Source organism: Actinoallomurus sp. NPDC052274 (assembly GCF_040679475.1).
Lineage (GTDB): Bacteria > Actinomycetota > Actinomycetes > Streptosporangiales > Streptosporangiaceae > Actinoallomurus > Actinoallomurus liliacearum.
The window spans coordinates 1-55,764 of record NZ_JBFAUT010000007.1; the positions used below are offsets into that span (position 1 = coordinate 1).

Annotated in this window: 54 protein-coding genes and 1 pseudogene; 28 read left to right on the forward strand and 27 right to left on the reverse strand. The window is 72.3% G+C overall.

The features are described 5' to 3' along the window. Both AB0K82_RS08155 and AB0K82_RS08160 read right to left on the reverse strand, forming a co-directional pair. Positions 1–753, reverse strand: a pseudogene (locus AB0K82_RS08155) (hypothetical protein); the annotation flags it as partial. Between the two features lie 66 nt (positions 754–819). After that, the gene (locus tag AB0K82_RS08160; RefSeq protein WP_364394246.1) at positions 820–2,073 is read right to left on the reverse strand and encodes an MFS transporter; all 1,254 of its coding nucleotides are present in this window, start codon (positions 2,071–2,073) and stop codon (positions 820–822) included. A gap of 261 nt (positions 2,074–2,334) precedes the next feature. Between AB0K82_RS08160 and AB0K82_RS08165 the strand changes: the two genes are divergently transcribed. Genes AB0K82_RS08165 through AB0K82_RS08175 form a run of 3 tightly spaced genes read left to right on the forward strand, consistent with a single transcriptional unit; the run spans position 2,335 to position 4,494 of the window. Continuing rightward, on the forward strand, positions 2,335–2,889 hold the full coding sequence (locus AB0K82_RS08165; protein WP_364394248.1) for a MarR family transcriptional regulator: 555 nt from the start codon (positions 2,335–2,337) through the stop codon (positions 2,887–2,889). After that, a complete protein-coding gene (locus AB0K82_RS08170) occupies positions 2,886–3,710 on the forward strand; it encodes an ATP-binding cassette domain-containing protein (protein ID WP_364394250.1) in 825 nt (274 codons plus the stop codon). Before AB0K82_RS08165 ends, AB0K82_RS08170 begins: the two co-directional genes overlap by 4 nt. Then, positions 3,622–4,494, forward strand: a complete 873-nt coding sequence (locus tag AB0K82_RS08175) for an ABC transporter permease (RefSeq protein WP_364394252.1) — start codon at positions 3,622–3,624, stop codon at positions 4,492–4,494. Before AB0K82_RS08170 ends, AB0K82_RS08175 begins: the two co-directional genes overlap by 89 nt. A 127-nt stretch (positions 4,495–4,621) precedes the next feature. Here AB0K82_RS08175 and AB0K82_RS08180 read toward each other — a convergent pair whose 3' ends face one another. Both AB0K82_RS08180 and AB0K82_RS08185 read right to left on the reverse strand, forming a co-directional pair. After that, positions 4,622–5,239, reverse strand: a complete 618-nt coding sequence (locus tag AB0K82_RS08180; protein ID WP_345355235.1) for a helix-turn-helix domain-containing protein — start codon at positions 5,237–5,239, stop codon at positions 4,622–4,624. 104 nt (positions 5,240–5,343) lie between these two features. Next, on the reverse strand, positions 5,344–5,748 hold the full coding sequence (locus tag AB0K82_RS08185; protein ID WP_364394255.1) for a hypothetical protein: 405 nt from the start codon (positions 5,746–5,748) through the stop codon (positions 5,344–5,346). A 242-nt stretch (positions 5,749–5,990) separates the two neighbouring features. On the opposite strand from AB0K82_RS08185, the gene AB0K82_RS08190 reads away from it, so the two are divergent. Together AB0K82_RS08190 and AB0K82_RS08195 are read left to right on the forward strand one after the other, a co-directional pair. Next, positions 5,991–6,614, forward strand: a complete 624-nt coding sequence (locus AB0K82_RS08190) for an HAD hydrolase-like protein (protein ID WP_364394257.1) — start codon at positions 5,991–5,993, stop codon at positions 6,612–6,614. Positions 6,615–6,659: 45 nt separating this feature from the next. After that, complete coding sequence (locus AB0K82_RS08195; protein ID WP_364394259.1) at positions 6,660–7,046, forward strand: cold-shock protein; 387 nt, start codon at positions 6,660–6,662, stop codon at positions 7,044–7,046. Between the two features lie 111 nt (positions 7,047–7,157). Here the strand turns inward: AB0K82_RS08195 and AB0K82_RS08200 are convergent, their stop codons facing one another. After that, on the reverse strand, positions 7,158–8,561 hold the full coding sequence (locus tag AB0K82_RS08200) for an MFS transporter (RefSeq protein ID WP_364394261.1): 1,404 nt from the start codon (positions 8,559–8,561) through the stop codon (positions 7,158–7,160). Positions 8,562–8,621: 60 nt separating this feature from the next. Between AB0K82_RS08200 and AB0K82_RS08205 the strand changes: the two genes are divergently transcribed. Both AB0K82_RS08205 and AB0K82_RS08210 read left to right on the forward strand, forming a co-directional pair. Next, positions 8,622–9,434, forward strand: a complete 813-nt coding sequence (locus AB0K82_RS08205; RefSeq protein ID WP_364394264.1) for a DUF3027 domain-containing protein — start codon at positions 8,622–8,624, stop codon at positions 9,432–9,434. A gap of 297 nt (positions 9,435–9,731) precedes the next feature. Then, positions 9,732–12,737, forward strand: coding sequence for a hypothetical protein (locus AB0K82_RS08210; protein WP_364394266.1), 3,006 nt, complete (start codon positions 9,732–9,734; stop codon positions 12,735–12,737). Positions 12,738–12,843: 106 nt separating this feature from the next. Here the strand turns inward: AB0K82_RS08210 and AB0K82_RS08215 are convergent, their stop codons facing one another. Next, the gene (locus tag AB0K82_RS08215; protein ID WP_364394268.1) at positions 12,844–13,446 is read right to left on the reverse strand and encodes a TetR/AcrR family transcriptional regulator; all 603 of its coding nucleotides are present in this window, start codon (positions 13,444–13,446) and stop codon (positions 12,844–12,846) included. An 87-nt stretch (positions 13,447–13,533) separates the two neighbouring features. Between AB0K82_RS08215 and AB0K82_RS08220 the strand changes: the two genes are divergently transcribed. Next, positions 13,534–14,376 carry an NAD(P)H-binding protein gene (locus tag AB0K82_RS08220; RefSeq protein WP_364394270.1) on the forward strand — a complete coding sequence of 281 codons (843 nt, stop codon included), beginning with the start codon at positions 13,534–13,536 and terminating at the stop codon, positions 14,374–14,376. A 133-nt stretch (positions 14,377–14,509) separates the two neighbouring features. On the opposite strand, the gene AB0K82_RS08225 is transcribed toward AB0K82_RS08220, so the two are convergent. Further along, positions 14,510–14,764 (reverse strand): DUF2530 domain-containing protein, encoded by a 255-nt coding sequence (locus AB0K82_RS08225; protein WP_364394272.1) that lies wholly within the window; start codon positions 14,762–14,764, stop codon positions 14,510–14,512. A 303-nt stretch (positions 14,765–15,067) separates the two neighbouring features. Here AB0K82_RS08225 and AB0K82_RS08230 point away from each other — a divergent pair, with 303 nt between their 5' ends. The 3 genes from AB0K82_RS08230 (at position 15,068) to thpR (ending at position 17,589) form a co-directional block, all read left to right on the forward strand. Continuing rightward, complete coding sequence (locus AB0K82_RS08230) at positions 15,068–15,511, forward strand: MarR family transcriptional regulator (RefSeq protein ID WP_364394275.1); 444 nt, start codon at positions 15,068–15,070, stop codon at positions 15,509–15,511. A gap of 14 nt (positions 15,512–15,525) precedes the next feature. After that, a complete protein-coding gene (locus tag AB0K82_RS08235) occupies positions 15,526–16,752 on the forward strand; it encodes an MFS transporter (protein ID WP_364394645.1) in 1,227 nt (408 codons plus the stop codon). Positions 16,753–17,049: 297 nt separating this feature from the next. Beyond that, the gene (thpR, locus tag AB0K82_RS08240) at positions 17,050–17,589 is read left to right on the forward strand and encodes an RNA 2',3'-cyclic phosphodiesterase (RefSeq protein WP_364394277.1); all 540 of its coding nucleotides are present in this window, start codon (positions 17,050–17,052) and stop codon (positions 17,587–17,589) included. Positions 17,590–18,099: 510 nt separating this feature from the next. On the opposite strand, the gene AB0K82_RS08245 is transcribed toward thpR, so the two are convergent. The 4 genes from AB0K82_RS08245 to AB0K82_RS08260 all read right to left on the reverse strand — a co-directional run bounded on the left by AB0K82_RS08245 (position 18,100) and on the right by AB0K82_RS08260 (position 20,566). Beyond that, positions 18,100–18,939 (reverse strand): phosphoribosylaminoimidazolesuccinocarboxamide synthase, encoded by an 840-nt coding sequence (locus AB0K82_RS08245; RefSeq protein ID WP_364394280.1) that lies wholly within the window; start codon positions 18,937–18,939, stop codon positions 18,100–18,102. A gap of 393 nt (positions 18,940–19,332) precedes the next feature. Continuing rightward, positions 19,333–20,073 carry a 3-oxoacyl-ACP reductase family protein gene (locus tag AB0K82_RS08250; RefSeq protein WP_364394282.1) on the reverse strand — a complete coding sequence of 247 codons (741 nt, stop codon included), beginning with the start codon at positions 20,071–20,073 and terminating at the stop codon, positions 19,333–19,335. 41 nt (positions 20,074–20,114) lie between these two features. Beyond that, positions 20,115–20,369, reverse strand: a complete 255-nt coding sequence (locus AB0K82_RS08255; protein ID WP_364394284.1) for a hypothetical protein — start codon at positions 20,367–20,369, stop codon at positions 20,115–20,117. Beyond that, positions 20,357–20,566 (reverse strand): hypothetical protein, encoded by a 210-nt coding sequence (locus tag AB0K82_RS08260; protein WP_364394286.1) that lies wholly within the window; start codon positions 20,564–20,566, stop codon positions 20,357–20,359. The genes AB0K82_RS08255 and AB0K82_RS08260 overlap by 13 nt, the downstream gene beginning before the upstream one ends. 428 nt (positions 20,567–20,994) lie before the next feature. Here AB0K82_RS08260 and AB0K82_RS08265 point away from each other — a divergent pair, with 428 nt between their 5' ends. Both AB0K82_RS08265 and secY read left to right on the forward strand, forming a co-directional pair. After that, positions 20,995–21,663, forward strand: coding sequence for a hypothetical protein (locus AB0K82_RS08265; RefSeq protein WP_364394287.1), 669 nt, complete (start codon positions 20,995–20,997; stop codon positions 21,661–21,663). Between the two features lie 179 nt (positions 21,664–21,842). After that, a complete protein-coding gene (secY, locus tag AB0K82_RS08270) occupies positions 21,843–23,141 on the forward strand; it encodes a preprotein translocase subunit SecY (RefSeq protein ID WP_364394290.1) in 1,299 nt (432 codons plus the stop codon). A gap of 119 nt (positions 23,142–23,260) precedes the next feature. Here the strand turns inward: secY and AB0K82_RS08275 are convergent, their stop codons facing one another. After that, entirely contained in the window at positions 23,261–25,516 is a 2,256-nt protein-coding gene (locus AB0K82_RS08275; RefSeq protein WP_364394292.1) for an ATP-dependent RecD-like DNA helicase, read from the reverse strand. 108 nt (positions 25,517–25,624) lie between these two features. On the opposite strand from AB0K82_RS08275, the gene AB0K82_RS08280 reads away from it, so the two are divergent. The 4 genes from AB0K82_RS08280 (at position 25,625) to AB0K82_RS08295 (ending at position 30,110) form a co-directional block, all read left to right on the forward strand. Further along, entirely contained in the window at positions 25,625–26,200 is a 576-nt protein-coding gene (locus AB0K82_RS08280; RefSeq protein WP_364394294.1) for a Uma2 family endonuclease, read from the forward strand. A gap of 190 nt (positions 26,201–26,390) precedes the next feature. Then, complete coding sequence (locus tag AB0K82_RS08285; protein ID WP_364394296.1) at positions 26,391–27,371, forward strand: hypothetical protein; 981 nt, start codon at positions 26,391–26,393, stop codon at positions 27,369–27,371. A 34-nt stretch (positions 27,372–27,405) separates the two neighbouring features. Continuing rightward, positions 27,406–29,343 (forward strand): hypothetical protein, encoded by a 1,938-nt coding sequence (locus AB0K82_RS08290; protein WP_364394298.1) that lies wholly within the window; start codon positions 27,406–27,408, stop codon positions 29,341–29,343. Positions 29,344–29,573: 230 nt separating this feature from the next. Next, complete coding sequence (locus tag AB0K82_RS08295; protein WP_364394300.1) at positions 29,574–30,110, forward strand: sigma-70 family RNA polymerase sigma factor; 537 nt, start codon at positions 29,574–29,576, stop codon at positions 30,108–30,110. A 38-nt stretch (positions 30,111–30,148) separates the two neighbouring features. Here the strand turns inward: AB0K82_RS08295 and AB0K82_RS08300 are convergent, their stop codons facing one another. Continuing rightward, positions 30,149–31,339, reverse strand: coding sequence for a transposase (locus tag AB0K82_RS08300; protein WP_364394302.1), 1,191 nt, complete (start codon positions 31,337–31,339; stop codon positions 30,149–30,151). Between the two features lie 104 nt (positions 31,340–31,443). Between AB0K82_RS08300 and AB0K82_RS08305 the strand changes: the two genes are divergently transcribed. Next, positions 31,444–32,610, forward strand: a complete 1,167-nt coding sequence (locus tag AB0K82_RS08305) for a CU044_5270 family protein (protein ID WP_364394303.1) — start codon at positions 31,444–31,446, stop codon at positions 32,608–32,610. A gap of 105 nt (positions 32,611–32,715) precedes the next feature. On the opposite strand, the gene AB0K82_RS08310 is transcribed toward AB0K82_RS08305, so the two are convergent. Then, positions 32,716–33,201, reverse strand: a complete 486-nt coding sequence (locus tag AB0K82_RS08310; protein ID WP_364394305.1) for a GntR family transcriptional regulator — start codon at positions 33,199–33,201, stop codon at positions 32,716–32,718. Further along, positions 33,198–33,590, reverse strand: coding sequence for a hypothetical protein (locus AB0K82_RS08315; RefSeq protein WP_364394307.1), 393 nt, complete (start codon positions 33,588–33,590; stop codon positions 33,198–33,200). The genes AB0K82_RS08310 and AB0K82_RS08315 overlap by 4 nt, the downstream gene beginning before the upstream one ends. Positions 33,591–33,717: 127 nt before the next feature. Here AB0K82_RS08315 and AB0K82_RS08320 point away from each other — a divergent pair, with 127 nt between their 5' ends. Then, entirely contained in the window at positions 33,718–35,082 is a 1,365-nt protein-coding gene (locus tag AB0K82_RS08320; protein ID WP_364394309.1) for a helix-turn-helix transcriptional regulator, read from the forward strand. 430 nt (positions 35,083–35,512) lie between these two features. Further along, positions 35,513–36,958, forward strand: coding sequence for a DUF234 domain-containing protein (locus AB0K82_RS08325; protein WP_364394311.1), 1,446 nt, complete (start codon positions 35,513–35,515; stop codon positions 36,956–36,958). Positions 36,959–36,964: 6 nt separating this feature from the next. Here the strand turns inward: AB0K82_RS08325 and AB0K82_RS08330 are convergent, their stop codons facing one another. The 4 genes from AB0K82_RS08330 to AB0K82_RS08345 form a co-directional block, all read right to left on the reverse strand. After that, entirely contained in the window at positions 36,965–37,576 is a 612-nt protein-coding gene (locus AB0K82_RS08330; protein WP_364394314.1) for a hypothetical protein, read from the reverse strand. A gap of 34 nt (positions 37,577–37,610) precedes the next feature. After that, positions 37,611–38,717: a phosphoserine transaminase gene (gene serC, locus AB0K82_RS08335; RefSeq protein WP_364394315.1), complete on the reverse strand. Its 1,107-nt coding sequence runs from the start codon at positions 38,715–38,717 to the stop codon at positions 37,611–37,613. Between the two features lie 272 nt (positions 38,718–38,989). Next, a complete protein-coding gene (locus AB0K82_RS08340) occupies positions 38,990–39,271 on the reverse strand; it encodes a hypothetical protein (RefSeq protein WP_364394318.1) in 282 nt (93 codons plus the stop codon). Positions 39,272–39,344: 73 nt separating this feature from the next. Continuing rightward, on the reverse strand, positions 39,345–40,451 hold the full coding sequence (locus AB0K82_RS08345; RefSeq protein ID WP_364394321.1) for a citrate synthase 2: 1,107 nt from the start codon (positions 40,449–40,451) through the stop codon (positions 39,345–39,347). Positions 40,452–40,626: 175 nt separating this feature from the next. Here AB0K82_RS08345 and pdxH point away from each other — a divergent pair, with 175 nt between their 5' ends. From pdxH to AB0K82_RS08360, 3 genes are all read left to right on the forward strand, one after another. Then, entirely contained in the window at positions 40,627–41,283 is a 657-nt protein-coding gene (gene pdxH / locus AB0K82_RS08350) for a pyridoxamine 5'-phosphate oxidase (RefSeq protein ID WP_364394323.1), read from the forward strand. Further along, positions 41,280–42,602 (forward strand): MFS transporter, encoded by a 1,323-nt coding sequence (locus AB0K82_RS08355; protein ID WP_364394325.1) that lies wholly within the window; start codon positions 41,280–41,282, stop codon positions 42,600–42,602. Before pdxH ends, AB0K82_RS08355 begins: the two co-directional genes overlap by 4 nt. Positions 42,603–42,815: 213 nt before the next feature. Continuing rightward, on the forward strand, positions 42,816–44,087 hold the full coding sequence (locus AB0K82_RS08360; protein ID WP_364394328.1) for an FG-GAP and VCBS repeat-containing protein: 1,272 nt from the start codon (positions 42,816–42,818) through the stop codon (positions 44,085–44,087). A gap of 66 nt (positions 44,088–44,153) precedes the next feature. On the opposite strand, the gene AB0K82_RS08365 is transcribed toward AB0K82_RS08360, so the two are convergent. Next, positions 44,154–44,801 carry a UdgX family uracil-DNA binding protein gene (locus AB0K82_RS08365; protein ID WP_364394331.1) on the reverse strand — a complete coding sequence of 216 codons (648 nt, stop codon included), beginning with the start codon at positions 44,799–44,801 and terminating at the stop codon, positions 44,154–44,156. Positions 44,802–44,964: 163 nt separating this feature from the next. On the opposite strand from AB0K82_RS08365, the gene AB0K82_RS08370 reads away from it, so the two are divergent. Together AB0K82_RS08370 and AB0K82_RS08375 are read left to right on the forward strand one after the other, a co-directional pair. After that, positions 44,965–45,678 (forward strand): metal-dependent transcriptional regulator, encoded by a 714-nt coding sequence (locus AB0K82_RS08370; RefSeq protein WP_364394333.1) that lies wholly within the window; start codon positions 44,965–44,967, stop codon positions 45,676–45,678. 99 nt (positions 45,679–45,777) lie between these two features. Next, positions 45,778–48,006 (forward strand): SpoIIE family protein phosphatase, encoded by a 2,229-nt coding sequence (locus AB0K82_RS08375; protein WP_364394336.1) that lies wholly within the window; start codon positions 45,778–45,780, stop codon positions 48,004–48,006. Positions 48,007–48,060: 54 nt separating this feature from the next. Here the strand turns inward: AB0K82_RS08375 and AB0K82_RS08380 are convergent, their stop codons facing one another. From AB0K82_RS08380 to AB0K82_RS08390, 3 genes are all read right to left on the reverse strand, one after another. Continuing rightward, positions 48,061–49,254, reverse strand: coding sequence for a hypothetical protein (locus AB0K82_RS08380; protein ID WP_364394338.1), 1,194 nt, complete (start codon positions 49,252–49,254; stop codon positions 48,061–48,063). Next, the gene (locus AB0K82_RS08385; protein WP_364394340.1) at positions 49,247–49,804 is read right to left on the reverse strand and encodes an RNA polymerase sigma factor; all 558 of its coding nucleotides are present in this window, start codon (positions 49,802–49,804) and stop codon (positions 49,247–49,249) included. The genes AB0K82_RS08380 and AB0K82_RS08385 overlap by 8 nt, the downstream gene beginning before the upstream one ends. A gap of 125 nt (positions 49,805–49,929) precedes the next feature. Beyond that, positions 49,930–50,406, reverse strand: coding sequence for a VOC family protein (locus AB0K82_RS08390; protein ID WP_364394342.1), 477 nt, complete (start codon positions 50,404–50,406; stop codon positions 49,930–49,932). Between the two features lie 161 nt (positions 50,407–50,567). Between AB0K82_RS08390 and AB0K82_RS08395 the strand changes: the two genes are divergently transcribed. Next, positions 50,568–51,569 carry a zinc-dependent alcohol dehydrogenase family protein gene (locus AB0K82_RS08395; RefSeq protein WP_364394344.1) on the forward strand — a complete coding sequence of 334 codons (1,002 nt, stop codon included), beginning with the start codon at positions 50,568–50,570 and terminating at the stop codon, positions 51,567–51,569. Here AB0K82_RS08395 and AB0K82_RS08400 read toward each other — a convergent pair. Together AB0K82_RS08400 and AB0K82_RS08405 are read right to left on the reverse strand one after the other, a co-directional pair. Then, positions 51,529–52,164 (reverse strand): class I SAM-dependent methyltransferase, encoded by a 636-nt coding sequence (locus AB0K82_RS08400; protein WP_364394346.1) that lies wholly within the window; start codon positions 52,162–52,164, stop codon positions 51,529–51,531. The two genes, AB0K82_RS08395 and AB0K82_RS08400, sit on opposite strands and share 41 nt — an antisense overlap. A 73-nt stretch (positions 52,165–52,237) precedes the next feature. Further along, positions 52,238–52,408: a hypothetical protein gene (locus AB0K82_RS08405; RefSeq protein WP_345355103.1), complete on the reverse strand. Its 171-nt coding sequence runs from the start codon at positions 52,406–52,408 to the stop codon at positions 52,238–52,240. A gap of 134 nt (positions 52,409–52,542) precedes the next feature. On the opposite strand from AB0K82_RS08405, the gene AB0K82_RS08410 reads away from it, so the two are divergent. Continuing rightward, a complete protein-coding gene (locus AB0K82_RS08410) occupies positions 52,543–53,109 on the forward strand; it encodes a DUF4142 domain-containing protein (protein WP_364394348.1) in 567 nt (188 codons plus the stop codon). Positions 53,110–53,181: 72 nt separating this feature from the next. Here the strand turns inward: AB0K82_RS08410 and AB0K82_RS08415 are convergent, their stop codons facing one another. Both AB0K82_RS08415 and soxR read right to left on the reverse strand, forming a co-directional pair. Continuing rightward, positions 53,182–53,415: a hypothetical protein gene (locus AB0K82_RS08415; protein ID WP_364394350.1), complete on the reverse strand. Its 234-nt coding sequence runs from the start codon at positions 53,413–53,415 to the stop codon at positions 53,182–53,184. A 121-nt stretch (positions 53,416–53,536) separates the two neighbouring features. Further along, positions 53,537–54,052 (reverse strand): redox-sensitive transcriptional activator SoxR, encoded by a 516-nt coding sequence (gene soxR / locus AB0K82_RS08420; RefSeq protein ID WP_364394352.1) that lies wholly within the window; start codon positions 54,050–54,052, stop codon positions 53,537–53,539. Between the two features lie 368 nt (positions 54,053–54,420). Between soxR and AB0K82_RS08425 the strand changes: the two genes are divergently transcribed. Next, positions 54,421–55,566: an acetyl-CoA C-acetyltransferase gene (locus AB0K82_RS08425; protein ID WP_364394354.1), complete on the forward strand. Its 1,146-nt coding sequence runs from the start codon at positions 54,421–54,423 to the stop codon at positions 55,564–55,566. The last annotated feature ends 198 nt before the right edge of the window (positions 55,567–55,764 follow it).

Here is a 55,764-nt window from a genome sequence, read left to right on the forward strand (position 1 = left end):
GCCGAGCCGCGGCGGCGTCGTCCGCAGCTCGGCGAACACGCGGCCGCCCCGCAGGTGCAGGCCGACCTCGCGGGGCAGCGTCACCGTGCGGTCGTCGGTCGCGGCGAGCAGGCCGCGCGCGAGGAGACGCTCGATGGGGGAGGCGGCCGTGGCGAGGGTGACGGGCCGGCGGGCGCCCTCGACCCGGCCGACCGGCGGTCCCCACATGAGCCGGTCGAGGGCGGCCCCGGCCTCCGGGCCGGCGTCCTCGATCAGCGCGCCGACCCGGCCGGGAAGCTCGTCCACCGACTCCAGGCCGAGGTCGTCGAGCAGTTCGGCCAGCCGATCGGACGGGTAGGCCGCGAACGCCTCCCGGAGCGGCGGTCCCAGACCGGCCGGGTGCGGGACGACCTGCCGCCCGCCGGGCACCACCCGCAGCGCGTCGTCCTCGCCCCACACCAGGGCGAGGGCGCGCAGCCGGTCGACGGTGTCCCGGACCGGGGCGGCGTCGGGCGGCCCGGCGGAGACGGCCGCCAGGAGGTCGCCGTACGCGACGGGCGAGGGCAGGACCAGGAACGCCTCGAACAGGTCGAGGGCGAGCCGGTCCAGGCGGTCGAGCGCCCGCGACACGGCGGATGCCGCGGAGGCCCGAGCCGCCAGCGCTCCCATGTCCGCGGGCACGGGCGTGATCAGCTCGGGACGGGCCGCGAACAGGGCGCGCAGATCCTCGTCGTCGCGCGCCCTGAGCCAGTCGGCGTAGGTGTCCGTGCTCACGACCACAACGGTATTCGCGGATGACGACCTGATGGTCCCGAGCGCGGGATCGAATCGACCGTCCCGTCAGGGAGTCGCGCCGACCTCGGCGCCGGCCAGGCGGCCGGCGGAGAGCCGGTCTCCCCTGTTCACGAAGGTCAGCGCGGTCGCGGACGCCAGCGCGAGCAGCACCAGCACGAGCCACGGCAGGCCCGCCATGTTGAGGGCGTGGGACAGGCCGATCGCGGCGGCGCTGAGCAGGTTGCCGAAGACGGAGCCGACCCCGGACAGCAGGTTGTTGACGCTGTAGTAGGTCCCGACGCCGCGGTCACCGGCGAGGTCGGCGATGGTGGACATCTCGAACGGGAAGACCATCATCGTGCCGACGGTCAGGATCGCCGCGCACAGCATGATCGGGAACAGCCGGACGAGCGTCCCGCCGTGCGAGGGCGGCAGCATCAGCGGGACGAACGCGACGCCCATGATGATCAGCCCGCGCACCATGGCCTGGCCGGGCGTCCAGCGCCGCTCACACCAGAGCGTGAGCCGGACCTGCCCGGCGAGGCCGAGGATCGCCGACAGGACGAAAAGCGCGGTGATGCCGCCCTGGCCGCCGGACACGTGGCGTACCTCGATCGGCAGCCCGAACGAGAGCTGGTGGACGAGCGAGTACGACGCGAACATCGTGAGGGCGAAGGCGACGAAGACGCGGTCGCCGAGCGCGTCCTTCCACTCGGACCAGAACGGGCGGTCCGAGCCCTGGTGGGTGCCGGGGCAGGACGGCAGCAGCCGCCACTGCACCACCGCGAGGACGGCGAAGATCGCGGCGGCCGTGAGGCACATCGCCTCGAACCCGACACGCATCATCGGGATGCCGGCGATCGGGCCGACCAGCACACCGATCCGGCGGCAGACGCCCGCCAGGGCGAACGCCTCGGCCTTCCGCTCGCTCTCGACCTGGGCGAGGTAGGCGCGCCGGGCGGGGACGAACAGCGCGCGGGCGAGCCCGCTGAAGATCGACGCCCCGATCAGCCACGGCACCGCCGCGGACAGCCCGAACAGCCCGCAGGCGATCGCCTCCAGCCCGCATCCGGCCACCAGCACCGGCTTGTAGCCGATGCGGTCGGCCAGGGTCCCGGTCATGGCGAACAGGCCCTCGCTGAAGTGGCGGAGCCCGAGGACGAGGCCGACGAGCCAGACCGCCAGCCCGATGTGGTGCGTGAGGTGGTCGGCGAGGTACGGCGCGATCATGAGGAGCCCGGCCATCTCCCCGATCTCGTTGACCAGCAGGATCTTGGCGGGGCGGCCCAGCGACATGAACCCCCGCACCGTGGCGATCACTTCTGTTCCTTCCGTACGGACATGGCGCTCCGATCCGAATGTCGGGGCGGGCCGGAGGCAGGGCGGGGGGTCCGGGCCTGGGGTCCGCGCCGGCCACGCCTGATGGCCGGCCACTCTATGGAGCGTCCGCTTTACCATCCGTGACGAGTAACCCCATGGGCGGAGGTCACTTCCCTCGTCGCCACATCCTCAGCGGTCACGCGAGTCCCGGGAACCCCAGCCGAATTGATTACCTCTGCTAAGGAGGTAATATCCGGATTTATGGGTAGCGATGGCGTCCGGCTGGGCGGCGACCTCATGGACGTGACCATGGCGATGCGCCGTCTCGTACGGCGCAGGCTGCGTGGCGCGTCGCCGCCGCCCGACCTGCGTCCGGCGCAGATCGAGCTCATGCTGGTCGTCGGCCGCACCCCTGGTGTGAGCGTGGCTGCGGCCGCGCGCGAACTCCGGCTGGCCGACAACTCGGTCAGCACGCTGGTGAACCAGCTCGTACGGGCCGGGATGCTGCGCCGGGAGACGGACCCGGACGACCGCCGGGCCGCCCGGCTGGAGCTCACCGACGCGGCGCGCCGCCGGATCGCGGACTGGCGCGACCGCCGGGCGCGGCTCGTCGGGGCCCGGCTCGAAGAGCTGTCCGAGGAGGACCGGGAGACGATCACCGCGGCGCTGCCCGCCCTGCGCCGGCTGCTCGCCCGCCTGGCCGAGCCCGCGGCCGGCGCCCCGCGCGCCGTCCCGAACGGCGACGCGGGCGGCGACGCGAACGGTGACCCGGATGGCGCACAGGAACACCCATCTTCCGACGGGGGTGAGGCATGAACGGCGAGAGCGGACCGGCCGATCGACATGCGGTCGTGTGCCGAGGGCTGCGGCACGCGTTCGGCGACAAGGTCGCGGTCGACGGCGTCGACCTCGACGTGGCCGAAGGAGAGATCTTCGGCCTGCTGGGGCCGAACGGAGCCGGCAAGACCACGACGATCCGGCTGATCACCACGCTGCTGCCGGCCCGGCCCGGCATGGTGGAGGTGTTCGGGCTCGACGTCGCGCGGCACCGGATGGCCGTACGCCGGGCGATCGGCTACCTGCCCCAGCAACTGTCCGCGGACGCCGCGCTGACCGGGCGGGAGAACGTCGAGCTGTTCGCCCGGCTGTTCGACGTGCCGCGCCGGCAGCGCAAGGAACGCGTCGAGGAGGTCCTGGCGGCCGTCGGGCTCGCCGACGCCGCCGAACGGCGCGCCCAGACGTACTCCGGCGGGATGATCCGGCGACTCGAGCTGGCCCAGGCGCTCGTCAGCGCGCCGCGCCTGCTGATCCTCGACGAGCCGACGATCGGCCTGGACCCGGTCGCGCGCGACGGCGTCTGGGAGCGTATCCAGGAGGTACGGCGCGCGACCGGCATGACCGTCCTGGTCACCACCCACTACATGGACGAGGCCGACCAGCACTGCGGCCGGATCGCCCTGATGCACCGGGGCCGGGTGCAGGCGCTCGGCACCCCGTCCGAACTCAAGTCCGGGCTCGAACCGGGCGCCACCCTGGAGGAGGTGTTCCGTGCCTACACCGGAGACCGGCTCGACGAGCCGGGAGACGGCTTCCGCGACGCCCGCCGAACTCGGCGCACCGCGGGTCGGCTCGGCTGAGTCGGCGCATCCTCGCGCCCCCTGGCGGCTGCTGCTCGCCCGGGTCGCGGCGATGTGCATCGTCGAGCTGCAGAAGATGCGGCACGACCGGACCGAGCTGTACACCCGCGCGATCCAGCCCGCGCTGTGGTTGCTGATCTTCGGGGAGACGTTCTCCCGGATCAAGGCCATACCGACCGGGAAGGTTCCCTACCTGGACTACCTCGCGCCGGGGATCCTCGCCCAGTCCGCGCTGTTCATCGCGATCTTCTACGGGATCCAGATCATCTGGGAGCGGGACGCGGGCGTGCTGGCCAAGCTGCTCGTCACGCCCACTCCGCGGGCCGCGCTGGTCACCGGCAAGGCGTTCGCCGCGGGGGTGCGCTCGCTGGCGCAGGCCGTCGCGATCCTCGTGCTGTCCGCGCTGCTCGGCGTGGCCCTGACGGTCAACCCGCTGCGGTGGCTCGGGGTCGTCGTGGTCGTCATGCTCGGCACGGCGTTCTTCTCCTGCCTGTCCATGACCATCGCCGGGCTGGCCATGTCCCGCGACCGGCTGATGGGCATCGGCCAGGCGATCACGATGCCGCTGTTCTTCGGCTCGAACGCGCTGTACCCGGTCGACCTGATGCCGGGGTGGCTCCAGGCGATCAGCCACATCAACCCGCTGAGCTATGAGGTCGACGCGCTGCGCAACCTGCTCATCGGCACGCCGGGGCACCTGCTCCTCGACATCGGCGTGCTCGTGGTCGCCGCGATCGCGGGGATCGCCGCCGCGTCGGCGCTGCTGGGCCGCCTGGTTCGCTGAGCCGACCGAACCGCCGGACCGACCGAACCGCCGGACCGGCCGGTCCGCTGGACCGGACGTGCCAGTCGGCCGTGCCAGTCGGCCGGGCCGATTGAACCGCTGAGCCGGTCGACCCGCCGGCCCGGGGTTACTGGACCGCCTCCGCCGTGGTGCCGACGAGGCCCATGGCGAGGCGGGTCCAGCCGGCCACGAAACGCTCCTCGTCGATCCGGTTCGGCGGTTCGTACAGGGCGTCCTGGGCCAGCCAGTAGTTGACGATCGACCCGCCGAGCGCGAGGGCGACGGCGTCCCAGTCCTCGTCGATCCCGGCCATCTCCGGCTGGCCGGACAGCCACTTGGCGAACAGGTCGTACAGCGGGTTGGCGATGCCCTCGCGCATCTCGGTCACGAGGCCCGGGAACTTGTCGAGGTCGCGGAACAGGACCCGGATGAGGTCGGCCTCCTCCCGCATCTTGCGCAGGCCGGCGGCGGCCGCGAGGCGCAGCCGGTCCGCCAAGGGCTGCTCGCGGATCGCGGCCGACTGCTCGAAGGTCTTGGCGATCTGCTCGGCCGTACGGGCGATGTGCTCGCGCACGGCGGCGCCCAGGACCTCTTCCTTGGAGCGGAAGTGGCGGTAGAGCCCGCCGGCGCCGGGGGACAGGCCCGCGGCGGCCTCGATCTCCGCGACGGATGTCGCGGCGTATCCGCGCTCCGCGAAGAGCCGGAGCGCCTCGGCGACGATCCGTTCTCGGGTCGATCTTTGCATTTTCGGTAGCTCCTCCGAGAAAGAGCGTAGGCCATCGAGCGGTCGGCCGATGTCCGACGGAACGGCCGTATGTGGCACCGCGCCGCGGGTTACGGGCGCGGGGTTCAGTGAATCCGCCGGATCAGCCCGGCGCCGACCCTTCCGGCGATGAGGTACACGACGGCGGCGATCCCGTAGTCGACGAGCACCGCCACCCGCCTGTCCTTGGGCGTGAACAGGTCCCGGAACTCCCAGGCGAGCCCGTGCGACCAGTCGTTCACCGTGCGCACGATGGGATTCGCCTGGTTGGCCGAGAACACCACGAAGGCGATGTGCAGGGCCAGGACGACGGCGATGACCGTCGCCGCGACCGCGACCAGGGTCGCCAGGACGCCCGTCGTCCTGCCCAGGCCGGTCCGGATCCGCTCGCCGTCGGGCCGGTGCCGTCCGGAGTGCGGAACGGTCCGCTCGGCGGCGTCCTGGCCGGAATCCTCGGCAACATTTCCGGATTTACTACGCCATCTCGCCATTTTCTTTTCTTACTCTCGAGAGCGGATCGACGTCGGTGCGGTTCGGAGCGTGGTCACTGGGTATATCCGCAACACGTAACCGCAGTTACGGGCTTGTAATTAATGCAGGCTCGACCGGTGACCAAATCAATAGATCCAGATTTCGCGCAGACTCCGCGCCCTCCCACTCGGATCCCGTCGCATCGCCACTACCGGGAGGGCGCGGGCACGCGTGTCTGCGCATGGTACGTACCCTATGGCGCGTGCTCGCTGTGGGATTCGACCTGGACCTGACACTCGCCGACACCCGGGACGCCATCGGCGCGGTCTACGGCCGGCTGGCGGCGGAGACGGGGGTGTTCATCGACATCGCCGCCGTCGTCTCGCGGCTCGGCCCGCCGCTGGAACTCGAACTGGCCCACTGGTTCCCCCCCGAGCACGTTCCGGAGATGGCCTCCCGGTACCGCGCCGTCTACGAAGAGATCGCGGTGCCCCGTACGTTGCCGATGCCCGGCGCGGACGCGGCCGTCGACGCCGTACGGGACCGGGGCGGGCGCGTCATCGTCGTCACCGCCAAGAACCAGCACGACGCCGAGGCCACCGTCCGATTCCTCGGCCTGCGGGTCGATGAGGTGGCCGGCGGCTTCTACGCCGCGGCCAAGGGCGAGGCGCTGAGGAGGTTCGGCGCCACGGCGTACGCCGGGGACCACGTCGCCGACATCGACGCGGCGCGGGCGGCGGGCGTCCGCAGCGTCGCGATCGCCACCGGACCGTACGATTCGGAGACGCTCCGCGCCTACGGAGCCGATATCGTGTTGCCCGATTTGCGGGGTTTCCCGGACACTTTGAACGAACTGATCAATCCTGGTTCCCCGTCGAGGCAATAGCCTTGATGTGACTCGCCCGGACAAGAGCTAGCAACGAGGTCCCCTGTGCCCACTGGCAAGGTCAAGTGGTACGACGCCGACAAGGGATTCGGCTTCCTCACCCGCGATGACGGTGGTGAGGTGTTCGTTCATTCCTCCGCGCTGCCCGGCGGCGTGACCTCGCTCAAACCCGGGCAGCGCGTGGAGTTCGGGGTCGTCGAGGGCCGCAAGGGGCAGCAGGCGCTGAGCGTCCGCGCGCTCGACAACCCGCCGTCGGTGGTCAAGGCCAAGCGCAAGAAGCCCGACGAGATGGTGCCGATCGTCGAGGACCTCATCAAGCTTCTCGACGGCGTCTCCACGACGTACCGGCGGGGCAAGCACCCCGAGGGCCGGGTCGCCAAGAAGATCGGCGAGGTGCTGCGCGCGGTCGCGGACGACCTGGACCCGCAGTAGCCGGCTAGCGAGCGAGCGGCTGAGGCGGGCCTCGAGAGAGGCCGGTCGACGCTCCGTGGCCGGCGAGGGATAAGCCGGCCGCGCAGCGAGCGCGGCGGTGAGCCCGCGGCGTCAGGCGGTCGTGTCGGCGACGCTGGGCTCGCTCTCCGCGGCGCGCTTCCGGCGTCGTACGGCGCGGCGGCTCCTGCGTGGAGCCGCCAGCGTGACCAGCGACAGCGCGAGCGCGCCCGCGACCACGGCGAGCGCGATGTGGCCGTTGGCGGCCACGATCGACATGCCCAGGCCGGTCAGCCCGCCGACCACCCAGACGAGCTGGTGCACGGTCTCGGTCACCGCGAACGTCGACGAGCGGATCTCCTCGCCGACCTCGCGCTGCACGATCGCGTCGAGGCCCAGCTTGCCCAGGGACTGGCCGAGCGCGCCGACGAACGCCACCACCAGGGCGGCGATCAGCCCGAAGAACGCGGCGCACACCGCCGCGGTCACGGTCGCCGCCAGCAGCGTGCCGAAGACGATCGCCCGCGGCGCCCGCGCCTTGACCAGGGCGCCCAGACCGGTACCGGCCAGGCCGCCCGCGCCCGCCGCGGCGGCGAGCATGCCGAGCGCGATGTTCGGCGAGACGGCGTCGACGAAGCCCTTGGTCCGCAGCAGGAACGCCAGATACAGGATCAGGAACCCGCTGAACGCCCGCAGGGCGGCGTTGGCGAGCATCGCCTCGGCGACCACCGGCCCGACCCGCAGGAGGGTCCGCCACCGGCCCCGGCCGTCCGTACGCTCCCCGGCCCCGCCGCTCTCCTCGCCCTCCTCGCTCCGGGCCTGCGCGACGTCGGCCTCGGGCGTGTCCACGTGCGACGGCAGCCGCATGGCGGAGATCGCGCCGACCATGAAGAGGACCGTGGCGGCGCGCAGCGCCCAGCCGGCGTTCGCGACGGCGACCAGCCCGGCGCCGAGCGGCGCCATGATCGACGCGGCGACCAGGCCGGTGAAGGAGGCGCGGGCGTTCGCGGTGACCAGGGCCAGGCCGGGTGGCAGCACGCGGGGCGTGACGGCGTTCCGCGACACCCCGAACGCCTTGGACAGCACCAGCGCGCCGAACGCCGCGGGCATCAGCGTGACCGGATCCTTGTGCAGCACCGCCCCGGCCATGCCCCAGCACAGCAGGCCGCGGGCCAGCATCGTGCCCGCGATCGCGATCCGGCGGGCGTGGCGCATGCGGTCGAGCACGGGGCCGATCAACGGCGCGACCAGCGCGAACGGCGCCATCGTCACCAGCAGGTAAAGCGCCACCTGACCGCGGGCCTGCTGAACGTCCAGGTTGAAGAACATCGTGCCCGCCAGCGCCACCGCGATCAGGGCGTCACCGGCGCTGTTCAGCGCGTTCAGCTCGATCAGGGCGCCCAGGCCGCTGCCGCCCGCGCCCCCGGCGTGAGTGGCCCTGCGCGTCGCCCGCCCCATCCTCTGGGCCACCGCGCGCACCGCCCGCCCGGCGGCACCCGTACGTGACCACAAACTCATGCCGTCCAGTCTGCCTCTTCGCGGCAAACCCATGCCCGTCCATGGGCGACAATCGTGTATGTGAGTCCTGTGCGTTCCACCAGTCCGGCCGCCAACCGGCGCAGCCGTACCCCCGTGATCGACGCCATCGCCGCCGAGGCCGTTGATCTGGCACGCGCGGCGGCCGGGGAGACGTCTCGGCCGGAGTTCGTCGGCGACCACGTCGGGATGGTTCCCGAAGGGGACCGGGTCGTCACCCACTACTTCGCCTGCCTGGACCCGGCGTACCGCGGCTGGCGGTGGGCCGTCTCCGTCGTCCGCGCGGCCCGGGCCAAGCACGCCACCGTCAGCGAGGCCGTGCTGCTGCCCGGCCAGGACGCCATGCTCGCCCCCGCGTGGGTGCCGTGGAGCGACCGGCTGCGCCCCGGCGATCTCGGCCCCGGCGACCTGCTGCCGACGCCGCCGGACGACCCGCGCCTGGCGCCCGGATTCGCGCCGTCGGAGGAGGTCGGCGCGGAGCTCGGCTGGGAGCTGGGCCTCGGCAAGGCCCGCGTGCTGTCCGCCGAGGGCCGCGAGGAGGCCGCCGCCCGCTGGCACACCGGAGACGCCGGCCCCGACACCCCGATCGCCCGCTCCGCCCCCGCGCAGTGCGCGACCTGCGGGTTCTTCCTGCCGCTCGCGGGCTCGCTGCGGCAGGTCTTCGGCGTGTGCGCCAACGAGTACGCGCCCGACGACGGCAGGGTCGTCGCCGTCGACCACGGGTGCGGCGCCCACTCCGAGGCCGCCGTGACGCCGCCCGCGACCGAGGCCGCGCCGCCGATCGTCGACGAGATGGGCTACGACGTCGTGCCGTCGGCCACGCTCACCGAGGAGGAGGCCCTCGGCCACAGCTGACCGGCCCAACCGATCGGCCACAGCCGACCGGCCCTGACCCCGACCGGCGCAGGTGACGGGCCGCGAACGACCGGCGCAGGCGACCGGCCCCAGCGCGACCGGCCGCAAATGACCGGCCCCAGCGCGACCGGCCCCAGCGCGACCGGCGCGAGCGGCCGGCGTGGGCGGCCGTGAACGGCCGGCGCAGGCGCCGGCTCTAGCGCGACCGGGCACAGCCGACCGGCCGCAGGTGATTGGCGCAGATGACCGGCCGCAAGTGATGGGCGGCCGGCACCGGAGCAGCCGTGGAGGCAGAAGATGGACGACCCGTTCGGCACCACGGCGATCCGGGAGCGGGTGCTGGCCGCCTGGAGCGCGTCGCCGGCGCGGTTCCGTGAGGACGCCAACGCCGAAGAGGACCACACGCGCGGCGGCTACCGGGACCGGGTGATCGTCGAGCTGGCGCAGAACGCCGCCGACGCCGCCGCCCGGGCCGGTGTGCCCGGCCGGATCCGGTTCACCCTGCGGGACGGCGTCCTGAGCGCCGCGAACGTCGGCGCGCCGCTGGACGCCGCCGGGGTCGAGGCGCTGAGCACGCTCCGCGCCTCCGCCAAACGCGACGACGCTCACGCGGTCGGCCGGTTCGGTGTCGGCTTCGCCGCCGTGGTCGCGGTCAGCGACGAGCCCGCGATCGTCTCCGGAGCCGGTCCGGCGGTCGCCTGGTCCGCCGCGCGCACCCGCGCCGCCGCCGCGCCGGTGCCCGCGCTCGCCGCCGAGCTGGACCGGCGCGGCGGTCACGTGCCGGTCCTGCGCCTGCCGTTCGCCGCGCCCGCCGCTCCCGTCCCCGAGGGCTACGACACGCTCGTACGGCTGCCGCTGCGGGACGCGGACGCCGAGGCGCTGGTCCGGCGGCTGCTGGCGGAGACCGGGCCGGCCCTGCTGCTGTCCCTGCCGGCCCTCGCCGAGATCACGATCGACGCCGACGGCGACGTCCGTACGCTCCGCGCCACCTGGGACACCCCGGCGGAGGGGGCCGCGACCGGCGCGGTGACCGTGAACGGCACGACCTGGCGCACCGCCGAGGCCCACGGGACGGTCGCGGCGGGGCTGCTGGCGGACCGCCCGGTCGAGGAACGGCCGTACTGGCAGGTGCGCTGGGCGATCACCGACGAGCCGCTGCCGGACGACGTACCGGCCGTCATCCACGCGCCCACGCCCAGCGACGAGCCGCTCGGCCTGCCCGCGCTGCTCATCGCGTCCTTCCCGCTGGCCCCCGACCGGCGGCACGTCGCCCCCGGTCCGCTGACCGACTTCCTGATCGAACGGGCGGCCGAGGCGTACACCGCGCTGCTGCCGCCGACCCCGCGGCTCCTCGACCTCGTGCCCGGCCCGGTCGCCAAGGGCGAGCTGGACGCCCGGCTCCGCCGCGCGATCCTGACCCGCCTCCCCGACCTCCCGCTTCTGCCCGCCGTCGAGAACGCGGCTACGGACCGGGACGTGGAACCGGGGACCGCGCCGGGCGCCGAACCCGGCGGCGGCCCGGGGGCCGAACCGGGCTTCGGGCCTGACGCGGAGTCCGGAGTCGGGCCGGTCCGGGTCCGGGGGCGGGACGCCGTGGTCGTCGACGGTCCCGGCGCGTTGCCCGCCGTGCTGTCGGAGGTCCTGCCCGGTCTGCTGCCCGCCGGCTGGCCGGCCCGCCACCCGGCCCTCGCCGCGCTCGGTGTCCGCCGCCTGAGCCTCGCCGACGTCGCCGACGCGCTCGCCGGTCTGGACCGCGAGCCGGCCTGGTGGCGGCGGCTGTACGCCGCGCTGGACGGCGCCGACCGGGACCCGCTCGCCGGGCTGCCCGTGCCCCTCGCCGACGGCCGCACCGTACGCGGGCCGCGCGGGCTCCTCATCACCGACCCGGAGGGTCTGGACGTGCTCGGCCTGCGCGTCGTCCACCCGGAGGCCGCGCACCCGCTCCTGCTGCGGCTCGGCGCGATCGAGGCGGGCCCGCGCGCCGTGCTCACCGACCCGGCGACGCGCGCGGCGGTCGCCGCGTCGTACGACGAGGAGGACCCCGAGCCGATCTGGCACGCCGTCCTCACCCTCGTCGGCCGCGCCCACCTGCGGCCGGGCGAGGAGCCGTGGCTGGCCGAGCTGGCGCTGCCCGGCGACGACGGCGAGCCGTACCCCGCCGGGGAACTGCTGCTGCCGGGAGCGCCGCTGGCCGACGTGATCGCCGAGGACGCGCCGTTCGGCGTCGCGGACGCCGACCTGGTCGAGCGGTACGGCGCGGAGGTCCTCGAGGCCGCCGGCGTGCTGCGGACGTTCGCGCTGGTCCGGGCCGAGGACGTCATCGAGCCGGAGTTCCACCTCGACGACGAGGAGCTGTGGGCGGAGCGGTTCGGCGCCGGGTACGTCATCCCGGAGTTCACCGCGGTCCGCGACCTGGAGTTCGTCGCCGACTGGGCGGGCGCGTTCCGGCTGCTGGCCGAGCCGGACCTGCGGGCCGCCATCGTCGGGCCGGCCCGCGTCGTGCTCGCCGACGGCCGCCAGGTGGACGCCCCCTCGTACACCGCGTGGTGGCTGGGCCGGCATCCCGTCCTGGACGGCCGGCGCCCCGACGCGCTGTGCCTCGGCGAGGACCTGGCCGACCTGTACGACCCGGCCCCGCCGCGACTGGACCCGGGGATCGCCAGGGCGCTCGGCGTGCGCACCACCGTGGCGGCGCTGCTAGCCGAGCCGGACGGCCCGGCCGAGCTCCTCGACCGTCTCACCGACCCGGCCCGTACGCTGTCCCGCGAGCGGCTGCGCGAGCTGTGGGCGGCGCTCGCCCGTACGGAGGAGCTGGACGTCGAGCCGCCGGACCGCGTACGGGCCCTGGTGGACGGCGAGCCGGAGATCGTCCCGGCCGAGGACGCCATCGTCGTCGACCGCCCCGACCTGCTGCCACTCCTGCGCGGCCAGCCGCTGCTGTTCGTGCCGCCGCACCTCGCGGACCTCCTCGAGCTGGCTCTGGGCGGCGAGGAGGTCCCCGGCGTGCTCGAGTCGGCGGGGGAGGAGCACCCGGTGCCGGAGGCGGTGCGCGCGGTGCTGCCCGACGCGCCCACGTCCTACGTCCACCACGAGCGGCTCATCGTGGACGGCCAGGAGATCCCCTGGTGGTACGCCGACGGCACCGTGCACGCGAGCGGCCCGGCCGGCCTGGCGCGGGGCCTGGCCTGGGCCTGCGACCGCTGGCCCGACCGTCTCCTCGCCGAGGCGGCCCTCCGCGAGCCGGAGAGCCTCCCTGACCTCCTCGCCGAGGAGGACCTGGCCCGTGAGACCCGCCGAGCCTGATCGACCAGCGGAGCCGGCTGCGGCAGACGCCGCCGGGGCCCGATCTCGGCTCCACTGCTCCTCGCGGGCCGATCCGGGCGGTGCCTGAGCTGGGAGGCGCCGTCGGTCAGGACGCGGCGCCGCCGGCGGCCGGGGTGTCGAGCCAGCGGATCAGGCGGTCCCCTTCGCGGGTCATGACGTCGGGGTCGCGCAGGGCGTTGGCCAGGAGGGACATGCCCTGGTAGCCGGCGACGAGCGTGACGGCGAGGTCGCCGGGGTCGGGGCGGCCGAGCGCGCGGAACTGGTGCTCCACCCAGTCCAGCAGCACGCGGATGACGCGGCCCGCCTCCTGGTCGAGGGTGCCGTCGGCGCGTTTGTCGAGTTCGACGGCGAGGGTTCCGGTGGGGCAGCCGAACCGGACGGCGATGTCACGTTGGCCGACCCAGGCGTGGACGAGGGCCTTGAGTCGGTCGAGGGGGTCGGGCAGCCTGTCCAGCTCGGCGGTGAGCTCGGCCAGGTTCCCCTCGTGTTCGGACAGGGCGGCCTGGACGAGTTCGTCCTTGGTCTTGAAGTAGTAGTAGACGTTCCCGACGGGCACGTCGGCGGTCTTGGCGATGTCGGCGATGGTGGTGCGCTCGACGCCTTGCCGGTGGAGGACCTCGGCGGCCGCCGCCGTCAGGCGGCGGCGCTTGTCCGTTCCGCGCGCCCGGGACTTTGTTGAGTCAGTCACCCAACTGACTATAGACAGCACCCTCGGGATCCGTGCTAACGTCTTTCTCAGTCAGTCAACTAACTAACTAACTTCAAGGAGATCGACATGATCGTGGTGACAGGCGCGACCGGCAATGTCGGCCGATCCCTCGTGCGGGTCCTCGTGGAGGCCGGCGAGCAGGTGGTGGCGACGTCCCGCGGGATCTCAGAGGCCGACGTGCCGCAGGGCGTCCGGCACCGCCGGGCGGACCTGACCGCCCCGGACGGCCTCCGCCCCGTCTTCGACGGCGCCGACACGCTGTTCCTGCAGAGCGGCTCCGGCGCGCACCTGATCAGTCCGCAGGACATCCTCGACGCCGCCAAGGCCGGCGGCGTCACGCGGGTGGTGCTGCTGTCCTCCCAGGGTGTCGCGACCCGGCCGGAGTCGCCCTCGCACGGGGCCGTGATGCGGTCCATCGAGGACGCCGTCCGGGAGTCGGGCCTGGACTGGACGATCCTGCGGCCCGGCGGCCTCGACTCCAACAGGTACGCCTGGGCCGAGCCGGTCCGCGCGCAGCGGACCATCGCCGCGCCGTTCGCCGGCGTCGGCCTGCCGACCGTCGACCCGGACGACGTCGCCGAGGTCGCCGCCGCGGTCCTGCGCGAGGACGGTCACGCCGGGCGGGTCTACACGCTGACCGGCCCCACCCCCGTCACGCCCCGGCAGCAGGCCGAGGCCATCGGTGCCGCGATCGGGGAGCCGATCCGGTTCGTCGAGCAGACCCGTGACGAGGCCCTCGCGCAGATGCTGCGGTTCATGCCCGAGCCGGTGGCCCAGACGACCCTCGCCATCCTCGGTGAGCCGACTCCCGAGGAGCAGCGCGTCAGCCCCGACGTCGAGCGCGTCCTCGGCCGCGCGCCCCGTCCCTTCGCGGCCTGGGCGCACCGCAACGCCGCCGTCTTCCGCTGACACACGACTCGGAGGAATACCGTCGGTAGATCGGGTAGGTACTCAATGTAGGCGGGAACGGCGACTCAGGCAGCCGTTCCCGCCCTTGACACGTATCGGGTGGGGTGTGGCGCGCCGGCGCGACGACCGGGGATCAGGTCTCGGGCGTGTGGGCGTGGCGGTGGGCGGCGGCTTCGCGGGCCCGCTGGAGGCGCGGGATGTACCAGCAGCCGAAGACGCCCATCGCGAAGCCGGTCACGCAGACCCAGCGCCACCAATGGTCGCGGGCGGGCAGCGGGACGAGCAGGAGCACGATGAACGCCACGGCGAACGCCGCCGCGCCGGCGGCGGCGGTCAGGACGTCGTTGGTCTTGATCGGTTCCGGGACGTGACGCCGCTCGGGACTCATGGCAATCAGCGTAACCGGCCCAGTTGATCACTGCGATCGCCGGGGCGGACACCGCCGGGTGAGGTGGGCGCTCGGGGGAGATCGGGGTCTGCCGCCGGTTTTGTCGAACCCTGCTCTGTTATGCGGTGACCTGGTGCGTTACCTTCCGGGGCAAGGTGCTCGCCGGGGCGGTTCGTCGACGGCAGGGCTCGGCGATCGGTGGCACGTTGTGCCGTTCTCCGGGAGGAGGGCAGAGTCGTACGCTTTGCTAACGAGATTGCGGAATGCGAGACACGCGCGTATCGTTAGCAAAAGTAATGACTCATGCTAAAGAACATGCCAACTTCACAGACCAGAAGCCGTGCGGGCCTGGCAGCCGCCCTGCGCGTCTCCGTAAGCAGGCTGTCCCGACGAATGCGAGCTCAGGCGGGGTCGCTGAGCGTCACCCAGCTCGCCGCGCTCGGCGCGGTCTCGCGGCACGCCTCGCTGACACCCGGCGAGTTGGCGGAGCACGAGAAGGTGCAACCTCCCTCGATGACCCGAGTGATCGCGGCGCTGGAGGAACGCGGCCTGCTGACCCGCAGCCCGCATCCGACGGACCGGCGTCAGGTCATCCTGAACGTGACGGAGGAGGGCGAGCGGCTCCTGAAGGAGGAGCGGCGCCGCAAGGAGGCGTGGCTGGCCCAGCGGCTGGCGGAGCTGACTCCCGAGGAGCAGGAGATCCTGCGCCAGGCGGCACCGATCCTGGAGCGCCTCAGCAAGGTCTGAGCCTCTTCCGCTCGCTGCGCAACCGCAACTACCGGCTGTTCGCCGGCGGCCAGGTCGTCTCCAACACCGGCACCTGGATGCAGCGGGTCGCGCAGGACTGGCTGGTCCTCGACCTGACCCACGGCAGCGGCGCGGCGCTCGGCATCACCACCGGCCTGCAGTTCCTGCCACTGCTGCTGTTCGGGCTGTACGGCGGCGTGCTGGCCGACCGGTACCGCAAGCGGCGCGTGCTCATGGTCACCCAGGCGGTGATGGGCGCGCTGGCTCTGGTGCTCGGCCTGCTCGCGCTCACCGGCACCGCCCAGGTGTGGCACGTCTACGCCCTCGCGTTCGGCCTCGGCATGGCCACCGTCGTGGACAACCCGACCCGGCAGACCTTCGCGGTCGAGATGGTGGGCCCCGCCGACCTGTCCAACGCCATCGCGCTGAACAGCGCCATCTTCAACATGGCGCGGATCCTCGGCCCGGCCGTCGCCGGCGTGCTGATCGCCGCCATCGGCACCGCTCCGGTCTTCCTCGTCAACGCCGGATCCTTCGGCGCCGTGCTGCTCGGTCTCTACCTGATGCGCGAGGACGAACTCCACCTCAAGGCGCCGGTTCCCCGGGCCAAGGGCCAGTTGCGCGAAGGACTGCAGTACGTCCGCCAGCGCCGCGACCTGGTCATGATGCTGACCCTGGTGCTGTTCGTCGCGGCGTTCGGCATGAACTTCCAGATGACGACCGCGCTGATGAGCCGCCAGGTGTTCCACAGCGGTGCCTCCTCGTTCGGCTTCGCCTCGACCATGCTGGCCGTCGGCGCACTGTCGGGGTCGCTGCTGGCCGCCCGCCGCAGGAACCTGCGGATGCGCCTGCTCTTCGGCGCCGCGACGATCTTCGCCGTCCTGGAGATGGCGTCCGGCCTGATGCCGAACTACGTGTCCTTCCTCGTCCTGCTGGTGCCCACGGGCATGGCGCTGCTGACCTTCAACACGGCCGCCAACGCCGTCATGCAGCTCAGCGTGCCGGCGGAGATGCGCGGCCGGGTCATGGGCCTGTACATGCTCGTGTTCGCGGGCAGCTCGCCGATCGGCTCCCCGCTGATCGGCTGGCTGGCCGAGATCTTCGGACCGCGGTCGAGCCTGATCATCGGCGGGGTCGTGTCCCTCGCGGCCGTCATCGGGGTCATCATCCTCATGGCACCGCGCCCCGCGCTCGACGCCGTACGCGCGGGCCGACTCCGGGAACTGCTCGCCACAAGGTGACCGTAGGGGTGGGCCGGCCGCTGGCTACGGCGTGACCGTAGGGGCGGGTCGGCCGCTCGTCACGCGGTGATCGTACGGGTGGGCCGGTCGCTCGTCACGAGGTGACCGTTGGGGGTGGGCCGGCCGCTGGCTACGGCGTGACCGTAGGGGCGGGTCGGCCGCTCGTCACGAGGTGACCGTAGGGGCGGGTCGGTCGCTCGCTACGGCGTGACCGTACGGGCGGGTCGGTTGCGCGCCGCCAGGTGGCCCTGTGGACGGGCCGAGAGTTGCCGCTGACGAGGTGAGAAGCTGGCGTCCGTGAGGCTTTTCGTCGCGCTGCTGCCGCCGGAGACCGTACTCGACGAGGTGGAGGCCGCCTTCGCCCCGCACCGGGCCGCCCACCCGGACCTGCGCTGGACGCGCCGCCCGTCCTGGCACGTGACGCTGGCGTTCTACGGCGAGGTCGACGAGCGGATCGTGCCGCGGCTGCTGCCCCGGCTCGAACGCGCCGCCGGTCGGCACCCGCGCCGGACCGCGATCTTCGCGGGCGCGGGCGCCTTCCCGCGTCCGGCGTCCGCCCGGGTGTTGTGGACCGGTCTGGAGTCCGACCTGCGGCGCCTCGCCGACTCGTGCGCGGCCGCCGCGCGCCGGGAGGGCGTCGACGTCGACGAGGGGAAGCGCTTCCACCCGCATCTCACGATGGCCCGTGCCCGCGGCCCCGTGGACCTGCGGGCCCTCGTCGCCGAGCTGGGCGACTACGAGGGCAGCCTGTGGACGGCCGGTGAGATCCACCTCATCCACAGCCACCTCGGCCGCCAGGCGCGCTACGAGACCCTGCACTCGTGGCCGCTCGCCTGAGCCGTGAAGGCTGCGGACGGTCTCACATCGCACGGTGCCCGTCGCGTGACGGGCACCACGAAGCCATCGGGGGGCCGCACGAGCCTGTGGCCGCTGGTCGGGAACGGCGCCGCCCGCATTATCGGCCACACCGTGCCGCTCCAAGGAGCAGACGAGGCACATCGCTCGATTGAGAAGGGCGGCACCTTCGGGAGGATCCTGCTGACCACCTAACCGGTGGCCACATACGCTCGCCTGGTCCGGTGGCACCCCGGCCGATCCCTCAGGGCTTGCCCCAAGCGACTTGACGCGGTCACCTCAGCAGGGACGAATCCCTGCTGAGGTGACAGGGCCAATAACGAACCCGCCCCCGGCTGCGAAGGGTACGGCCGACCACTCGCTCGCTCCCACCCGCTCCCATGGTCCGAACGGCCGACCTGGCCGACCCATGACAGCGACGGGAACCTCATCCGATCCGGCGCACCTTCGTGGCCATCGGACTAGCGCGGATCGTCGAGCCGGCGCGGAACCTCAGCCGGCGCTCCAGGCCCGGCCGGTGAGCTTCTCGTACAGCTCGATGTAGCGGGCCTTGGTCGCGGCGACCACGTCGTCGGGGATCTCCGGGCCCGGCGGGGTGCGGTCCCAGCCGGTCACCGTCGACGACCAGTCGCGGACGAACTGCTTGTCCAGGGAGTGCTGCGGGCGGCCGGGCTCCCACGCGTCGGCCGGCCAGAAGCGGGAGGAGTCGGAGGTCAGCAGCTCGTCGGCGAGCACCAGCGTGCCGTCCGGCGCGCGGCCGAACTCCAGCTTCGTGTCGGCGATGATGATGCCCCGCTCGGCGGCCAGCTCCGCTCCGCGCCGGTAGATCTCCAGAGTCGCGTCCCGCAGCCGCTCGGCGGTCTCCGCACCGATCTCCCGGACGACCTCGTCGAAGGTGATGAACTCGTCGTGCCCGGCCGTCGCCTTCGTGGTGGGCGTGAACACCGGCTCCGGCAGCCGGGACGCCTCGACGAGCCCCGGCGGGAGCGCCACCCCGGACACCGTCCCCTGCTTCTGGTACTCCTTCAGGCCCAGACCGGTCAGATAGCCCCGGGCGATGAACTCGACCGGCAGCATCTCCAGCCGGCGGCAGCGGATGGCCCGCCCGGCCCACTCGGCCGGCACGTCGTCGGCGGAGATCACATGGTTGGGCATGACGTCGGCGAGCCGCTCGAACCACCACAGCGACAGCTGGGTCAGAATCTTCCCCTTGTCGGGGATGGGCGTCGGGAGCACGACGTCGTACACGCTCACCCGGTCGGTCGCGACGAGGATCAGGTCGTCGCCGTCCGCGTAGACGTCGCGGACCTTGCCCGAATGCACCAGCTCCATGTGCTCTCACAATCTCACCCGCGGCCCAGCTCGGGCCTACTCACCGCTACTGAGAACGTATCGGTTCAGCAGGTGAACGGCCCGAGCGGGGGAGGCCACGATGACCACCCGCCCGGGCCGAGCGGTACGGCCGCCCAACCTCCCAGGCCCGCCGAATCTCCCAGGCTCGCCCGGCCTCGGATGGTTCCGCCTGGGCTCAGGCGGTCTCGTCCGGCCTCAGATGGTCCCGCGCGGCTCAGGTGGTTCCGCCCGGCTCAGGCGGTCTCGCCTGGGCTCAGGCGGTCTCGCCTGGGCTCAGGTGGTCCCGTCCGGCTCACGCGGTCCCGTCCGGCTCAGGCGGTCCCGTCCGGCCTCAGGTGGTGTGCCCGGCCTGGCCGGAGGGGTGGCGGTGGGTCAGGCGGCGTGGCCGCCGTCGATGGTCAGCGCGGTGCCGGTGACGTATCCGGCCTCGTCGCCGGCGAGGTAGGCGACCATGCCGGCGATCTCGTCGGGGCTGCCGAAGCGGCCGACGGCGGTGAGGGACCGCTGTCCCTCGGCGAACGGGCCGTCCGCGGGGTTCATGTCGGTGTCGACCGCCCCGCAGTGCAGCGCGTTGACCGTGACGCCGCGCCCACCGAGCTCACGCGCCAGGCCCTTCGTGAGGCCGACCAGGGCGGACTTGCTCATGGCGTAGACGCTCATCCCCGGGCCGGGCACGTGCGAGGTCAGGCTGGTGCCCATGCTGATGATCCGGCCGCCGTCGCCGAGGTGCCGGGCGGCCGCCTGCGACGCGAGGAACACGCCTCGGACGTTCACGGCGAGCGCCTGGTCGACCTGCTCCAGCGAGAGGTCCTCCAACGGGCCGATCACCCCGATGCCCGCGTTGTTCACCAGGATGTCGAGGCGGCCCAGCTCGGCCGCGACCCGGTCCACCGCGCCCACGACCGCCTGCGGGTCCGCCGCGTCGGCCTGGACGGCCATCCCGCGCCGACCCGTCGCCTCGATCTTCGTCACCACCTGCTGGGCCTGCTCGTCGGAGCTCACGTAGGTGATCGCCACGTCGGCGCCCTCGTGGGCGAGCCGGTAGGCGACCGCCGCGCCGATGCCACGGCTGCCGCCGGTGACCAGAGCGACCTTGCCGGTAAGACGGGACATGCTCATCCTCTTTCTGTTCCCGGTGGGTGGGGGAGTCGACGTCACGCCGTGACGCCGGTGGACACGGCCGTCCGCAGGGTCTCGTTGACCGCGGCGGTGTCCCAGTAGAAGGGGCGGATCTCCGTGATGAGGTGGTCGCGGACGGTGAAGACCTGGAGCACAGTCGTCTCGATCGACCGGCCGGTGTCACGGGCGGTCAGCCTGCCGTGGTTGGAGACGATGACGGTGTCACCGTCCGTCCACTGCCGTCTTTCGAGGAACTCGAGCGACCGCCAGGCCCGGCTCATCGCGGCCATGAAGCGCTCCGTGCCGTCGTGACCACGCCACACGCCGCCGTAGGCAGCGTGGGTGCCTGGTGCATCACGACGTCGGGGTCGAGATGCGCGGCCATGCCGCCGAAGTCGGCGACGCCCGGACCGCCCGCGGAGATATAGGCGGCCTCCGCCGCGAAGAACTCATCGAGCACGGCGCGAACGTCTCCGTGAGCGCTCATGGGACCCGGACCCTTCTTTCGCATCAGCGCCGGTGCACCCTTCTGGTGCACCGGTCGTGCGCTGTCGTCTCAAGAACCCCAGCGGGCCGGATCGGTTGCACCGTCGGTCGGCCCGGAGGCGGACACGAATCTCGGTGAAGCGGTGCCGATCGGCGGCGGTGCGCCGGAAAACGCCCGATCCGGTGGTCTTTTCACCGAGCGTTTCGCTCGGCCACGACACGGGGAACGGCTCGCGGCGGCAGGACAGCGGCCACCGGCTCGCCATGTGGCCGTCGCCAGGGGTGGTCGCCACCTGGGGGTTCATCCGGGCCTCGGGTGAAACGTGGACGTTGCGCGCGATCGCGGATTATCGTGATCGACGATCGGCCGATGCGCGCTGAACGCCGCCGGTCGGAACAGGGCGGGGCGGACGGCCGGCGGGGGTGGGCGTGAATAGCCACACCGGGCTCCGGCGACGGCTACTGACGCTACTGGCCGGGTTCTTCGGCTTCGTCATCACCGTCGTGCTCTCGGCGATCCCGGGAACCGCCGTCGCCGAGGTCATCCGCGTCGGGGAGACTGCCAACGCCGCTGGGACCGGTGGGTCGGCGGCGACCGTGGCCGCCCTCGACCGGAGCCGGCGCTCCAAGCACTCCCGCGCGGCCCCGGCGGACACGCCGGGCGACCGAGGAACGAGGGTCCCCTCAAGTACGTCGAACGCCGGCGTCCTCGCCGTTCCGGACGAGGACGGCACGGCGGACACGACGGGGCGGCGGCCGGTCACCACGGCGGTCGCTCCCGGCTCCCCGGCGACGGACCACGCGGAGGGCGGGCACCGGGCCGCCTCGGGACGTTCTCCGTCCGGTGCCGCGCCGACGACCGCCGGCGGGGGTCGGCTGGGCACCGTCTCGGCGGCCGTCGGATGGGGGCGTCCGGACGTCGTCTCGGCGAAGGCGGGCGGGGCGGGTCCGAGCGCGGCGGTACCGGCGGGCGAGGAGCACGTCCGCGCGGTTCCGCGCGCGATCATCGCCGTCGTCGCGGTGCGTACGGTCACGCCGTCGGCCGTCTTCCTCTCCGCGGTCAGCCTCCGCGGCCCTCCTCCGCACACGGGTTCCTGACGTTCCCGTTCGTCGACCGCGGCGTCCTTCGACGGCCGCGGCGTTCCCGTGTGGAGGCATGTCATCTCTCGTACAACCCTGCGGCGAGCGCGTTCGGTGCTCGCCGGATCACTCGCGTTGCCCCGATCGTCGTCCGCCCGCCGTACCGGCCATGGGACCGTCTCTCCTTGGGAGGGCGGATGCTGACCCCCTTCCTGCGGGCCTGCCGGACCCCTGACCTGCGCCGGAAACTGCTGTTCACGCTCGGCATCATCGTGGTGTTCCGGTTCGGCCAGAACCTGCCCGCGCCGGGCGTCGACGTATCGGCGGTGAAGGCGTGCGCGCAGGCCGCGGCCCATGGCGACCGCGCCGACGTCTTCAGCATGGTCAACCTGTTCAGCGGGGGCGCCCTGCTCAAGCTCTCGGTCATGGCCCTGGGCATCTACCCGTACGTCACCGCCAGCATCATCCTGCAACTGCTGACGACGGTGATCCCGCGTCTGGAGACGCTGAAGAAGGAGGGACAGGCCGGCACCGCGAAGATCACCCAGTACACCCGCTACCTCACGGTCGCGCTGGCGATCCTGCAGGGCGCCACGGTCGTGGCGATGGCGGCGTCCGGCAACCTCTTCCCCGGCTGCGGGCAGCGGATCCTGCACGACATGGGGGTCCTCACCGTCGTCACGATGGTGACCTGCATGGTCGCCGGCACGGCCGTCATCATGTGGCTCGGCGAGTTGATCACCGAGCGGGGCATCGGCAACGGCATGTCGATCCTGATCTTCACTCAGGTCGTCGCCGTCTTCCCGACGGAGTTCTGGAACATCTACACCGGGAAGGGCGGGTTCACCTTCGCCCTGGTGACGCTGACGAGCCTGGCGGTGATGGCCGGAGTGGTCTTCGTCGAGCAGGCGCAGCGGCGCATCCCGGTGCAGTACGCCAAGCGGGTGGTGGGCCGGCGGTCGTACGGCGGGACGTCGACCTACATCCCGCTGAAGGTCAACCAGGCCGGCGTGATCCCGGCGATCTTCGCATCGTCGCTGCTGTCCGTACCGACGCTCGCGGCGCGGCTCTGGCCCGGGAACGCCTTCCTGAACCGGACGCTCGCCCCGCTCACCCGGCAGGACGATCCCTGGCACATGGTCACGCTGTTCGGGCTGATCGTGTTCTTCACGTACTTCTACGTCGCGATCACCTTCAATCCGACCGAGATCGCCGACAACATGAAGAAGTACGGCGGGTTCGTTCCCGGCATCCGCCCGGGACGGCCGACCGCCGGATACCTCGACTACGTCCTCACCCGGATCACCGCGCCCGGCGCGCTCTACCTCGGGCTGATCGCGCTCATCCCGATGCTCGCGCTGTCGCTGTTCGGAGCCACGCAGGACTTCCCGTTCGGGGGGACGAGCCTCCTGATCGTCGTCGGCGTCGCGCTGGACACCGTGAAGCAGATCGAGAGCCGGCTGCAACAGCACTCCTATGAGGGGTTCCTGCGCTAGCCGCCGTCCGGGCGGCGTACGCGATGCTCGGCGAAGGAGCCGGCCGCGGCGGAGATTCGCGAAAGAATCACCGCTTCGGCCGCTCCTTCGCCGAGCCTTCGCACCTCTGGGAGGGCGCGTCAGGTGGCGGAGTGGAGGCGGTGGTCGAGGGCGGTGTGACGGCGGCCGGCGCCCGCCGTGCGGACGGCGGCGGCCAGGGCCCTGGGGGAGCCGGCCAGCACGACCAGCTTCTTGGCGCGGGTGACGGCGGTGTAGAGCAGGTTGCGCTGGAGCATCATCCAGGAGCTCGTCGTGAGCGGGATGACCACGGCCGGATACTCGCTGCCCTGCGAGCGGTGGATCGTCACCGCGTACGCGTGGGCGAGCTCGTCCAGCTCGGCGAAGTCGTAGTCGACCTCCTCGTCCTCGTCGGTGCGCACGCTGAGCGTCTGCTCCTCCAGGGACAGGCCGGTCACCACGCCCACCGTGCCGTTGAAGACCCCGGCGGCGCCCTTGTCGTAGTTGTTCCGCAACTGGGTGACCTTGTCGCCGACGCGGAACACCCGCCCGCCGTACCGCCGCTCGGGCCGCCCGTCGCGGTGTGGCGTGAGCGCCTCCTGCAGGAGCGTGTTGAGGTTGCCCGCGCCGGCCGGGCCCCGGTGCATCGGCGCGAGCACCTGGACGTCCCGGCGCGGGTCCAGTCCGAACCTGCGCGGGATCCGCTGCGCCACGATCTCGACGGTGAGCTCCGCGGTCGCCTCGGCCTCCTCGCACGGGAACAGGAAGAAGTCCGGGAAGCCGCGCGTCTGCGGGGACTGACCGGCGTTGATCCGGTGCGCGTTGACCACAATCCCGGACTGCTGCGCCTGCCGGAAGATCTTGGTGAGGCGTACGCGGGGGATCGCGTCCGCGGCCAGGAGGTCGCGCAGCACCTCCCCGGCGCCCACGGACGGAAGCTGGTCGACGTCGCCGACGAGCAGCAGGTGCGCGCCGCGCGGGATGGCCTTGACCAGCTTGTTCGCGAGGATGACGTCGACCATCGAGGACTCGTCGACGACGACCAGGTCCGCGTCGAGCGGGTTGTCGCGGTCGAACTTCGGGTCGCCGCCGGGCTGCAACTGCAGCAGCCGGTGCACCGTCGCAGCTTCGTGGCCGGTCAGCTCGGCCAGCCGCTTGGCCGCCCGTCCCGTGGGTGCGACCAACACGACCTTCGCGCGCCTGGCCCGGGCCAGCTCGACGACGGACCGTACGGTGAAGCTCTTCCCGCAGCCGGGGCCGCCGGTCAGCACGGCGACCTTCTCGGTCAGCGCCAGGCGTACGGCGTCCTCCTGCTCGGGGGCGAGGCCGGTGCCGGTCCGCTGCCGCAGCCAGCCGAGCGCCTTGTCCCAGTCGACGTCGCGGAAGCCGGGCAGCCGGTCCGTGCCGGCGCGCAGCAGCTCCAGCAGCCCGGCGACCAGGGAGCGTTCGGCGCGCTGGAAGGGCGGCAGGTACACCGCCGGGATCTCGCCGTTCTCGGCCGTGACCCGCTCGCGGATCACCTCCTCGGCCGCGACCGCCTCCTCCAGGCACGGGCCGACCAGCTCGCGCGGCACCTCCAGGATCTTGGTCGCCTCGGTGATCAGGTTGGGCTCGGGCAGGTAGCAGTGCCCGTTGTCGGCCGCCTGGGACAGCGTGTACGCCAGCCCCGCCTTGACGCGCTCCGGGCTGTCGTGCGGGATGCCGACGGCCTGCGCGATCGTGTCCGCGGTCTTGAACCCGATGCCCCACACGTCGGCGGCCAGGCGGTACGGCTCCTTCCGCACCACCGAGATCGACTCGTCGCCGTACTGCTTGTAGATCCGTACCGCCAGCGACGTGGACACGCCGTGTCCCTGGAGGAAGACCATCACCTCCTTGATGGCCTTCTGCTCCTCCCACGCGGCGGCGATGCGGCCCGACCGCTTCGGGCCCAGGCCGTACACCTCGACCAGGCGCTCGGGTTCCTCCTCGATCACCCGCAGGATGTCGGTGCCGAAGTGCTCGACCATCCGGTCCGCCATCACCGGGCCGATGCCCTTGATCAGGCCGGACCCGAGGTACTTGCGGATGCCCTGGACGGTCGCGGGCAGCACCGTGGTGTACGACACCGCCTCGAACTGGCGGCCGTACTTCGGATGCGAGGTCCAGCGTCCCGTCAGCCGCAGGCTCTCCCCGACCTGCGCGCCCAGCAGCGGTCCCACGACCGTCAGCAGCTCCGAGCCGCTCCGGCGTGTTTCACCCCCGTGGCTACGCCCCACCGCCCCCGACGGGGCGACGCGGGCGACGGTGTACCCGGTCTCCTCGCTGGCGAAGGTGATCCGCTCGAGCACGGCCTCCAGCACCCGCGTTCCCGGTGAAGCCGCCGCTGCGTCCGCCACGTCGTCATACTGCCTGAAATCACTGACAGGTCCGGCCGACCCGCCGAACGATTCTCCGGTACGTTCTGTAGCACACCAATCACAACGAGTCGTATAGAGGGATACGGGGTGTCGATTTCGTTCGCGGAGCATTGCGGCCGGTGGACCGTCGAGGACCTCCGCCGGCCTGCGGAGGACGATCTCTACCGGTACGAGATAGACGACGGGGTCCTGATCGTCAGCCCTCCTCCCGCGTCCCCCGACCGGGCGGCCCTGCTGCACCTCGCCTTCGTCCTCCAGGCGCCCGCCCGGGCCGCCGGATACCAGGTCCTCCCGGCGGTGGAGGTCGTCACTCATCGGCGGGACGACTGGCTGAAGGTCCCCGACCTCGTGGCGGTGACCCTGGACGCCTTCGAGGCCGAGCCGGAGGTGTACGACGCGGCCGACGTGGCGCTCGTGGTGGAGATCAGCGGAAGCAGGCAGAGCCGCAACCGTGACTTCGGAGAGAAGCTCGAGGCCTACGCCGAGGCGGACATCCCGCACTATTGGATCGCCGAGCTCGTACCCGTCCCGAGGCTGAGCGTCTTCGAACTGGCCGACGGCGCGTACCGGGAGGTCGTCGCCTCGCAGGAGCCGGTCAGGCCGGTCCGGCCGTTCGCCGTGGAGATCGATCCGGCCCGGTTGCGGAGGGTGCGGGTCCGCTGACCGGCCGTCCGGCGGCGACACCGGGGGCGGTGGCTGCTCGAATCTCGCGCCGGAGCGCATAGGCTCGGCGTGTGAACCGTGCTCCTCGATGGCTGTTGCCGACCGTTCTGGCCGCGCTCGTCTTCGCCGTCGTACTGGGCACGCTGCTCCATTGAGACGGCCGCGCCGGGGCGGGTCCCCCGGACGAGAGGTGCGCGCACGTACGCTCGCCGCCGTCGTCGCGGCGGGCGGTCCGCTGCTGTGGGCCGTGCCCGCCCAGGCCGACGCGCGGGCGGTCGCCGAGGGCGCCAAGCGGCTCTGCACCATCGACGACCCGCGCATCGACGAGTCCAGCGGCCTGGCCGCGAGCCGGCGCCATCCGGGCATCGTCTACACGTTCAACGACTCGGGCGGGTCGGCTCGGCTCTTCGCGCTCGGGATCGACGACTGCCGGGTCCGGGCCGCGATCACCCTCGGCGGGGCGCGCAACCGCGACTGGGAGGCGATGGCGATCGGCGCCGACGGCGATCTGTACGTCGGCGACATCGGCGACAACCTCAGGGACCAGCCGTACTCCACCGTCTACCGCATCCCGGAGCCGAGGACGATCCGCACGCAGACCGTGCGCGCCACCGCGTACCGGATCAAGTTCGAGGACGGGCCGCACAACGCCGAGACCCTGATGATCGATCCGCGGACGAACCGGCTCTACGTCGCGAGCAAGGAGTTCGGCGGATCGCTGTACGAAGGGCCGAAGAAGCTCAGCACGAGCGGCTTCAACGTCATGCGCCACGTCGGTGACGCCCCGCTGTACGCGACCGACGGGGCGTACGCCCCCGACGGGCGGACGTTCGTCATCCGCGGCTACTGGGACGCCGAGATCTACACCGCGCCCGGCAAGGAGCTGGCCGGGGTGAAGGTGCCGGACCAGAAACTCGGCGAGGGGATCACGTACACCGCCGACGGCCGGTCGCTGCTGTTCAGCGGCGAGGGCGTACGGCAGCCGCTGTGGCGGGAGTCCGTGCCGAAGGAGGCGCTGCCGTCCCCGACGTCGAAGTCCAAGGGGCACGCCGGACCCGCGGACGGGACCGGGGACGGAATGAAGCCGGGCCGCAAGATGCTGGGTCTAGTGGTCGTCGGGGCGCTCGCCCTGGCCGGTGTTGTGGTGTTCGCTCGCAGACGAGCGTCATGACGAATGGGACGGTGACGTGTCACGATCTCTTCTCGTGGACCTCGAGCTGATCGGCCTTCGGGCCCCCGTACGGCGGTCGCGTCCGGTCGCCCCCGGCCCGTTCGCGCTGTTGTCCCTGCTGGTGGCCCTGTTGCCGATCTCCAACCCCGCCGTGTGGGCAGGCGCCATCGTCGCCTGCAACGCCATGCCGTGGCTGCTCGGCCTGCGGGCGCGACGCGCCGGTGTCTGGCGGCTGTCCGCGGCGGGCCTCGAACGTCTCGCGGCCGACGGCTCGGTGGTCGAGGCGTACGAACGGGACCGGATCGAGGAGTTCAGCGTCACCGCCGACGACGAGATCCTGACGATCTTCCATAAGTTCGGCTCGACGACCGCCGGCACGCTCACCGACATGGGCTTCGACCCGCTGACGTTCTACATGACCGCCCGCCGGCTGGGCATCACCACCCACGTCATCGACGGTGACCGTTCGGTGTTCGACGAGGGCGACCTGCCCGCCGAGGAGGACGCGCCCCGCGCGCTCGGCCGCCGCGCCGAGCAGCGCCTGCGCGACCAGGAGGCGACGCTGCTGGCCGTCGCGCACGAGCCGCACCCGGCCGTGCAGACCACGCCCGCCACGCTGGGCAACCCGGTCACCGGCCGGCGCCGTGCGGTGGCGCTCGGGTTCCTCCTCGCACTGCTGGCCCTGACGATGCTCGCCCGGATCGCGCTCGACGGCGCGCTCGGCCTCGGCGACCGGGTCATGGGCGGCCTGTGGGCGGTCGTCGGCGCGGTCGCCGTCCTCGGCGCCCGCCGCCGGCGGCTGACCAGCGCGCCGCTGTCCTGGTCCATCAGCCCCACGGAGCTGCGGGTCCGGCACGCCACGGTCGCCGAGTGGCGGGTCCGCGCCGACCACGTCGCCGCCGTCGTCGTCGGCCCGGGCACGGCCGTCGACCCCGTGTCGGGCACGCTGACCGGACGGCACACCGTCGTGACCGTGTTCGGCCACCGGCTGCAGGTGCTGGCGCGGCTCCCCGCCCAGGGCCTGGACGTCTTCCAGCTCACGCACGCGCTCAGCGAACGCGGCTACCAGGTCGTCACGCCCGACCAGGGCGCGCGCCGCCCGTCGCAGTACGGGCTGGCGGGCCTGCCGGACATCTTCGCGCGCGTGCCCGGCGGCCGCCTCGTCGTCGACGAGGACGGCATCGGCTGGGCCGACGGGGCGGGCGACGTCATCCTGCGGATGCCGCGCGACCGCATCGGCGGCATGGAGCTCCTCACCGTCGACGGCCACGCCTGGCTGCGCATGTACGACGACGACGGCGACGAGTTCCTCGCCGCGCCGCTGTCGATGCTGCGCATCTCCCGCACCGACCTGCGCGAGTCCGCGCGGCGGATGCGGTTGCCGATCACCGACGCGGAGTACGACGCGTACGTCAACGCGGCCTTCCACGGCTCCATGACCCAGATCGAGGCGGCCCTGGACCCCTCGATCACGCTCACTCCGGAGGAGAACGGCACCCTGCCGCCGGTGCAGCTCGACGTGCCCCGGCGCACCCGCGTCCTCGCCTACGCCGTCACCGCGACGCTCTGCGAACTCGTCGCCGTCCTCGGCTCGATCTGGCTGCGCGGCGACCTCGGCGGCTTCTGGACCTCGCTGTCGTGGGCCGCGCCGACCGGGCTCGTCCTCGGTCTCGCGGGCACGTGGCTGTACGACCGCAACCGGCCCCAGCTGCGCATCTCCGCGTCGGGCATCTCCTCGGTGACGCGCCTGGGACGCACCGAATGGAGCGTGACACGACAGGCGCTCGGCGGCGTGGGCATCGACGAGTCCGAGGCGCCCCGCCTGGTCGTGTGGAGCCCGGTCGGCCGGGTCCTGCGCCGGGTGTCCTTCCCGCCGGACCTGGCCGAGCTGCGCCGCGCCTGCGAACGCCACGGCCTCCCCTGGGGCCCGCCCGACGTCGGCCACGGCGCCGCCCCACCCCCGGAGCTCTAACGCAATTCTCCCGCACCAGGCCCGGTGTCGCCGGTGACGGGACGGTGCCGACGTCGGCGCCCATGATCACTGGTCATCGCTGCTCTCTATCGGCGGCGGACGCCAGTGATCATGGGTCGGTGTCCCGCCCCGGCCCGGCGCGCGGTCGGCCGGTTCCTCGAACATCGCCGTAACTCTCGTCGTTCTGCGGCCACTTCGTCGTGAACAAGCCCCCAGTCACGGGAGAGCGAGTGGATGACGACAGAGCACGGTTCACCGAACTGTACGACGCGTATCGGATGCGGGTGTGGGCGTACGCGGCCTCTCGTGTCGGCGGTCAGGCCGCCGATGAGGTCGTGAGCGAGACGTTCATGGTGGCGTGGCGGCGTTTCGCGGAGATGCCGGCGGCCTCGCTCCCGTGGCTGCTCGGCGTGGCCCGGAACGTCATCCGCGACTCCGTACGGGCGCAGACGCGGCGGGACTCCCTCGCAGCCGAGCTGCGGACCTGGACGCGAGACGCCGAGTCGGACGTCGCCGACGGCGTCGTCGACCGCATGACGATGCTGCGCGCGCTCACCGAACTGTCCGACGGCGACCGGGAGGTGCTCACTCTCGTCTCCTGGCACGGACTGAGCCCCCGCGAGGCGGCCCGCGTCGTCGGCTGCGGCACGGCCACGCTGCGCGTACGGCTGCACCGGGCGCGCAGGCGCTTGGCCGCGGCGATGAGCGCCCCGGCACCGCAGCGACAGCACCGGCAGACCACGGCGATGGAGATGGAGTGGCGTTGACGTCCTCCCCCGCTCGAGGCGAGGGATTCCAACCCGATCTACCCGGAGGTGAGAGCAGGTTGAGGTTCGCGGTTCACGGCCCCGCCCAATGGCTGGAGGGCTCCTCGCGCTGTCACCGTCCGTCCGACGGCGATGTTCTTGGCCGCGTTCACATCCGCGTGATCGACGTGCCCGCAGGCGCGACAGCGAAAGACCGCTTGGCTCTCACGGCTCTCCGCAGCGCGATGCCCACAGGCATGACAGATCTGAGACGTGTACGCAGGGTCGACCTTTTCCACCCGGCCCGGTGCCTTCTGCTCCAGTCGGGTCATCAGCAGGCCCCAGCCGGCCGCGTGGATGGAACGGTTGAGCCCGGACTTGGCACGCACGTTCTTTCCCGGCGCGTCCAGGGTGCCGCGCACGGACCGCACCATGTTCTTGATCTTCAGATCTTCCATGCGAATGACGTCATATCGGCGGGCCAGAGCGGTGGAGGTCTGCTCCATCCAGTCCTTACGCCGATCAGTCTGACGCGCCTTGATCCGGGCGATCGCGGTCTTGACCCGCGCCCGCCGGTTAGACCCCGGCTTCCCGCGCGCCAGCCGGCGCTGCAGCCGCCGCAGGCGGATGGCCTCGGTATCGCGCAGGCCGGGCACGGACAGCTTTTCGCCGGTGGACGGGGCGGCCGAGACGACTACCCCACGGTCCACGCCGACGACCTCTCCGGTGCCGGGGGCGTCGACGGGTGGCGGGATCACTGCGAAGCACACGTGCCAGCGGCCCGCCCGATCCCGCCTTACCCGGAACGACTTGGCGTCGTCGGTGACCTCGCGGGACCAGCGGAACTTCACCCAGCCGACCTTCGGGACCCACGCCTCACCCGTCTTGCGGGACAACCGCCGTACGTCCCAGTGCTTGCCACGCTTGCCGACGATCCGGAATCCCTCGTGCACGCCCGCCTTACGCCAGGTCGGCCGCCCGTGGGTGCCGACGAAGAAGTTGCTCATGGCTTGGGCGAAGTCACGCAACGCCTGCTGCTGCACCGTCTGCGACCCGGTCGCCAGCCAGGGGAAGGCTTTTCTAACTTCGGTCAGCTGGCGGGACTGCTCCGCGTAGTCCGGCGCGTTTTTTCGGCCTGGCCGCCAGGCCAGGTGCTGCTCGACGGCGAGATTCCATACATATCGGGCGTGCGAGCAGTGCTCCAGCAGCGCCTGCTCTTGGGCGGGCGTGGGCGCAAGCCGGAACCGCATGTCCGCACCCTAACCATCACCACCGACATTCGAGGGAGGGAGCGGCGTTTCCTCCCCGGCCTGAAGGCCAGGGTCTCCACGCCGCACAACAGATGAATGATTTCATGCGGCGGCTGACCGAGGTCCGGCCCGCCCACCTCGGCGGCGACGGACCGATCGACGACGCGGTCAGGACCGCAGAACTGAACCGGGCGTTCACCCAGTCGCGCGAGACCGCGCACAGGCGGCGACGCGGACGGGTGCTGATCCCGGCGGTCCTGGCCGGCGCGGCCACTGTCACGGCGGCCGCGCTGGTGGCGGGCATCGGCGGGCACACGCCCGCGCCGGGCGGGCCGAGGTCCATGCCCCTCGACGGCCGGTCCGTCCTGCTGGCCGCCGCGGACGAGGCGGAGAAGCTGCCCACCGGGAACTACTGGTTCACCGATCAGATCTCCGGCCAGTCCTACATCGTCAAGGGTGGTTACGCGATCACCGGCGCGCACTTCGAAACCTTCGAGTGGACCGCGGCGAAGGCCGGCGGAGGCCACCTGTTCTACGGCCGCGACCTGCCCGCTCGGCCGCTGACCGAGGAGGACGAGGCCGCCTGGCGCCGGGCGGGCGCGCCGAAGAGCTTCCGGGTCTGGTCCAACGACCACTACGGGACGTACACGACGAAGGCAGGCTCGTGGAGTGCGGACCGGCCGCACGAAACGGGCGGGAAGTTCTTCGTTCCCGGCACCGGCCATGAGCTGAGCCCGGCGGAGCTGCAGAACCTGCCGACAGACTCGGCCACGCTCAAGAAGACGTTCCTGCCTACCGTCAACCCCATGCGGGCGAAGGTCAACCCCGCTGCGGCGAAGTGGTTCGCCGACCCTGCCCACGTGGTCCTCCAGGCCGGCGAGGCCTTCGCCAACGCTCCGTTGCCGCCGAAGGTGCAGGCCGCCCTGATGCGTACCGTCGCCGCACAGCCCGGCGTGCGGAGCCTCGGAACGGTCACCGACCCGCTCGGGCGGCGTGCCATCGCGATCGGCGCGGACTGGACCGACAGCCGTCCCGCGGGCCTCGGCAAGGACGGAAAGCCGCGCTGGGAGAAGATCGGCTACATCGGTCGCGAGGAACTGCTCTTCGACCCGCACACCGGCGCGTACCTCGGCGACCAGCAGGTCCTGGTGAAGGCGGGCACCGAGTACCGCACCCGGAAGCCGGGATTCGTGATCAACTACTCGTTGGCGCGGAGCTCCGGCTGGACGCAGAAGAAGCCCTCTCCGCCGGCCTCGCTGCCCTTCAAGTGATCTGCGGACGCCGCCCTGAGGCTCACGCCGCGGGGCGGCGCCACGCCACACGTCCGGAAGAGGAGGTCCGGAGAGCCGCCGTCCTCGGCGGCCCTGACGAGGCCGTCAGGGCCAGTCCGCGGGCGGCCGGACGTAGGTGCCCTTGCCGGGGACCGTCCTCAGGTACCCGATCCGCTCGAGATGCGACAGCGCCTGATCGACGGCCCACCGGTCGACTCGGAGGATCGGTGCGAGTTCGTCGCCCGAGAGGATCTTCCGACCGGGCGGCCAGTCGCCGCCGACGATGCGGTCCCGCATCGTCTCGGCCGCCTGCCGGGCCGCGTCGTCCGCGCGACGTCCGGGGGTCCTCGCGGCCAGCTCGACCTCGCCGATCCGCCGCAGCAGCCCGGACACGGACGCCTCATCGATGATCACCGGGTCGGGACTGATCGCGGAGAACGCGGTGAACGCCCGCCGCCAGGGCGACCAGATGATGACCCATCCGCCGTACGTGCTCTGCAGACTCGTCGCGACCGCCTCCGCACGCGGGTTCCGGCCCGCGCCGCCCGACACCCGAGAACGCCGCCGGGCACGGGCCGCCGCGCGCGTCACCGCTCCTCCTCCCGCGACGGTCCGCCGAGCCGCAGGACGCGGGCGATCCTGTCCGCCGCGTGGGAGATGTCGTCCGCCGCGCAGAGCGGCTCGTATTCCGGCGGCGACTCGCGAGTGGGGCCGGACCACTGCCAGAACCACATCAGCCGCCCGTCGCGGTCGGCCCCGCACACCACGGTCTGCCGCAGTCCGGGACTCAGGATCTTCGCGCGGTGGTCGTCGTCCGGCGGGTCGCCGGCGGGATTGCTCGCCAGCACCCGGGCGCCCCGCCCGACGCGGGCGCGCAATCCGCGCGCGGTCAACGCGTCCGCCAGCCGTTCGGTGAGCTGCGCCGCACGCGCGTCGACGGACGCCGGCGTCACCGGACCCGCAGGGGGAGAACTCGACATCATGCGTCACCTTTCGTGTTCGCCGATGACCTTGAGTGAAGACAATGCGCTGATCCGCCAGAAGACCGATACTGGGCGACACGGGGTGGACACTGAGAGTGTCCGAGGTGGGTCGGAGGGCGGGGTCATGGCCGGTGAAGAGGCGCTGCCGTGGTGGGCGGATCGGTTAAGAACCGAGCGGGAGCGACGTTCGTGGAACAAGCACGAGATGGCGCGCCGGCTGCAGAAGGCCGCCGGCGTGCCGTATCCGCCCGTGACCTCGCTGGTCCGGCAGATCCTCGGCTGGGAGAAGGGCGAACACTTCCCCCGTGACTGGACGGCGGCCTACGCCACGGCGTACGGCATGACCGAGGAGGAACTGTTCGGGCATCCACCGCATTTGGGTCTGGCCGGGAGCGGTGAGGGCGGCGCAGGCTCAGGGTGGGAGGTGGATGCCACGAAGCGCCGCGACGCCCTGCGCGTCGGTCTCGCCGCCACGGTGGCACCGGCCGCGCTGGCGGCCGTGCTCGGTGAGTCGGCGGCCGAGGCGATGGAGTTCACCCGGCTCGCCGGGGCTTCATCGGTCGGGACCGGGACCTTCGACCATCTGCAGGCGGCGGTCGCCGCCATCGACCGGTCTTATGTGACCGAGCCGCCCGCCGAGGTCTTCGCCGTGGCACGCGCCTACCGGGTCCGCGTCCAGGAGCTGATCCGTGGCCCGCACACGCTCAAGCAGGGTCGTGAGCTGTACGTCTGGGCGGCCTGGTTGTCCGAGCTGCTGGCCTGGCTCGCCCATGACCTGGGCCACCCGCTGACCGCCGAGGCGTACGCGATCGATTCGTTCGAGCACGCCGACCAGGCCGGTCACGACGAACTATGCGCCTGGGCCGCCGACGCTCTTGCCTCGATCGCCACCTACACCGACCGCCCCGACAGGGCCGTCGCAGCCGCCCACAAAGGCATCACCAGAGCCCCCGAAGGCCACCCCATCGCCGTCCGCCTGCGCGCCAAGGCGGCCCGGGCCCACGCCTGTCTCGGCCAAGGGGCCGAGTGCGCGGACCTACTCCGAGGAGCCGAAGAGCTGCACGATCGCCTGCCCGCCAGGCCGCCCACCCGCTTCGGCACGGACACCGGTCCGCTCGCCGACTACGCCGTGACGGCCTATCCCGCCTCGGCGTACATCTGGCTTGAGGACTACGAGCAGGCGAGACGTCACGCGGAACGCGCGGTGGCCGTGCACGCGTCGACTCCGTCGACGGACCCGTCCCCGGGCCACGTGGCCATCGCGCGGATCGACCTGGGGATCGCGCTGTGTCACCTCGGCGCCCCGGACGAGGCGGCCGCAGCCGGCGCGACCGCACTCGCATCCCCGCGTGTCTTCGAGTCACTGCGCTCTCGCGCCGGGGACCTGGATGCGGTGCTGACGGCCCGATACACCGAGACGGGGTACGCGCGGGACTTCCACGAGCGATACATCGAGCTGAGACGGGCGTCGGCTGCACGGTCGGCCTGATCACTGGCATTCACTGCTCTCTATCGGCAGTGAATGCCAGTGATCACGGGAACTGCCCCTCCATGGGGTCGGTCGGTGAAGGCCCTGAGTGCAGGCCGGGTATCGGGGCGAATCGCCCAGCAGGGGAAGCCTTCCCCGAGTGTTGCGCGCGTCTCCGGGTGCACGGCCTGCTTCATGAGGTCGCGGAGCCCGTGGTGCCTGAGTCGCGGAGTCCTGTGCCCGGCTCGACCAGCCGCTTTGACGCCAATATCGACGTAGCAGAATCGGCAAACCGGTCACCTATCCGTCGCCATCGACGGCAACGTGGCCATGACGACGGCGAAGTCATCGCAGACCCGGAGCTGAGAGGGGTGTCGGCGACCTGAAGACCGAGAGAGTCCAGTAATACTTCCACCGCTGATACTTCCATCGTTGGAAGTATCATCGATGTGTGGATGACTTCATCGGGCGTCAGCGTGAGCTTGCGGTGCTCGATCGGATGCTGGGGCGGGTCGCTCGCGGGGGTCGGGCCGGGCGGCCGGGGCGGGCGTTGCTGATGCGCGGGCGACGGCGGGTCGGTAAGTCGCGGCTCGTCGAGGAGTTCGTGGACCGCGCCGGAGTGCCGTACGTCTATTTCACGGCCTCGGCTCAGCCGAGCGTCGGGGCCGATCTGGCGCTCTTCGCCGAAGCGGTCGCGGGCAGCGACCTGCCGGCCGCCGCGCTGTTCGCCGACCAGTCGCCACGGACCTGGGACACGGCCCTTCGCCTGCTCGCCGGGGGGCTGCCGGACCGGCCCAGTGTGGTCGTCATCGACGAGATGCCCTACCTCATCGCGAACGATCCGGGTTTCGAGGGCACCCTGCAGAAGATCTTTGATCGGGAGCTGGCTCGGCATCCGGTGTTCCTGATCTGTGTCGGATCGGATCTGGCGATGATGGAGGCGCTGAACGAGTACGGCCGTCCCTTCCACCAGCGGGCGACCGAGATGGTGGTGCCGCCGCTGAGCCCGGCGGACACGGCCACGATGCTCGATCTCCCGGCGGCGGAGGCGTTCGACGCGTACCTCGTGTCCGGGGGGCTGCCGCTGATCCTCGACGAGTGGCCGAGCGGGCTCTCCACACTCGACTACCTGGCCGAGGCCGTCACCGATCCGACCTCGGCGCTACTGGTCAGCGGCGAGCGGTCGCTGGCCGCCGAGTTCCCCGCCCACTCGCAGGCGCGGCTGGTGCTGGGCGCGATCGGGTCGGGGGAGCGGACCTTCACGCAGATCGGCCGGGCGGCGGGTGACCTGGCGCATGCCTCGCTGACCCGGGCGCTGGACCTGCTGGTCACCAAGCGCATCGTCGATGTGGACGTCCCGCTGTCCGTGAAGCCGTCTCGGGAGAGTCGGTATTCGGTCGCCGATCTGCACTTGCGGTTCTGGCTGGCCCACCTCGGTCCGCACATGGCGGAGATCGAGCGGGGGCGCGGGGACCTGGTCATGGGGCGCATCCGCCGGTCGTGGACGACGTGGCGCGGCCGGGCCGTCGAGCCGGTGATCCGGGAGGCGCTGCGCCGCCTGCCGGACCGTCTGCCCGAGGGGACGCAGGCCGTCGGCGGCTACTGGACGCGGACCAATGACCCGGAGATCGACGTGGTGGGCGCCGACCGTGCGCCGGTGGCCAAGGCCGTCACCTGCGTGGGGTCGATCAAGTGGCTCGAGAACCGGCCGTTCGGTGGCGCGGATCTCGGCCGGCTGATCGTGCATCGGTCGAAGCTGCCGGGCGCCGACGACTCGACGCCCCTGCTGGCGATCTCCCGGAACGGCGTCGACGCGGCTGTCACGGGAGTCTCGGTGTTCGGCCCGGACGATCTCCTCGCCGCGTGGCGCCCTGGCATGGACGCGACTGAGGAGTGATGCGCGTCATGCCGTCCTGGCCGGGCGTCGGCGCTGGCCGGCGTAGAACATCGTGGCGCCGGTCAGGGCGAACAGGCCCGCCGCGATCCAGACCGTCACACCCAGTGGGGGCTGGTTCGGGCCGTCGGGCAGGCGCGGGTCAAGCAGCCCCAGCGGGTCCTTGCGGATCGTGACGCGCTGCCGGGGCTTGATGTGGTCGAAGCAGTTCTCCTGCTGGGAGACCACGTGCACGGTGCCCGTCGGCTCGGCGATGGTGCAGTGCAGGTTCGCGCCGTGCCTGTTGCCACGGTCCTCCACCTTGGTGACGGTGGCGGGCGCCCGCGTGCCGATGGTCTTCATGTACGCCTCGTAAAGGCCGGATCCGGCGAACAGCGTCAGCGCGAAACCGGCGCAGGAGACCAGGACGGCGGCGCCGGCGTGGTGCCAGATCCCGCCGGCGAGGATGGCGGCGACGGCCCAGGTCGCGAGGGCGATCACCACGCCGACCACGATCAGGCCGTGGGGATACTGGGCGAGCCATGCCCCGAGGACGAACCCGACGGGGATCGCGCAGGCCCAGACCGACGAGCCGAGCAGTCGGCGGGCGGGAGACAGGGGCCGCTCCGCCGCGGTGGTCACGGGCGGAGCGGTGTCAGGTGCTCCCGTCGGTGGGTCAGAGGCGCTCGACGACGTGGTCGACGCAGGCGGTGAGCGCCTCGACGTCGTCCGGGTCGATCGCCGGGTACATCGCGATGCGCAACTGGTTGCGGCCGAGGCTGCGGTACGGCTCGGTGTCGACGATGCCGTTGGCGCGCAGCACCTTGGCGACCTGGGCGGCGTCGACGCTCTCGAAGTCGATCGTGCCAACGACGTTCGAGCGGTGGGCGGGGTCGGCGACGAACGGCGTGGTGTAGGAGGTCTTCTCCGCCCACGTGTAGAGGCGGCGCGCGGAGTCGGCGCTGCGCCCGGTCGACCACTCCAGGCCGCCGCGCTCCAGGAACCACTCGATCTGCTCGGCCATGAGCAGCAGGGTCGCCACGGCGGGGGTGTTGTAGGTCTGGTCCTTGCGGGAGTTGGTGATCGCGACGGTGAGGTCGTAGAAGTCCGGAATGTAGCGGGCGGACGCGGCGATCTCCTCGACCCGCGCGAGCGCGGCCGGGGACATCAGCGCCAGCCAGAGGCCGCCGTCGGAGGCGAAGCCCTTCTGCGGCGCGAAGTAGTACACGTCGGTCTCGGCCACGTCGACCGGCAGGCCCGCGGCGCCGCTGGTCGCGTCGACGAGCACGAGGCCCGAGTCCGCCGGCCGTTCGATCGTCATGGCGACGCCGGTGGAGGTCTCGTTGTGGGTGAAGGCGTACGCGTCGACCGTGTCGTCCGCGACCGGGGCCGGGTGGGCCCCGGGCTCGCTCTGGATGACCGACGGGTCGGACAGCCAGGGCGCCTTCTTCGTGACCTTGGCGAACTTCGAGGAGAACTCCCCGAAGACCAGGTGCTGGGACCGCTCCCGTACGAGCCCGAAGGCGGCGGCGTCCCAGAACGCCGTGGTGCCGCCGTTGCCGAGGACGACCTCGTACCCGTCGGGCAGCGAGAAGAGCTCCGCCAGCCCCGTACGGACCCGTCCCACGAGGGACTTGACCGGCCGCTGCCGGTGCGAGGTGCCGAGGTAGGTCGAGCCGGACTCCGCCAGGGCGGCCAGTTGCTCGAGGCGGACCTTCGACGGCCCGGAGCCGAAGCGGCCGTCGGCGGGCTTGAGGCTGTCGGGGATCACGATGTCGGTCACGTGCAGCAAGCCTAGTTCAGGCCTGCGGTTTCGGAGCGGACCTTCCAGGACTTGAGACGCCGGGCCGGTGCGGTCGCCAGGGCCCAGCGGCGGCGGAGCGACCGAGACGTCGGGCCGGACCGCCCCGGCTCAGCGGCGGCGGAGCGACTGAGACGTCGGGCCGGACCGCCCCGGCTCAGCGGCGGCGGAGCGACTGAGACGTCGGGCCGGACCGCCCCGGCTCAGCGGCGGCGTAGTGTCCGAGACGTCGGGCCAGTGGGGACGGTCCCGGCTCAGCGGCGGCGGAGGGTCCAGGCGATCAGGGCGAGCAGGCCGAGGGTGCAGGCCGCTGAGACGGTCGCAGGGTAGAGCCATGGCCGGCCCGCCCGGTGGGCGTCCAGGGCCGCGCCGCCGGAGTCGTACGCCAGCAGACCCAGGGCCCCGGCCATCACCCAGGCGATGATCCGCCAGGAGGCCGCGTCACGCCGCCGGGCGCGCTCGCGCCGCTCGCGTTCGTACCGGAGCAGCTCGAGGTCACGCTCGTCGGGTTCCTCGTCGCGGGGGCCGGTGTACATGGCCTGATCCTCCCTCCGCGCGAAACGGCCCGTGGCGCGGGGAGCATCACGGGCCGTACGGAGCGGGACTTCTTCAGTGCTTGTCGAGCACCTCGGAGGCGCCTTCGACGTCGGTGACCGGGCGGGACGCCGGGCCGACGTAGTGGGCGCTCGGACGGACCAGCCGGCCGGTGCGCTTCTGCTCCAGGATGTGCGCGGCCCAGCCCGCGGTACGGGCGCAGGTGAACATGGCCGGCATCATGTGCGGCGGAACCTCGGCGAAGTCGAGGATCACCGCGGCCCAGAACTCCACGTTCGTCTCGATCGGACGGTCGGGACGACGCTCCCGCAGCTCGGCCAGCGCGGCGTCCTCCAGGGCCTTGGCCGCCTCGTAGCGGGTCGCGCCCAGCTCCTTGGCCGTACGACGGAGCACGCGGGCACGTGGGTCCTCGGCGCGGTAGACGCGGTGGCCGAAGCCCATGAGCCGCTCGTGGTTGTCCAGGATGTCGGTCACGACCTTGCGGGCGTCACCGAGCTGCTCGACCTTCTCGATCATCGGCAGGACGCGCGCCGGGGCGCCGCCGTGCAGCGGGCCGGACATCGCGCCGATCGCGCCGGAGATCGAGGCCGCCACGTCGGCGCCGGTGGAGGCGATGACGCGGGCGGTGAAGGTGGAGGCGTTCATGCCGTGCTCGGCGGCGGAGACCCAGTACGCGTCGATGGCCTTCACGTGCTTGGGGTCCGGCTCACCGCGCCAGCGGATCATGAACCGCTCGGTGATCGTCCTGGCCTCGTTCACGCGGCTCTGGGGGACCATCGGCAGGCCGAGGCCGCGGGCGCTCTGCGCCACGAACGACAGGGCGGTCACGGACGTACGGGCCAGGTCCTCGCGAGCCTGCTCGTCGCTGATGTCCAGGAGCGGGCGCATGCCGTACGCCGGAGCGATGATCGGCAGCGCGCTCTGGACGTCGACGCGCACGTCGCCGGAGTGCACCGGCAGCACGTGCGGCTCGGCCGGAGTCAAGCCGGGGGTGAAGCTGTTGTCGACCAGCAGCCCCCATGCGTCACCGAAGGAGACGCGGCCAACGAGATCTTCGATGTCCACTCCCCGGTACCGGAGAGCCCCGCCCTCCTTGTCCGGTTCAGCGATCTCAGTCTCGAAGGCCACAACACCCTCGAGGCCGGGTTTGAAGTCGGACATGTTCTGTCCTGCCTTTCGTCCCCTTGATGTACAGACGCCAACTGGTAATTGAACCGCTTCATCCTCCGTGAGCCGTACCCGGGGGGGTGTGAGATGCGCAATTCTTTCCGTTTGAGCAACTCTCGCGGGAACCTTGTCTCGTCGTCCATGGTCTCTCGCGAGAGGATGTCCTGTCGTGGAGCACCTTGATGTCGCCGCCCTCCGTGAGTCGTACTCCGGTGTGGGCCTACATGCCCGCGACCTCGCGGCCGACCCGCTGACGCAATTCGGATCTTGGTTCACCGACGCCGTCGGAGCCGGTCTTCCCGAGCCGAACGCGATGATCCTTTCCACCGTCGACGCCGATGGGAGGCCGAGCACGCGGACGGTCCTGCTGAAGGGGTACGGCCCGGAAGGTTTTCGCTTCTTCACCAATCATCGGTCCCGCAAGGCGCGGGCCATCGCGGCGGACCCCCGGGTGGCCCTGCTGTTCCCGTGGCACCCGCTGCGCCGGCAGGTGATCGTCGAGGGCGTCGCCGAGCGCCTGTCGCGGGAGGAGTCGGAGGAGTACTTCCGCACCCGGCCGCACGGCTCGCAGCTCGGGGCCTGGGCGAGCGAGTACCAGTCCGCGGTCGTCGACCACCGCGACGAGGTGGAGAGCCGGTTCGCCGAGTTGGCCGCGCGCTGGCCGGACGAGGTGCCCATGCCGGACTTCTGGGGCGGTTACCGGGTGCTCCCGGCGACCGTGGAGTTCTGGCAGGGGCGTACGAACCGCCTGCACGACCGGCTGCGCTACCGCCGCGCACACCCGGGCGAAGGGGGCGAATGGGTCATCGAGAGACTTAGACCGTGAGTCCGAACCCCGATCCCCCCTCCGAGCTCGACTCCCACACCGAGGAGGCCCCCTCTCCGGCGCCGCCCCCCGCCCGGTCCTCGCGCCTGGGCGGACTGGCGCGACGGGCCGCCATCGACACGCGTCCGCTCGCCCACTCGGCGTACCGGCGGCTCTGGCTCGGGCAGGCCGTCTCCTTCACGGGCTTCCAGCTGACCTCGGTGGCGATCTCCGTCCAGGTGTACGACCTGACGAAGTCCTCGTTGTGGGTCGGGCTGCTCGGTCCCGCCAACCTCGTCCCGCTGATCGTGTTCGGGCTGTGGGGCGGGGCGGTCGCCGACGCCATGGACCGCCGGCGGCTGCTCGTCCTGGCCTCCCTCGTCACGTGGGCGTCCACTCTGGGCCTGCTGATCCAGGCGCTGCTCCACATCAGGAACGTTCCACTGATCATCGGGCTGGTCGTCGTGCAGTCGGTCGGGTTCGCGATCACCTCGCCGACCCGTGGCGCGGTGATCCCGCGTCTGCTGCCGATCACGCTCGTCCCGGCGGCCAACACCCTCAACTTCACCGCGTCCCAGACCGCGACCTTCATCGGCCCCGTGCTGGCCGGCGTCGTCATCGGGAACGGCCGGTACGCGCTGGCGTACGGCATCGACGCCGTGCTCTTCACGGTCGGGCTGTACGCCGCGATCCGCCTGCCGGCGATGCCGCCCCTCGGCGACGAGACCGGCCGTCCGGGCCTGCGCTCGGTCATCGAGGGCCTGCGGTTCCTGGTGACCCGGCCGGTGCTGATGATGTCGTTCGTCGTCGACATCATCGCGATGGGCGTGGCCATGCCGCGGGCGCTGTTCCCGGAGGTGGCCGACACCCGGTTCGGCGGCGAGCAGGCCGTCGGCTGGCTCGTCGCGGCGATCGCCGTCGGCGCCGTCGTCGGCGGCCTGCTGTCCGGCTGGATCGGCCGCATCCGCCGCCAGGGCGTCGCCCTGATCGCCGTCATCGCGGCCTGGGGGCTCGCCGTGGCGGCGGCCGGGCTCGCGCACGCCCTCTGGCTCGCCCTGCTGTTCCTCGCCCTCGGCGGCGCGGCCGACCTCGTCTCGGCGGTGTTCCGGCAGACGATCCTGCAGACGTACGCCCCCGACGAGATGCGCGGCCGCCTGCAGGGGGTGTTCACGGTCGTCGTCGCGGGCGGTCCCCGGCTGGGCGACCTGCGCGCCGGCGCCGTGGGCGCCGCGGTCGGCGCGACCGCGTCCTGGGTCGGCGGCGGCATCGTCTGCGCGATCCTCGTCGTCCTCGTCGGACTGGCCGTCCCGTCCTTCCTCCGGTACACCACCGACGGATGACCGGGCGGCCGTAGGCCGCTGGGGCCCGTGGCGACGCGTCGCCGTGCGGGATGGGCGTGCCAGGAGGGGACTCGCGGCGGCGGGCGTCGCGCGTGCGGGATCGGCGTACCAAGAGGGGACTCGCCGTGGCGGGGCGTTGCCCGTGCGCGACCGGCGCACTACCGTTCGCACCGCCTAAGTGATCTTCCGACCCGCCCGGAACCGAGGACCCTCATGCAGCGACGCCTGCGAGCGGCGATGACGCTCGCCCTGATCGGCCTGTCCGCGGCGCTCGGCACGGCCCCCGCCCACGCGGCCGTCCGTACTCCCGGAGTCGCCGACTTCGACGGCGACGGCCACGGCGACCTGGCGATCGGGGCGCCGGCCGCGAGCGGCGGCGGCCGGGTGACCGTCGTGTACGGCTCACGGGACGGCGTCGACCTCGGGCACCACCAGGTCCTCGCCCCGCTCCGGTCCGGAGGGGCGTTCGGGACGGCGGTCGCGACGGGGGACTTCGACGGGGACGGGCGTACGGATCTGGCGGTGGGCGCGCCCGGCCGCGGCACGATCGAGATCTTCACCGGGAGCAGGGCGGGCCTCAGCCGCCGGGCCGTGCTGACGCCCGGAGACGGGGCGGGCCGGGCCCTGGCGATCGGCGACGTCGACCACGACGGGCGTCCCGAGCTGCTCGCGGCGGGGAACTCCGCGCTCCTGGTCATCGGATTCGCCACCGGCGCCCCGAAGGTCGTCGCCACCGTCAGGGGCCGGACCGCCCGGCACGTCGCGATCGCGTCCGGGGACCTGAACGGCGACGGGTACGCGGACGCGGCCTGGAACGCCGACGGGGTCCTCCGCCTCCTCCACGGCTCGAAGACCGGCCTGCGCGCGGTGTCGGGGACGGCGAGCGTGGGGTCCACCGGCGGCCTGGCGATCGCGGACGTCGACGGGGACCGTCGTGGGGACGTCGTCGCGGGCGACCCCGCCGGGGCCCACGGGGGCGTCGTGAAGATCTACCCGGGCGGGGACCTGCGGCACCCGCGGGCGTACGGGCAGGACACCAAGGGCGTGCCCGGCAAGGGCGAGCGGGGCGACGAGTTCGGAGCGGCGGTCGTCGCCCGCGACCGGGACGGCGACGGGCGCGCCGAGGTGGTCGTCGGCGCACCCGGCGAGGACATCGGGAAGCGTCGGGACGCGGGGGCGGTCACCGTCCTGCATGGCGACGCCCACTGGAACCTCGCCGCGGGCTCCACCTCGTTCAGCCAGGACACCGAGGGCGTGCCCGGCGTCGCGGAGACCGGCGACCGGTACGGCGCCGCGCTGTCCCTGGCCGACCTCGACGGCGACACGAAACTCGACCTCGCCGTCGGCGCACCCGGCGAGAACGGCGGCGACGGGGGTGTCTCGATCTACCCCGGCCAGGGCATCGCGGGCATGATGGTGTTCGGCGGCAGGTCCGCGGGCCTGTCCGCCGCCAAGGCCGCCTTCGGCGCCGCCCTGTCCGGCTGACCGGCCCGCTCCGCTACCGGCCGATCAGTCGGGTCGCCTCGCTCGTACGGGCCGCCGGGCCGAGGGTCAGTGCAGGACCTGGGCGACGACCTCGAGGTCCGAGACCAGGCCGGCGAAGGCCGCGTCGCGGTCGTCGGCGCGCAGGACGGCCGACGGGTGGATCGTCGCGACGTAGAAGCCGTTCTGCGTGGCGGACTCGTCGTCCAGCGGCGGGCGCGGGATGAGCTGGCCGCGCTGCTTCGTCACCCGGAACGAGGGGCCCAGCAGCGCCTTGCCGGCCGTCGCGCCGAGCACCACGATCACTTCGGGGTCGATGATCCGCAGTTCGGTGGTGAGCCACGGCCGGCACGCCGAGATGTGGGCGGCGTCCGGCGTCTGGTGGATACGGCGCTTCCCGGGCCCGGACTGCTGGAATCTGAAATGTTTCACCGAGTTGGTGACATATGCGTCGCCCCGCTCGATGCCCGCCTCGGCCAGCGCCTTGTCCAGCAGCCGGCCGGCCGGGCCCACGAACGGCGCCCCCTGCCGGTCCTCCTGGTCACCGGGCTGCTCGCCGACCAGCACCACCCGCGCCGCCGCGGTGCCCGACCCGAGCACCGCCTGGGTGGCGCTCTCGTACAGGTCACAGCCCCGGCAGTCCTGAACGGCACGCCGCAGACCGTCGAGATCCACCCCCGCCGGGACGTAGCCCTCGGCTCCTTCGAAACGTGTCATGGCGCGCTCAATCTACCCAGGGTGGGGGGCCTGAACCCGGTGGGAAGACCAGGTCCGCAACGGACGTTCTTCACCAAAGAGAGTATGTGGATCGCCCCTCGCCGTCTTCGGTTCCCCAACCGTCGCTGATCCGCCGTAGCATGGGGCGAGACTGGAGGAAGCCTTGACCGCACACGGCTTGATCGACACCACGGAGATGTACCTCCGGACGATCTTCGAGCTCGAAGAGGAGGGCATCGTCCCGCTTCGCGCGCGTATCGCCGAGCGGCTTTCGCAGAGCGGTCCGACGGTCAGCCAGACCGTCGCGCGGATGGAGCGCGACGGCCTGCTCAAGGTCGAGGGCGATCGCCACCTCGAGCTCACCGACACGGGCCGGTCGCTGGCCGTCCGGGTCATGCGCAAGCACCGCCTCGCCGAGTGCCTGCTCGTCAACGTGATCGGCCTGCCCTGGGAGGACGTCCACGTCGAGGCGTGCCGCTGGGAGCACGTGATGTCGGAGGAGGTCGAGCGGCGGCTGGTCACCCTGCTCGACGGCCCGTCGACGTGCCCGCACGGCAACCCCATCCCCGGCCTGGCCGAGCTCGGCGCCGACGTCAAGGCGTGGGCGGACGCGCGGACGGCGGAGCCGCTGGCGGTGATGACCGACGTCGCGACCGCGGGCGGCGTGCCGGTGGTCGTCCAGCGGATCAGCGAGCAGGTGCAGGGCGACCGCGCGCTGATGGTGCAACTCAAGGAGATCGGTATCCAACCGGGACGAGAGGTGACGCTTGCGGCCGCCGACGACGGTATCCGAGTGACGAGTGACGACACAGCCGACCGCAGCTCCGTCGAGATTCCGCGCCGTGTCGCCTCTCACGTCTTCGTATCGAAGCGCTGAGTTGCCGGTTCGACGTATCCCGGCGCGGCGTTCGTCGTTCAATAGTGCGGGGGGACCACATCCGGGGGGCCGAGTGAGCGACCGCAAGGTGACACGCCCATGAAGCGCTGGGGTGACCTACCCGCCGATGCGCTCCTGCCGCCGAAGACCGTGCTGGACGCCGTCGAGATGGCGGTCATCGTCTGTGACCGTTTCGGCAACGTCCTCTACACCAACGCCTTCACCGAGGCCCTGCTCGGATTCGGCGGCCCCGAGTACATCGGCCGGTCGTGGCTGTCCCTCGGCGTCGCCGAGGAGGACCACGAGCAGGCCAAGGACCTGGCCCGGCGGGTGCTTCGCGGCGCGGTGTGGGAGGGCACCTTCTGCAACGTCCGGGCCGACGGCAGCACCATCTACACCCGCGCGTACGCCGTCCCCCTGCGCCACCCCTCGGGCGGCATCGAGGGCATCGTCATCTTCGGCCGGGAGGCACTGCGCAGCAACCAGCGCGACCAGGAACGCTACGGCCTGATGGAGCGCGTCGGCGAGCGGCTGGCCGCCTCGCTGGAGCTGCCGCAGACGCTGCGCCGGGTCGCCGACACGCTGGTCCCGCAGTTCGCCGATCACTGCTTCATCGACCTGTTCAGCGGGGACAAGCTCGTCCGCCGGGTGTCCCGGCACGCCGCCGGCTGGGCCCCGCCGCCGGGCACCTGGGCCGACCCCGGCGAGGTCGTCGAGTATCCCCCTGGCCACTTCAACGCCAAGGCCATGGCCCGCCGGGACGCGGTGCTGGTCGAGGACGTGATCGCCGACTACATCAAGGCGCCGAATCCGGCGAGCAAACGGCTCGCCGAGGAGGTCGGCGTGACGTCGATCATCTCGGCCCCCCTGCTCGCGCGCGGGGAGCTGCTCGGCGTGATGAGCCTGGCCCTGTCCGGCGTCACCGTCCGGCCCGATCCGCACTACGACGGGTTCGACCGTGACCTCGTCGGCGCCATCGCCAGCCGGGTCGCGCTCGCGATCGACAACGCGATGCTGTTCGAGGAGGAGCGGGAGACGGCGCTGGCGTTCCAGAAGTACCTCCTGCCGGGCGACCGCCCGCCCGCGCTCGACGGCCTGGAGATCGCCTGGCGCTACGAGCCGGCCCGTCCCCTGGAGTCGCACGGTCAGGGCATCCAGACGCAGGTCGGCGGCGACTGGTACGACGTGATCCCGCTGTCCGCGGGCCGGGTCGGCCTGGTCATCGGCGACGTCGAGGGCCGGGGCGCCCGCGCGGCCGCCGTGATGGGGCAGCTGCGGGCGGCGCTGCGCGCGTTCGCCCAGGACGACAAGCCGCCGGCCGACATCCTCACCAAGCTGGACGAGTGGGTGCGCACGATGAGCACCCCGGTCCGCTCCGGCGCCCCCGAGGGCCAGGAGACCCCGCTCGTCTCCGTCACCTATTTCGTGTACGACGCGTGGTCCCGGATCCTGTCCTTCGCCAACGCCGGCCACCAGCCGCCGCTGCTCGTCCTCGACGGCGAGGTGGGGGAGCTGGAGGCCACCGGCCAGGGCGCCATGCTCGGCGTCCGTCAGCCGGGTCTGGGCGGCGACATCCGGTACGAGGAGGAGACCCGCGAGCTGCCGCCCGGCAGCACCCTCGTGCTCTACACCGACGGCCTGATCGAGCGCCGCCCGAAGGAGGACGGCGACCACCACAGCCGCGAAGAGGCCCGCGAGCTCCTGTATGAAGCGGTCCGCAGGGCGGCGCGCGGCGGCGTCGAGGCGATCGCCAACGCGGCGTACGAGGCCGTGCCCGGCGACATCGACGACGACGTGGCCATCGTGGTCGTGCGCACCGCGCCGAGCCGGCTGTACGTCGAGGAGCGCACCTTCCCCGCCGAGCCGATCATGGTGTCGGAGGCGCGCCGGCTGGCCGCCGAGACGTTCGCCGACTGGGGGATGCTGGACGAGCAGTCCGAGCTCGCCTGCCTGTTGGTCTCCGAGGTCGTCACCAACGTCGTGCTGCACGCGGCCAACACCCCGGCGCCCCGGCGCGAGTTCGTGCTCGAGGGCGCGCTGGGCCTCGACGGCCCGGGCGGCTTCGAGGACACCTGGGACCTGCCCGACCTGCGCCGGCGCGAGCCCGCGACCAAGGAGTTCACCCTCCGGCTGCGGCGCGGCGAGAAGGCCGTCTGGGTCGAGGTGCTGGACAAGGACATGCGCCTGCCCCGCATCCGGAGCGCGGGGGAGACCGACGAGGGCGGTCGCGGCCTCTATCTCGTCGACCAGCTCGCCGCCCGCTGGGGCTCCCGCCCCACCAGCGACGGCAAGGCCGTCTGGTTCGAGATTCCACTGAAGTCCTCCTGACCCACGGGCCTGGAGAACCGTCCAGGACGGCCTCCAGGCCCGATGGGCCGGCCCCTAGGGTCGGTCGAACGGGAGCTCGGCCGACGGCTTCGGCGCCGTGTCCGTCCAACCCGCCGAGCGGACGACCGAGTAGTTGATGACGAAGCCCGGCTTCATCTCCGCGTACGGGCCGCCGGGTTTGGTCAGCTCCTCCTGCCTGCCCAGCAGCGCGCCGGTACGCTCATCGAAGATGGCCACGGAGCGGGAGCGGTAGGTCCCCTGCACGGCCTTTGGCGCGCCGTACTCGCCGGTGACCGTCACGGGGCTGTAGTCGGTGGCCAGCGCGACGCCCCGGCGGCCCAGCGCGTCGGTGTCGTGGCCGATCGAGTGCACGCCCGGCTGGTCGGCCAGCGCCTTCATCAGGCCCGCCCGGACCTTCGAGGGGAGCGGGCCCCCCAGGAGTCCCGCCACCCTCGCGAGTTTCTGCTGGGGCAGTACCCGCCAGGTCTTCAGGCGACGCGCCATCTCCGGGGTGATCTGTGCGTCCGGCGGGATGCCCATCGCGAACCTGCTCATCGCCGTCTGGCTCAGGAACCTCTCGGCGAGCTTGGCCGGGTCGGTCGGCAGGTTCTGCAGGTCCTGCGCCGTCAGGCGGCCCGGGAGCTGCCCGGCGCGACGGCTGTCCGTGCCGTCCAGGTGCCACTTCGTCACCCGTTCGGTGCTGTAGGTCCAGTAATGATCGTTCGACCAGACGCGGATCTTCGACGGCGACCCGGCCTTGCGCCACAGCGCCGTGTCCTGCGCGGTCGGCGTACGGGACGAAAGCTCACGGCTGTAGAAGGCGTTCCCCACGCCGGGCTTCGTGCCCCACCAGTCGAACCCCTCGGTGAGCGCACCGGTGATCGTGTAGGTCCCGGTCTTCGCGCGGATGACGTAGGACTGGCCGGACACGTCGTCGGAGTGCCAGTAGTTCCCGACCGGCTGCTGCGCGGCCTTCTCCACCGCCGCCAGGAACGCGCCCCTGTCGTCCAACGTCACCGTCCGGGTCGGCGCGGGCGTGTTCCCCCCGCCGGGCGTGTTGCCTCCGACGAGCGTGATCGCCACGGTCGCGGCCGTGCCCGCCGCGACGACGCCGCCGAGCCCCCACCACAGGCGGGGCGCCGTACGGCGCGGCGGCTTGGTCAGCAGGGCCTTCGCCCGGGCGATGTCCCGGGCGGTGGGTGGAGCGGGCTCGGGATAGGCGTCCCGGACCATCCGCACCTCATCCATGTTGTTCCTCCAGAGTGAGCATCGGATTGGTCCCGCCCAGCGCCTTGCGCAGCTTGGTTCGGGCACGGTTCAGTCGGGATCCGACCGTGCCATAGGAGATCCCCAGTGCCGCCGCGACCTCCTCGTGGCTGAGGTCGGCCAGGGCCACGAGCAGCAGCACGTCGCGCTGCCCGTGCGGCAGCGCCGCGATCGCCCCGGCGAGCTCGCCGCGCAGGCCCTGGGCGCTGACCCGCGTGTCGACCCGTTCGGTGTGCTCCTCGGCGTCGCGGCCGGGGCCGAGGCGGGCGCGCGCCCGCAGCGCGCGCGTCTCGGTCCGCTGGTGCCTGCCGACCACCTTGGTCGCGATGCCGTACAGCCAGGTGCGCACGCTCGCGCGGATCGGGTCGTAGCGCCGACGGTGCCGGAACGCTTCCAGGAACGTCTGCGCCGCGACGTCGGCGGCGGCGTCCGGGCCGAGCCGCTTGGCCGCGTACCGATGGATCTCGGCGAAGTACGCGTCGAAGACCTCATCGAAACGCTCGGCCGGGTCGGGCGGGGGGTCCCCTGTCATGTGGTGCCTTTCCGTGGCGCGGATGGCGGTCACCTAGGTATCACCCGCTCCCGGCCGCCGCTTTCCCGCTCCGCGAAGAAGCTCAGCGGCGGGCTCCGCGCGGTGGAGCCCGCCCTGATCGGGGATCAGTCTTCGGCCGGTCCCGCCGTCTCGGTTCCGAAGCCGTCGAGCGACCGGCGCTCGTCCTCGGTGAGCGTCTCCTGGAACACCGTGATGTGCAGGCCCGCGGGCGCGTCGAACCGGGCGTTCAGGGATTTCCACGGCGTGAGGGTCGGCGGTGCCACCTGTTCGGCGCCGACGGTCACCAGGCGGTCCGCGGTGGCCCGGGCGTCGTCCACCTCGAACGCCACCCGGATCTTCGGCGCCACCTGCCGGCCCACCTCGACCTCGTCGATGTACTGCTTGTGCGCCGGGTTCGCGATCTCCAGAGTGGCCCGGCCCACGTCGAGGATCACCACCCGGGCGTCTCCGTTCTCGGAGAAGGCCGCCTGCTCGGGCAGGCCGAGCGCGTCGCGGTAGAAGGCGAGTGCCGCCTCGTAGTCCTCCGCCTCGACGACCAGGCGAAGCTGACGGACGGGCGACGGCCCGCGATTCTCGGTCATGATGGCTCCCATCGGATCGGCGTGATCTCTATCCGAACCGGCGGGCCGGCCATGCCGTTCCCCGTTTCCCCGTCGATCTCGTGCGGTGACCGGGGGCGGCGAATCGGTGCTCGAGCGCGGTCCGCGTTTACGGCGGCGGCGGGCGTCCCTAGGGTGGAGGGGTGCTGGCGTGGGAGGTCCGCGCGCCCGGGCCGATCGGAACCGGGCCGCTGCGGGCGGTGGACCGGCCGGTTCCCGAGCCGGGGCCCGGCGAGGTGCTGCTGCGCGTCCGCGCCTGCGGCGTGTGCCGGACCGACCTGCACGTCGCCGAGGGCGATCTGCCGCCGCACCTGCCCGGCGTGACCCCCGGCCACGAGATCGTCGGCGAGGTCGTCACCCCGGGTGACCGGTTCGCGGCGGGGGACCGGGTCGGCGTCGCGTGGCTGCGCGGCACCTGCGGCGTGTGCGCGTACTGCCGGCGTGGCGACGAGAACCTCTGCCCCCGCTCGGTCTACACCGGCTGGGACGCGCACGGCGGGTACGCCGAGTTCGCGGTCGCCCCGGAGGCGTACGTCTACCCGCTGCCCGGCGACCGGCCCGACGTGGAGCTCGCACCGCTGCTGTGCGCGGGGATCATCGGCTACCGCGCGCTGCGCGGCGCCGCGCTCCCGCCGGCCGGCCGGCTCGGCATCTGGGGCTTCGGCGGGTCGGCGCATCTGGCGGCGCAGGTCGCCATCGCCCAGGGCGCCGTGGTCCACGTGTTCACCCGGGCGGCGGCGGCCCGCGAGCTCGCCCTCGACCTCGGCGCGGCGTCGGCGCAGGACTCGTTCGACCCGAGCCCGGAGCCCCTCGACTCGGCGATCATCTTCGCGCCCGCGGGCGAACTCGTCCCGGCCGCCCTCGAACGCCTCGACCGGGGCGGCACCCTCGCGATCGCCGGCATCCACCTCACCGACATCCCGGCGCTGAACTACCAGGCCCACCTGTTCCAGGAGCGCCGGCTCCGCAGCGTCACCGCGAACACGCGGGCGGACGGCGAGGAGTTCCTCCGGCTCGCCGACCGGCTCGGGCTGAAGGTCACGGTGACGCCCTACCCCCTGGCCGAGGCGGATCGCGCCCTGGCGGACCTGGCCGGCGACCGCGTCAACGGCGCGGCGGTGCTGCTTCCGCCCGCGCCCGGCTGACGGGCTCGGCCGCGAGGTACGCCCATGACTGGGTGAACCACAGCTCCCGGCCGATCAGGCGGGGGCGCGCGCCGGTCTTCGGGCCGCCGTCCAGCTCGGCGGTCAGCTCCGCGCGCAGGTCGTCGCAGCCGCCCGCCTCGGCGAGCCACGGCTCGACCGGCCGTTCGATGGTGAACACCTCGAGGCGGCGCGTCTCACCTCCGGCCTGGCGCACCAGGTCCACCAGCTCGTCGAAGGTGCGCGTCGCCGTACGGGCGGGGTCGCGCACGCGCTCGACGCGACCGCTGTCGCCGGCCCGGGTCCGTACGACGTCGGCGATGACGAGCCGTCCGGCGCAGACGCCCAGGAGCCGCCGGAGCAGGGCGACGGGGTCGGTGCCGAGCGTCGGCGTCAGGCTCGCGGTGATGAGCGTGAACGGCCCCTCGGGCACGGAGGCGGCGTCGGCGCTGGTCACCCGATGGACCCACGGCTCGAGAACGTCCGAGGCGCCGCAGCCCAGGTCGAGGCAGGTGTCGTCCGGCCGGGGCTCGGCGAAGTCCACAAGCCTGCGCAGGTGACAGGCGGCCTCGCTGGCGTGCGCGCTGGCTTGTGGCATGAACGTCTCCCGGCGAAAGAGTGCTTCGTACGCGGTAAGACGCCCCAGGGGCCACTTCGGTTCAGGGCGGACGCTACTTTCCGCCGGTCTTCTGCCCCCACACCATCAACACCACGATGACGAAGACGACGATGAGCCCGATCACGCGGTCCCGGGACATGCCCAGCCCGACCTTCTTGGCGACGCGGCTGACGATGAACGCCACCAGGATCGCCAACAGGGCGAGCGTTACGACCCCACTCACGCTTCTCTCCTCCGGTCCGACCCGCGTCAAGCGTAACCCGGTGGAAGCCGCCCTTGCATGACGCCGCTCATCCGCGGGTACGGCGAGGAACGTCACTTAAGGTGACGCAGTGACTACCGACAGGGGGCACGTCAATGCAGCGTCATCCGTACCTGCTCGCGCTTTCGGCGGCGGCCGTCATCGCCGCGGTGGGCACGGCGTGCGGCACCGGCGGCGCCCAGCCGACGGTGACCGTCTCGCCGACCACCTCGCCGACGGGTGAGGGCCGACTGTCCCAGCAGGACCGGAGCTGGCTGACCGAGATCCACCAGGTCAACCTCGCGGAGGTCGAGCTCGGGAACCTGGCCGAGAAGAAGGGCGCCACGTCGGCGGTCCGTTCCGTGGGCCGGAGACTGGCGAACGACCACACCCACCTCGACGACAAGGTGACCAGTGTCGCCCGCCGGACCGGCGTCTCCCTCCCCGGGTCCGTCGCGCCCGCCGACGCCGAGGTGGCGAAGCGGCTGAAGGAGGAATCGGGGAAGGCCTTCGACCAGGACTACCTCGCCACGATGGCGAGCGGGCACGAGAAGGCCATCGCCGACACCAAGACGCAGATCTCCCAGGGGTCGTCGCAACAGGTCATCGCCCTCGCCAAGCAGGCGCTGCCCCACCTGCGCGAGCACCTGGCGATGGTGCGCAAGGCCCAGTCCTCCGGCTGACGGTCCGCCGGCCGGGCCGGTCACCGGTTCGCGTCGGCGGGGCCGGTCACCGGTTCGCGTCGGCGGGGCCGGTCACCGGTTCGCGTCGGCGGGGGCGGACTCGCCGAGCAGGTCCTCCACTGCGGTGAGGAGCCGGTCGATCGGGATGCACAGGGCCTCGTCGACCGCCCGTCCCTGCGGGCTCATCGTCCGCTCCGTTCGGACGAGGAGCAGGGCGGCGGCGATCAGCTGGATGTCGTTGCCCAGTGAGGTGATGAAGGTGGCGGGGATCAGCAGGCGCTGAGCCCGCGCGTCGTCGGGGGTCACGGCGTCCTCGGTCGGTACGGTCGGCGGCCGCTCCGATCACGACCCCGCCCGGCTGACACCTCCTGTCAGGATTCGGCGACCTGGACGTACTCGCCGTCCCTGCGGGTCGGCCGCCGTCGCCTCAGCGGCAGTGATCCTCGTCGCAGGCGTCCGACTCGGCGGCGGACGCCGCCCGGGCCGCCGTCTCGGTGAGCAGCCGCCGGGGGCCGGGGCCCTGCTCGCCCAGCTTGTCGAACGGGTTCGACAGGCGGCACCGGCTCAGCGACAGGCAGCCGCAGCCGATGCAGTCGGTCAGGTCGTCGCGCAGCCGTTGGAGCTGTTCGATGCGGGCCGTGAGCTCGCTCTGCCAGGAGGCGGACAACGCGGCCCAGTCCTTCCGGGTCGGCGTCCGCTCGTCCGGAAGCCGGGCCAGGGCGTCGCGGATCTGGTTCAGCGGGATGCCGACGCGCTGGGAGACCCGGATGAACGCCACCCGCCGCAGCACATCGCGGGTGTACCGGCGCTGGTTGCCCGCGGTGCGGCGACTGCGGATCAGGCCCTTGGCCTCATAGAACCGCAGCGCGGAGACGGCGACCCCGCTCCGCTCCGCGACCTGGCCCACGGTGAGCTCGCAAGCGTCCCATCGGGGATGTTCCATGCGCGCCACTCTAGAACCTCGACAATGGTTCAGGTGTAGGGCCGAGCCGGGCTCCGCACACGTGGACGTCGCCGCGCCCGGCGTCGAACCGATGGCCGCCGCACTCGCCGAGATCCGGCAAGGGATGAACGAGGCGGCGGTGGCCGGTCACGGCCTGAGCGGAACGCTCGGGGAACCGGCCGTCCGACCGGCGACACGCGGCATCCGCCGGGGCCGGTGGCCGCGGTGACCGAGCGTTCGGTACGCGCTCATGTCGGGGAGAGTGGGCTCGGTCATATGGACGGATGAACCAGGCGAGGTAACCTCGTACTGACCGAATGTTGTTCGGTTCTTGTTGGGACGGAACCCGGGAAATACTTGGAGGCGTCGTGGCCGAGGCGTACATCGTCGGAGCGGTCCGTACCCCCGTAGGCACCAAGAAGGGCGCCCTCGCGGCCGTGCACCCGGCCGACCTGGGCGCGCACGTTCTCAAGGAGCTCGTCGAGCGCACGGGCGTCGACCCCGAGGCGGTCGATGACGTGATCATGGGCTGCGTCATGCAGGTCGGCCCGCAGTCGCTCGACATCGCCCGTACCGCCTGGCTGTCCGCGGGCCTGCCCGAGCGGGTCCCCGGCGTTACCATCGACCGGCAGTGCGGGTCGTCGCAGCAGGCGATCCACTTCGCCGCCCAGGGCGTCCTGTCCGGCACCCAGGACCTCGTCGTGGCCTCCGGCGTGGAGAACATGGGCATGGTCCCCATGGGCTCCAGCGTCGCCATGGCGCTGGAGAAGGGCATGCCCTTCCCGTACGGCGAGGGGTGGTCCGCGCGGTACGGCGACCAGGAGATCTCGCAGTTCCGCGGCGCGCAGCTGATGTGCGAGAAGTGGGGTTTCAAGCGGGGTGACCTGGAGGCGTTCGCGCTGGAGAGCCACCGCCGCGCCGTCAACGCGATCGAATCAGGCCACTTCGACCGGGAGACCGCGCCGATCGCCGGCGTGACCAAGGACGAGGGCGCCCGTCCGGACACCTCGCTGGAGAAGATGGCCGGCCTGCAGCCGCTGCGCGAGGGCTGGGAGCTCACCGCCGCGGTCGCCTCCCAGATCTCGGTCGGCGCCGGCGCGCTCCTCATCGCCTCCGAGGAGGCCGTGCGGGAGCACAACCTGACGCCTCGCGCCCGCATCCACACGCTCGTCGTCGAGGGCTCCGACCCGGTGTACATGCTGACCGGGCCGATCCCCGCCACCGAGAAGGCCCTGCGGCGGGGTGGGCTGTCGATCGACGACATCGACGTGTTCGAGGTCAACGAGGCGTTCGCGCCGGTCCCGCTGGCGTGGGCGCGCGAGACGGGCGCCTCGCTGGAGAAGACCAACCCGAACGGCGGCGCCATCGCGCTCGGCCACCCGCTGGGCGCCACCGGCAGCATCCTGATGACCAAGCTCCTGCACGAGCTGGAGCGCACCGGCGGCCGTTACGGCCTGCAGACGATGTGCGAGGGCGGCGGCCAGGCCAACGCCACCATCATCGAGCGCCTCTGACCGAGGACCGCGGGCGGCCATCGAACGAACGGGCGGGGTGCGTCCGCACCCCGCCCGGCGGCGATCAGAGGCGTCCGGCCTCCCGCAGTACACGGATCCAGGACGCTCGCGTCGTCCGGAGCACCGTCTTGGCGGACACTCGGACGAGGCGGATCTTCCGCTCGTCGTCACCGGGCCCGGTCCTTTGCCGGTGACCCT

Excerpts from the sequence above, each read along its gene's own strand:
- AB0K82_RS08180 (WP_345355235.1), bottom strand. The coding sequence starts at position 5,239 with ATGCAAAGATCGACCCGAGAACGGATCGTCGCCGAGGCGCTCCGGCTC.
- AB0K82_RS08340 (WP_364394318.1), bottom strand. The coding sequence starts at position 39,271 with ATGTACACCGGCCCCCGCGACGAGGAACCCGACGAGCGTGACCTCGAG.
- AB0K82_RS08360 (WP_364394328.1), top strand. The coding sequence starts at position 42,816 with ATGCAGCGACGCCTGCGAGCGGCGATGACGCTCGCCCTGATCGGCCTG.
- AB0K82_RS08400 (WP_364394346.1), bottom strand. The coding sequence starts at position 52,164 with ATGCCACAAGCCAGCGCGCACGCCAGCGAGGCCGCCTGTCACCTGCGC.
- AB0K82_RS08185 (WP_364394255.1), bottom strand. The coding sequence starts at position 5,748 with ATGGCGAGATGGCGTAGTAAATCCGGAAATGTTGCCGAGGATTCCGGC.
- AB0K82_RS08230 (WP_364394275.1), top strand. The coding sequence starts at position 15,068 with ATGCTAAAGAACATGCCAACTTCACAGACCAGAAGCCGTGCGGGCCTG.
- AB0K82_RS08220 (WP_364394270.1), top strand. The coding sequence starts at position 13,534 with ATGATCGTGGTGACAGGCGCGACCGGCAATGTCGGCCGATCCCTCGTG.
- AB0K82_RS08170 (WP_364394250.1), top strand. The coding sequence starts at position 2,886 with ATGAACGGCGAGAGCGGACCGGCCGATCGACATGCGGTCGTGTGCCGA.
- AB0K82_RS08225 (WP_364394272.1), bottom strand. The coding sequence starts at position 14,764 with ATGAGTCCCGAGCGGCGTCACGTCCCGGAACCGATCAAGACCAACGAC.
- AB0K82_RS08410 (WP_364394348.1), top strand. The coding sequence starts at position 52,543 with ATGCAGCGTCATCCGTACCTGCTCGCGCTTTCGGCGGCGGCCGTCATC.
- AB0K82_RS08245 (WP_364394280.1), bottom strand. The coding sequence starts at position 18,939 with ATGGAGCTGGTGCATTCGGGCAAGGTCCGCGACGTCTACGCGGACGGC.
- AB0K82_RS08300 (WP_364394302.1), bottom strand. The coding sequence starts at position 31,339 with ATGCGGTTCCGGCTTGCGCCCACGCCCGCCCAAGAGCAGGCGCTGCTG.
- secY (WP_364394290.1), top strand. The coding sequence starts at position 21,843 with ATGCTGACCCCCTTCCTGCGGGCCTGCCGGACCCCTGACCTGCGCCGG.
- AB0K82_RS08255 (WP_364394284.1), bottom strand. The coding sequence starts at position 20,369 with ATGGCCGCGATGAGCCGGGCCTGGCGGTCGCTCGAGTTCCTCGAAAGA.
- AB0K82_RS08345 (WP_364394321.1), bottom strand. The coding sequence starts at position 40,451 with ATGTCCGACTTCAAACCCGGCCTCGAGGGTGTTGTGGCCTTCGAGACT.
- AB0K82_RS08380 (WP_364394338.1), bottom strand. The coding sequence starts at position 49,254 with ATGGATGAGGTGCGGATGGTCCGGGACGCCTATCCCGAGCCCGCTCCA.
- AB0K82_RS08315 (WP_364394307.1), bottom strand. The coding sequence starts at position 33,590 with ATGTCGAGTTCTCCCCCTGCGGGTCCGGTGACGCCGGCGTCCGTCGAC.
- AB0K82_RS08210 (WP_364394266.1), top strand. The coding sequence starts at position 9,732 with ATGGACGACCCGTTCGGCACCACGGCGATCCGGGAGCGGGTGCTGGCC.
- AB0K82_RS08260 (WP_364394286.1), bottom strand. The coding sequence starts at position 20,566 with ATGAGCGCTCACGGAGACGTTCGCGCCGTGCTCGATGAGTTCTTCGCG.
- AB0K82_RS08250 (WP_364394282.1), bottom strand. The coding sequence starts at position 20,073 with ATGTCCCGTCTTACCGGCAAGGTCGCTCTGGTCACCGGCGGCAGCCGT.
- soxR (WP_364394352.1), bottom strand. The coding sequence starts at position 54,052 with ATGGAACATCCCCGATGGGACGCTTGCGAGCTCACCGTGGGCCAGGTC.
- AB0K82_RS08385 (WP_364394340.1), bottom strand. The coding sequence starts at position 49,804 with ATGACAGGGGACCCCCCGCCCGACCCGGCCGAGCGTTTCGATGAGGTC.
- AB0K82_RS08375 (WP_364394336.1), top strand. The coding sequence starts at position 45,778 with ATGAAGCGCTGGGGTGACCTACCCGCCGATGCGCTCCTGCCGCCGAAG.
- AB0K82_RS08305 (WP_364394303.1), top strand. The coding sequence starts at position 31,444 with ATGCGGCGGCTGACCGAGGTCCGGCCCGCCCACCTCGGCGGCGACGGA.
- AB0K82_RS08365 (WP_364394331.1), bottom strand. The coding sequence starts at position 44,801 with ATGACACGTTTCGAAGGAGCCGAGGGCTACGTCCCGGCGGGGGTGGAT.
- AB0K82_RS08390 (WP_364394342.1), bottom strand. The coding sequence starts at position 50,406 with ATGACCGAGAATCGCGGGCCGTCGCCCGTCCGTCAGCTTCGCCTGGTC.
- AB0K82_RS08320 (WP_364394309.1), top strand. The coding sequence starts at position 33,718 with ATGGCCGGTGAAGAGGCGCTGCCGTGGTGGGCGGATCGGTTAAGAACC.
- AB0K82_RS08165 (WP_364394248.1), top strand. The coding sequence starts at position 2,335 with ATGGGTAGCGATGGCGTCCGGCTGGGCGGCGACCTCATGGACGTGACC.
- AB0K82_RS08200 (WP_364394261.1), bottom strand. The coding sequence starts at position 8,561 with ATGAGTTTGTGGTCACGTACGGGTGCCGCCGGGCGGGCGGTGCGCGCG.